This is a genomic window from Streptomyces sp. BE20 (assembly GCF_036322525.1).
Taxonomy (GTDB): Bacteria; Actinomycetota; Actinomycetes; order Streptomycetales; family Streptomycetaceae; genus Kitasatospora.
The window spans coordinates 1-56,189 of record NZ_JAQYWW010000457.1 but is presented as its reverse complement, the minus strand read 5'-3'; the positions used below and the strand labels follow the sequence as shown (position 1 = coordinate 56,189).

The following is a 56,189-nucleotide window of genomic DNA, read 5'->3' as shown; positions in this document are numbered from 1 at the left end:
GGAAGGAGGATCAGCGCGCTCATGGCACTGATCTCCCGCGCGGCACCAGCCAGCTCGTCCTCGCCCGCCAGCTGGGTGATGCGCCAGCCGAGGAGGGTCAGGGCCGCCCCGAGCGCTGCGGAGAGGACCGTGCCGCCCGGCAGCAGCCAGACGCGTTGCATGTCCGCCATGCCGGCACAAGGAGCCACGAACCCTCTGATCCTCCTGGCCGAGGCCGGGGTTCGAGACCCCGACGGTGGGCGGCCTGTCTCATCAGGTAGCCCTCGACGACCGGGGCTGCGGAAGCTACTGATCGTTTCAGGATGACGCCTCCCCCTCCCCCGAAGAACGGGGAAACCGGGACTCGGAGCAGGGGCAGGTGATCCGGCAGACTCGTCCGGCCCGGGGACAGCACGGCGCCCGACCGATTCACCTGTGCCGAGCGGGTTCGGCGTAGGCGGGAGCTGGACGCGGGTGGACCGGGCGGACCGGTCCGCCCGGAACGGCCCGGCGGCCCGTGGGCGCCGCTGCTATGAGCTTTCCGGCCGATCATTGATGGCGTGCGTCGAGGGCTGTCGGCGTCAGCGAACCGACAGATAGCCGCCTTCGAGCGCGACCGAGGCCTGCCGAAGGGTGATGTCGCGCTCGCCTTTCGACGCTGGGCCCTGCGTGCGGGGTGACCTCGTAGCGCTGAGGACTGGCACTACGGGTACTCGGACGTTCCGAGCGGCCATATCCGCACGCTGCTGGAAGTGACCGCATGGAACCTGCGTTCACGAGCGCGGCGAGAACTGCGAGCCGCGCTGGCTCCCGTCGACGCCCGAATCCTCGACAGAACGGCCAACGACCCGTTCGCTCCCCAGAAGCTTCCCTGGTGGCAACGACGCATCGAAATCTGAGGCGGTCCGCTTCCCGCCTGCGCGGGGAGAGCAAGGCCGACCAGATCAGCGGCGTGCCCACCGACGGCCGCCTCGGTGGTCAGGTCGCGGTGGGGACGTAGGACGCTGCTGCGACCTGGGCCATCGTCCGGAGTTTCGCGAAGTAGGAGGTGCAGTACTCCTCGTTGATCAGGGGAACGATCCTGTCGAGGTCGGCTATGCAGCGCCAGAGGCAGGCGATGCCACTGTCGTCGAGTCCACCCTTCAGCTCCCGCTGTATGAGGCCGGCGACGTCGGCGTCTAGGAGGACCAGATCCACGCCGTCGAAGTCCACGCCGCGGAAGCCGTCGGGGAACAGTGCGCGCAGGTGGTCCTCCCACAGCCGGGCGAGTCCGCCTCCGGGCGGTGCTCCGCCTACGTCGGCGGCTGTCGCCGCTGTCGCGGACGGTGGGCGCAGGAGCAGGGAGACGGCATTGAAGACGGCACGCAGCATTGCGACGGCCCGGATCGGGCGGAGGGCGGCACTTGACTCGGCGCCCTGTGCGAGCTTGTCGCGCAGCAGTCGGCTGCGGTCGAGTTCGACGGCGAGTTCGACCGTGATGAGTCCTGCGTCGGTGGCCCGCTCGATGAGGGCGTGGAGCGGTTCGTGCGTCGCCAGACGCTCGCTGAGGACCTGCTCCAGGGCGAACAGGGAATGCGTGACGGCGACGGTGGCGAACTCGTACCGGTAGTACGAGTGCCGGATGAGCTCGCGGGAGGTTTCCAGCGCGCTCATGACGTACATCGACGCGCCGCCGGGCAGAACCAGGTCGCCGACCAGGGCGTGCATCTCCGCATAGTCAAGAACGAGGTCGCGGGCGCGCGGGTCCCGTACCGGCAGGAGGGGCGGGTCGGGCGGCGTTGAAAGGGTAGTCACCGGTGCAGTCTTGCCGCCGGAACTCTGTTGGTGCCATCGGATTTGCCCGGGCAGTTGGTGATCCGCCGCCGCATCTCGCCTGCGGATCCGACCTCCCCCGCGCTCGCGGGGAGAACTCCTCGTGCGCGCGGGCGCGGGGACGAGAGCAGCAGCTCGACGCCGCACGACGAACTCGCCGACTGACCCCCGAAGGTGCAGGGATGACGCGGGTCAGAAATTTCCGACCCTGCTTACGGCTGCCCTTGCGGACGCGGGAAGCAGGCGGCGTGGCTCGGCGTCCTGACCGCCCGCAAGGATCACCCCCGCCTGCGCGGGGAGGACTTCCGCGCCCACACGCGCGCGCTGCGGAACGTCGGCTGACCCCCGCAGGTGTGGGGAGGACCGTCGCGAGGTAGCGGACCGGGTGCGGGTTCTCGGCTGACCCCCGCGGGTGCGGGGAGGACGCTCAGCGGCTGGCGCATCCGGCTCCGGCTGGACGCCCAGATCCTCAAGCACGACCCACTCTTCGCGACGTAACGTCACGAGCCCCTTCCTCAGCGTCGTGTTCGGGTGTCATGGTGCCACGCGGCCCAGCTGGTGTTCGGGGATGTCCGCAGGTGCGGGTCGGGGACTCGATGCTCGGCTGGTGATGGGCTGCGACCGGTAGATGTACCGCCACTGATATGGCGATCGGTGGCGTTGTCGCGGGCTACAGGCCGGACACTGCTACAGACCCCGATGGACCACTGTGGCTCTGACCTGCTGTGACGGCCTAGCAGACGCGCGACGTTATTGCGTCATATCCCGGACAATCACGCAAGAAGCCGAAGCTGACGTTCGCGCCAGGGCAAAAGCCGGACGGGCGCTGCCGGGCGAGGTGACAGGGTCTCGAGACAAGGCCCTGATCTGCGGTGATCCAGCGCTTTCGGTGAAAGTTCTTGCAGGAGGTTGGCGAAATCGTCAGCCCCCTTGACCGCCCTGGGTTGCTGGGTGGTCAAGACTTGCGCCCCAGGCCAGCGGGGGCTGCAGCTTCCGCCGGCGCTGCGCACGAAGCATCAGGGCTACGGCTCGGGAGGGGTTCGGATGAGTGTTCCGCATGGGCGTGGCAGGGCGGGCAACGAGGGTGGAGGCGTGCCTGTCACCGTGGCCTTGCTGGTGGTGGCGGTCCTCGCTTTCGTCGTTGTGCTGGCGGCCATCGGGCTATCGACGGAGGCCGTCATCGCGCTGGCGAGCACCGCGGTACTGACGGCGAGCGAGTTGGTGAGACAGCTGGTGGCGGCTGTGGCCGCAGGACGTCGGCGCGGGTGAGCGTGGGAAATGGGAAGGCCGAAGAAGGCGGTCGCCCCGGGCGCGGTCGCGGAGGATCTCGCGCGGTTCCTCCAAGAGTTGAGCGCGCGCAGTGGAAAGACCTATGCCGCGATGGCGAGGATGTGCGGGGTGTCGGCCGCGACGTTGTGCCGGGCGGATTCGGGGGAGCAGCGCCCGCGGCTGGCGGTGGTGCGGGCGTATGTCGAGGCGTGCGGGGCCGGTGCGTCGGACCTTCGGAAGGCGGAGCGGTTGTGGCGGGGGACAGCGGCGCAGGTGCCGGCCGGGCAGCGGGCGATGTCCGGGGGGCGGTGGGTGGAGCCCGATACGGTGTGCGAGGTGCACCAGCTCGGTGACCTGATGCGTGCGGCACGGGCGTTGAGTGGTAGGCCGTCGCTGCGAGCGGTCGAGGAGCGTGCCGGGGTGTTGGGCCTTGTCCTGTCGCGGAGCACGTTGGGCGATGCGATCCGGCTCGGGGCGGTTCCCACCGAGACCGTGTTCTGTGTCTTCATGCGGGTGATCGCGGACTTCGACGGGTCACCGGCCGCCAAGTACGGGCCCGAGGTCTGGGAGGAGGTATGGAGGCGTGTTCAGCCCGGTCGCCGACCCCGGGCTCGGGAGGGAACAGCTGGGGGTGCATCGCGCAGGACCCCATCGATGCGGGGCGTGCCGGCGGGGGCACCGGTCCCGGCCAGGGGGACGGGCGGAGGGCGAGGAGGGCCCAGGCCTCGAGCGCGGGCCTGGGTCCAGCCGGGGCCGGTGAGGAATTTCAAGGACCGGCTGTACGAGTTGTACCTGGGGGCGGGGGTGCCGTCGTTGGACGACATCGCCACCGCTGTCCTGCTGGACGATTCTCTGGAAGCGGCTCCCGGGCGGGACAGTGTGAACCGGGTGCTGTGGTCGACGCATCTCGGGCTGCAACAGGACGCGGTGGCGGTGGCGGTGGTCCTGGCGGCGATGGCGGGTGGCGACCGGGCGACGGCCGCCGAGCAAGTGAGGGAGCTGTGGGTTCAGGCCGCGGCGGCGCGCCCGTACGGGTGCGCGGTCGGTGAGGCGGACCCGGTGGTGCTGGGTATACGGGAGGCGTTCCTCCTGCCGGGGAGCGGGGGGACGCTACCTGCCATGGTTCCGTATGTCCGGCGCCAGCACGACCAGGCGCTCGAGGTTGTCGTCGGCAGAGCGGTCGCCGGCCGGAGTGGGATGGTCATCGCCCGGGGACCGCAGGCTGCGGGCAAGACGCGCAGTTGCTGGGAGGCCTTGCGGGGAATCCCCGACGGCTGGCGGCTGTGGCATCCCGCGGATCCGTTCGACAGTACCCAGGTCGTCCAGGGGCTGGCCCAGGCTGGTCCGAGGACGGTGGTCTGGTTGGACCGGGTAGAGCGGTATCTGGACCCTGTCCAGTGCCGGGGCACGGGGATGATCCAGGCCGAACTCGGGAATGCGCTGCACGATTCCCGCCGGGCTCCGGTCCTGGTGATCGGGACGGTCTCCACCACCGCCGGTGTCCTGACTCGCAGCGGGGGCCTGACACCGGGAGCCGACACCGCGGCACGGACCCTGATCGAGGACGCGGTCGTCGATGTGCCGTCGAGGTTCACCAAAGCGGAACTGGCGCGGTTGGCGGAACTGGCAGATCTCGACGAACGGTTGGCAATGGCCCGGGACAAGGCCCGCGGGGCGGTGCCGAAGTTCCTCGCGACAAGCAGGAACGCCTATCCGATCTTGGCACCCCAATCATTCCACACAGCTGTTGAACAGGGGGACACCGACACGTTGTTCATGGGCGGGGCGCTGCTCCAGGAATCGGGTCGACTGGAGGAAGCCGCAGCGTGGTACCAGCGGGCGGCCGAGGCCGGGGACAGCCAGGCCATCGAGCCGGCGGCGGCGCTGTTGACCGAGAGCGGCGCGCCGCAGGAAGCGATCTCCTGGCTGAGGACCCTTGCTGAGGCCGGCGATCCGGACGCTGCGGTAGCGGCTGCTCGGCGGCTGCTGAGGACAGGACGGGACAATGAGGCAATCCGGGTCTACCAGCAGGCCGCGCTGGCGAGTGGTAGCAGCCATGCTCTCCGGGCGGCGGCTGCGCTCATGCGGCGCAGCGGGCGGGCGCAGGAGGCGGTGAGTTGGCTTCGTGACTGTGCGACAGGGGGGACGCCTGTGGCTTTGCAGGAGGCGGCCGATCTCTTGTGGGAGATGGGGGACAGGACCAGGGCCTTGAGATTCTACGCGGATGCGGGGTCGGCCGGTGTGCCGGGGGCCTGGCGGGAGGCGGCGGAGCGGCTGCAGATATTGGGGCGGGGCGATGAGGCGGTGATCATGTATCGGGCTGCGGTCCGGCACGGGGACCGTCAGAGTGTGTTGCCGCTCGCCGACCTGCTGTTGGAGCAGGGCCGGCGGCGGGAGGCGCTGGAGATCTATCTCGTGGAGGCCGAGAAGCAGAGGAGCCCCAAGGAGCAGAACCCTGACCTGGGGGTTCTCTGGCGGGTGGCGAACCTGTATCGGTCTAGTGGACAGCCTGATGAGGCTCTGTCGTGGCTGCAGGAGGCTGCGGACCGTGGGGATGTGGCCGCGTTCATGCAGATCGGGCTGGTTCTGCGGGACAAGTGCGAAGAGGACGAGTGTTTTCTGGATGAGGCGGTCGCCGCGTTCACGAAGGCTGCTGCCGCAGGTGAGTGGCATGCCTATCGGGAGGTGGTGTGGCTGCTGCGGAAGTACCGGGGGCTCAAGGCGTCCGTGGCGTGGTTGCAGCGGCGTATCGAGGCGAAGGACCGGAGGGCTGTCCGGGAGATGGCTGATCTTCTGCGGGAGGCGGGGCTGCCTGAACAGGCGCTGGTCTGGTATCTGCGAGCCGCGGAGCAGGGCAGTGAGTACTCCGCGAAGTACGCGTTGCGGCTGCAGTCGCAGTTGTTGTCCGGTGAGGAGGCCGAGAGCTGGCCGGGGGGCGGGGACACGGTAGCGACCGAAGCGACCGAAGTCCGGTGATGGGGGATGCGGGGTTCGGGCGACACGCCGGGGGCGGAGAGGGTGATGGGCTCGGTCGCTTCGGTCGCTGGCACTCGGTCGCTGCACAGATATGCAGGTCAGAGGGCATGTGGTGGGTGAATCAGCGACCGAAGCGACTGAAGGTCCGGTATATGAGGACATTCGCGTGTGCGCGTGTGCGTCATAGACCTGAGCTTGAGTCGCTTCGGTCGCTGATTTCGCTCGAAAAGTGCTCTGACCTGCGGAAACATGTCTCGCTCAGGCGGGAGCGACTGAAGGTTCTCGGTCGCTGGCACAGTCCCCGGTCGCTGGCGCTCCCTGCCATCGGCGGGCGCGCGGTACAGGATTCCCGCTCGGCTACCCTATGTGGGCTATGTTCTGAGCTTGAGTCGCTTGAGTCGCTATTCTCGCCCGAGAGGCACTCTGACCTGCGAAAACAAACCAGCTACCCAAGTAGCGACTCAGCACACGACAGCTACCGACCACGGGGAGGGACCAGCGTGACGGCGCCGAACGCCGCAGCGAGCGACCGAACGGGCCACGAGCCCCGGTCGCTGGCTGTCGCCCGGTGGTGCGCCGCACAGGGCTGGCCGGTCCACCCTCTCGCACCGGGCCGCAAGACACCTCCGGCCAACTGCGAACCATGCCGCAACACCGACCACAATCCCGGCACCTGCCCCTGCCTCCCGGCAGGCCGATGGTGCCACGGCTTTCACGCCGCCACCCTCGACCAGGACCTCCTCACCGCCTGGTGGCGGGCGACCCCCGGCTTCGGTGCTGCGGTCTCCTGCGGGCCGGCCGGCCTGGTCGTCATCGACGTGGACACCCACAGCGAGACCGCGCCCGCCAGGGACCGGATCCTGCCCGGGATCCCGATCCACGACGACGTCCCGCTCGAGGGCCTGTCCTCGGGCTACCACTCACTCGCCCTTCTCGCGGCCCTGCGGTCGGCGCCGGACCCGTCCACCGACCCGGGAACACTGCGCGTGCGCACCCCTTCCGGAGGACTGCACATCTGGTACCGCGACACAGCGGACCTGGCATTCACGTGCTCCACCGGCTCCTCCGCGAACCGGGCGCTTGCCTGGCAGGTCGACGTCCGGGCCCACGGAGGCTTCATCGTCGCCCCGGGCACAGTCACCGCCGTCGGCGCCTACGAAGCCCTCCCCGGCGCCCGGACGCCCGCGCCACTCCCGCAGTGGCTCAGCACCGACCTCGTACGCACCGGCCACCTCAAGACGTCCTCCCCGAAGCTGGCCACCGACCACGTCGTGCCCCCTCGCACGCGGCAGGCGGTGATCGCCGCAGGCGGCGGCCACACCTCCACCACCCGAATGCTCGAGTCACTCCTCCAGGACGTCGCCGACTGCGCGACAGCCCCGGAGGGCACCGGCTTCACATCCAAGCTCAACCGTGCGGCCTACACCGCGGGGGGCTTGGCAGCCGGCGGCCACCTGACAGAGGCAGAAGCCGAGCAGGCACTTCTCGACGCCGCACTGGCCGCCCGTCCCGCCCAGGACCGCCACAACCGGGCCGTCATCCGGGCAGGTCTCGCTGCCGGCGCCCGCCGACCTCTCCACCTGGAGGTGAGGGGATGACCGACATGATCCCCCAGCCCCCGTCCCCAGGACCGGTCTTCGACCCCGACCTGGCGGCGCAGCACATCCTGGCCCGTCAAGGCGCCCCCGTTCTCCCACAAGCGGCGGCAGCCCCAGGCGGGAGACCAGCCGTGGTGCAGGACAGCCTGCTCGACCTCCCGCAATACCCGGCCCCGCTTCCGGCGGTCCTTCCCCAGTTTCCCTCCCCGGCCCTGCCGGCAGCCCTGGCCGTGGCACCCCAACACACCCCCATGGCGGAAGCCACCGCGCACGGACTGCTGCCCGACTCCCTGTCCGACCGCGGCAACGCCAAGGCCTTCGTCCAGCTCTACGGACGCGACTACCGTCACGTCCCGGGCCTCGGCTGGTACCGGTGGGCCGGCCACCGCTGGCAGGCCGACGAGGACGACACCGTCCTGTGGTCGGCCGGCGAGATGGCGGAGAACATCGCCACCCACGACCCCCGCGGCATCCACACCGGGTCAGACCTGCGCCGCCACCGCCGCCGCGCCCTGTCGACCTCCGGCATGAACGCGATGCTGGCGCAGGCCAAGTCGGCCCCGGGCATGGTCCTGAACGCCTCCCTCCTGGACGCCGACGCCTACGCCCTGTGCACCCCCGGCGGCGTCGTCGACCTGCGCACCGGAACGATCACCACCCCGGACCCCTCCCGCCACCACCACTCACGCTCCACCACCCTCGCTCCGGCGACCATGCCCACCCCACGCTGGAACCGCTTCCTGAGCGACACCTTCGGCGACGACGCGGACGGCCGCCAGACCCGCGACTTCCTCCACCTGCTCCTGGGCTACTCGATCAGCGGTGACGTCGGAGCGCAGGTCATGCCCTTCCTCTACGGGCAGGGCAAGAACGGCAAGTCCGTCCTGCTGGACGTGATGATCCAGCTCCTCGGCGACTACGCTGACGCCGCCCCGCCGGGCTTCCTCATGGCCAAGACGTTCGACGGACACCCCACCGACCTCGCCGAACTCCACGGCCGACGCATCATCGTCTGCTCCGAGCTCAAGCCGGGCGACCGCTTCGACGAGGCCCGCGTCAAGCTCCTCACCGGCGGCGACAAGATCAAGGCCCGCCGGATGCGGCAGGACTTCTTCTCCTTCGCCCCGACCCACAAGCTGTGGCTTCTCGGCAACCACCGCCCCGAGGTCGGCACCGGCGGCTTCGCGTTCTGGCGCCGCATGCGCCTGATCCCCTTCGAACGCGTCGTCCCCGAGGAACGCAAGATCGACAACCTGGCACACGTCCTCGTCGCCGAGGAAGGCCCCGGCATCCTCGCCTGGCTCATCGACGGGGCCCGCCGATACTTCGCCGGCAGCAAAGACCTCGCCGGCCCCCAGGCCGTCCAGGTCGCCACCACCGCCTACGCTGAAACCGAAGACCACGTCGGCCGCTTCCTCACCGAGGCCTGCCGAACAGTTGAAGGCATGCGCGCCGAACAGGCCCAGCTCTTCAGCGCCTACACCCGCTGGTGTGGTTCCGAGGGGTCCAACCCGGTATCCGCCCGTGCCTTCGCCGCACGAGTACGCGAGACACTGGGTATGACCTCCCCCAAGGAGATGATTCTGTCCAACAGCCGTAAGTTCTACCCGGGCATCGGCTTGATCACCGACGACACAGAGGAGCCCACACCGTGAGCGCGCTGATCGACCCCACCGAGCTCGCCCACGAAACCGGCCTCGTCTGGCTCGAGGACACCACCCACCTCGACTACGTCCGCCAGTCCCTCGACCGCCTCACCTCCCGACGCGGCCGCCCCGCCTACCATCGCGACGGCCGCATGGTCGGATTCGCGCTCCTCGGCCCCGAGGCCAAAGCCTCCCGAGCCTCCGGTACCTTCCGCCGCCGTGTCTTCTGGCTCCTTCCCCACGACCGCGACCAAGACCCCACCGGCCTCTACGCCACGGGCGCCCCCTCCGAAGCCGTCGACCCCCGCACCGTCGCCCCCGGCGTCAAGGGCTACAAGACCGAACGCTCCGAAGGCGGACCCGCCTCGCCCGCCATGCTCGAGCTGGGGATAACGCTCCCGAAAGCCTGACCGGACATCACCTGTTTGACACGGATCCGACGTACGGCGGCGACAAGGAACGCCTTTCCATCTGGGTCGCCTGGCCAGATAGGGCGCCGAAGGTCACCAGAGAGGAAAGGCGACGGGTCCGATAGGGCGGCGTCGTCTTGGCCAGGACGAGATCCTGCGGGCCCCGGACGGCTCCACCGTGATCTACGACGACAAAATCGAGGTGAGACGGGTCAGTCGGCTATCGGCCGGGTGTGGCGTCCTCGATGGCGGCGAGCGGGTGAGCTGGACAGCGCTGGCGGCTTCGCGGGTGGGGGGTCCGGGTCCTCGAGCTGCCCGGCGATCAGTGTGGCGGCCGCGGCGAGGACCGCCGCCGTCCCGGTGCCGGTCCTCAGGTGCGCGAGCTGAGCGACGGCCTGTTCGCCGGGTGTGGTCTGGGCGCGGGTGGGGGGATCAGGAGCCTATGCCGCGTGGCCGGGTGCTGGTCCCGGGTTCTCGGTCCGGCAGGGGGCCGTGGTGGTGGCGGGAGATGGCCTCCAGCAGTGCTTGGCAGGCTGTCATGTGCAGTCCCAGGACTTGCTTGACGTGGTTGTCCCTGGTCCTCCTTGACGGCGCGGGAGATCTTTGGCGGTCCGGTCACATCCTTGACGGGCTCGGCTCGTTGAACCGGCATGGGCGAGATGGCGGAGCCTGCCGCGGCGGGCGATGAGGACTGGACGGTCGAGCATCGGTTCCGTGCGGTGGCGGAGGTCCTGGACGGCGCCCCGGTGGCCGAGGTAGCCCGCCGGTACGGGACCTCGCGACAGTCGCTGCACACGTGGCTGCGGAGGTTCCGCGAGGGCGGGCGGGACGGCCTGAAGGACCGGTCGCGCCGGCCGCACACCTCGCCGTCGCGTGTGCCTGTCGAGGTCGAGGTCGTGGTCTGCCAGCTGAGGCAGACTTATCTGAGGTGGGGCGCCCGTCGCATCGCCCACGAGCTGGCCGAACGCGGAATCGCGAACGCTCCGGGACGGTCGACCGTGCACCGCATCCTGGTCCGCAACGGCCTGGTCACCCACCAGATCCAGGTCCATCGCCGCATCTACAAGCGGTGGCAGCGCGAGGCGCCCATGCAGCTGTGGCAGATGGACCTGATGGGCGGCGTCTTCCTCGCCGACGGACGCGAGTGCAAGCTCGTCACCGGCATCGACGACCACTCCCGCTACATCGTGATCGCCGCGGTGGTGATCCAGCCGTCCGGCCGGGCGGTCTGCCAGGCCTTCCTCGAGGCCATGCGCCGCTTCGGCGTCCCGTCGGAGGTGCTGACCGACAACGGCAAGCAGTTCACCGGCCGCTACTCCAAGCCCCTGCCCGTCGAGGTCATGTTCGAGCGCGTCTGCCGGGAGAACGGCATCAACCAGCGACTGACCAAGCCCCGATCACCGACCACGACCGGCAAGATCGAACGGTTCCACAAGACCCTGCGCCGCGAGATGCTCGACCACTCCGGCCCCTTCGCCGACACGGCCGCCGCCCAGGCCGCGATCGACGCCTGGGTCCATGCCTACAACCACACCCGGCCGCACCAGTCACTCGACATGGCCACCCCGGCACAGGTCTTCCGCCCACACGCCCTCCCGGCCGCGGTCTCGGCACCCGCTGGCGCGGTCTCGCCCACACCGGCGCCGAACGAGCCCGTCCGGCTGCCGGTCCTTCCGCCGCCTCGCTCGTCGGAGGAGAACGCTCCTGTCCAGGCCGTGGAGTTCGAGGGCGTGATCGGCCCCGGCCGGCACGTGATGCTGCCCCAGGGACAGAGCCTGAAGTTCAGCCCGACCCTGGCCGGCCGGACCGTCACGGTCTGGCTCAGTCACCGCACCGTCCACGTCCTGCTGGACGGACAGCTGATCCGCACGCGTTCGATGACCTTCACCGACGCCGATCTGCAGTGGGTGCTGCTGCGGGGCGGTCGACTCGCGGGGCCGGAGCCCCAGGGCGGCATCGGGCCGGACAAGCCGCTGGCGCCCGCGACCGTCGTCGAGGTCGACCGGAAGGCGACGAAGGACGGTGCGGTCTCGCTCGGCCAGACGTCCGTCGCTCTCGGCTCCGACCTGGCCGGCAAGCAGGTCACGCTGCGATTCGACGGCAGCATGATGTATGTGATCCACGCCGGAGTCCTGGTCCAGACGCTCCCAGCCCCGATCCCACTCCAGCGGCGCGCGAAACTCACCGGCGCCCGCGTCTCCACAACCCCGCTGCCGCCGCCTCCATCCCAACCGCGGAGGGCCATCCGGCGGGTCGGAGCAGACGGCACCTTCGCAGTCGCCGGGCAGAAGCTCCGCCCGGGCGTCGCGCACGCTGGCAAGACCGTCACCGTGGTCATCGAGGAGACCTGCTTCCGAGTCCTCGACGGCGACGTCGAGATCTCCACCCACCCCCGCAAAGGCGGTCCCGTCACCCGCTACGTCGCCGACTCCCGCTGACCGACAAGCATCACCTGGAACCGTCAGCCATCTTCCGAGACACCGTCAAGCAAGTCCCAGGACCGAAGCGTCAAGCATCTCCCAGGACCTCACAGACAGCGGGCCTGGCACCGGCGGACGTCCTCGGTGCGACCAGCGCAGGACCGGCCCCGTAGGGCAGCCGCCGGTCCTGCGCTGGTCGCGGTGAGATCGCGGCCGAGCGCGTCGATCGCGTGCTGCCAGTCGGTCAGATGGAGCAGCAAGCCGCGCTCCAGGGCGTCGACCGTGGCGTCGGCGATCAGATGGGTGGTTCTGCGACGCGGCCTTTTGAAGTCGCCACCGCGTCCGGAAGGGACGTATCGCCGTTTTGGTTACTTTCGTCTCATATTTGCTGAGTACCTATACGGATAGGAATCAGCCGATCACCGCAATAGGCTTCGCGCTGAACCGAGGAACTGTCGGGAGGGGAACTGCAGTGGGGCATCTGAAGGTCAATCCGGGCGAGATCGATATGTCCGCGGGGGTGGCGCGGACAATCGGTGAGGATCTCCGGAAGCCCTGTCAGGCGGCTGTTACGGCCAGCCAGACGGCCGCCGGCCAGTTGACGGGCTGGTCAGTGGCCGCACGGCTTGGCCGGGTGGCGGGGGAGTGGGCGCCCGTGCTGACGGGCGTCAGCGGCCGACTCAAGCAAACAGGTGACAACCTCGCCGCCACAGCGCAGGCATACAAGGGCAACGAGAACGCCGTCGCCAGTGTCTGGACGACGCAGGGGATCGGCGAGGCATGGGAGAAGCCGGGACAGTGAGCAGCAACCTGTTCGAGCTCCTGATGCGCTTCGACCCGACCAGCTTGCACGATGCCGCCAAAGCGTGGCGCGATCTGTCCAACGGAGCGCAGTCCGCCGAGAACAGGCACCGTAGTCAGGTGAACGGCCCGCTGCGGCAGGCGAAGTGGGAGGGGGAGGACGCGCAGAAGGCGTTCTTCGCCCTGGGCCGGAACGAGCAGATCCTGGAGATCCTGAGGGTCGAGTCCGCCGCTGTGGTGCTGACCTTGGATACGGTCGCTGAGCGAATGCACCAGGCGCAGACCAATCTGAAGAACGCTGTTCACCGCGCCGAGGAATGGGGTCTGGTCGTCGGTGCAGACGGGACGGTGAACCTGCCGCCGCTGGGTGAGGGCGAGCGGAACGACCCGGATGCCGCGTCCAGCCCTGAGCGCAAGAAACTGACGACCCTGCGGGGGGATGTCCAGGAGCGTATCAACAAGGCGTTGGCCGACGCGCGGCAGGCGAGCGACCAGGGTGACCGCGCCCTCGGGCGGCTCGATGCCAGCATCCTGACCCGCCCGCGTGTGTTCGGTTTCGCCGCCGAGACCGCCGCGGATGTGCGCGACGTGGCGAAGGACCTCGGTTTGGCCGATCCGTACGTCCCGGACAACAAGGATCCGAAGGCGTCCGCCGACTGGTGGAAGTACTTGACCCCTGAGCAGCAGAGCACCTACGTCGCGCTGTACCCGGAGCGGATCGGGCAGTTGGACGGTCTGCCCGCCACAGTGCGGGATGAGGCCAACCGGCTCGTCCTCGACCAGCAGTTGGACGAGTTGAAGGCGGGCAACGCACGCGGGAGTGGTCTGACCGCGGATGAGTACAGCACGCGCGAGCAGACGTTGATGAAGCTCAAGGAGCAGCTCGACCAGCACGACACCGCGGTCGAGGACAAACGGCTGTTCCTGCTCGGTCTCGACGCCAAGGCATACGGCGGCGACGGCAAAGTGATCGTCGCCATGGGCAATCCCGACACCGCCGACCACACGGCAGTCCTCGTGCCTGGTACGGGAACGACGATCGACAGCACGGGGGGCCAGCTCGCGCGCGTCAGTGACCTGCAGGAGGCCGCGAGGCAGGCGTCGAAGGGGACGAACCAGAAGGTGTCGGTGATCTCGTGGCTCGGCTACGACGCCCCCGAGGTCCCAATTCAGCAAGCGCCGAACCTCGCCGTTGTCGGCACTACCCGGTCCTCGGACGGGGCCGAGGCCCTACGCCAGTTCACCCAGGGCACCCGGGTCGCCCAGGGTGACCATCCCAGTCACCTCTCGGTGTTCGGCCACAGCTACGGAACGACGCTCGTCGGTGCGGCTGCAGCGGGTGGGGAAGGACTGGGCGCTGACGAGATCGTCGCTGTTGCGAGTCCTGGAATGACCGTTGACCGTGCCCACCAGCTCCAGATCGACCCGAGCCACTTCTGGACCGGCAGAGCCGAAGACGACGGTATCGCTTTGGCCGCAGGACTCAGCCTCGGCTTCGACCCGGTACGCGGCGAGTTCGGCGGGCAGCAGTTTGAGGTCGACACGTCCGGGCACAGCGGCTACTGGGACGACGGCAGTAAGAGCGTCGACAACCAGGGCCGCATCATCGTCGGGAAGCCGCCGACCACGCTTCCCAGACTAACCGTCACCCCACCGGGTCCCCTGTAATCGGCGGGCCGGGCTGGCCACAGCCCGGCTGCCCGGTCCTCACCCTGTTCCAGCCGCAAGGAATTCCACCATGCCGTTTCCCCTGCCACGACCCGTTGCCCGCACCGCCGGAGCGCGGCGCCTCGGCGTCGCCGCGCTGGCGCTCTGCCTGCCCCTGATCCTCGGAGGATGTATGTCCACGCCCGGCCCCAACGAGCCGCTGCCCGTCAAGGCCCGCCAGGACGCCCAGGACTGGGCCCAGCACATGACCGAGTACATGGCCCAGAGCGCAGGCGTCACCCTCGACACGGGCAGCGCCGAGCCGTTCTTCAACGACTGCGTCGGCAAGAACAACGAGGTCGCCAGGGACGGCCGGTACAAGATGTCGTACGCGGTCTACAGCTCCGCTCCGCTTGAGCAGCACCCTGAGGCGGTCCGCAAGGTCCGCGCGATGCTCGAGCAGCAGGGCTTCAAGATCGACGGCTACCGGGAGAGCACAGACGGCAAGGTGGATACGGTCCTCGACGCGTCTAAGCCGGAAAGCCGGTACCTGATCACTGTCGAGACCACGACCGGAGGGCTGCTGCTCTTCCGGGTCAACACCCCCTGTCTGATGCCTCCCGCAACACCGGGCACCTTCAGCTGACACAGGTGGACGGGTCGGGGCTACCGTCCCGGGGCGGCGCTGTCGATCGCGGCGAGCAGCCGGCCGTGGACGGCGGCGGCGGCCTCCCGGGTCGCCGGGTCCTCGCTCTTCAGCTGGGGCGCGATCAGCTCGGCGGCCGCGGCGAGGACCGGCACCGGCACGGTGGCCTCGCGCAGGTGGAGGAGCTGGGAGGCGGCGCGCTCGCCGGGGGTGGCCTGGGCGCGGGCGTCGGGTATCAGGGAGGTGAGGCCCCGGGCAAGGGGCTGGCTGCTGGTCACCCGCCCCATTCTTCCGCGCCCCGGGCGCGGCTGATCACCACGGCCGGTCGTCGGGTTCCTGGTCCGGCAGGGGACCGTGGTGGTGGCGGGCGATGGCCTCCAGCAGTGCCTGGCGGGCCCGGCGCCGGCGGACGTCCTCGGTACGGCCGGCGCCGGCGGCCCAGTCGGGCAGCGGCCGGTCCTGCGCGGCTGCGGTGAGCGCGCGGCCCAGTTCGCCGATCGCGGCGGGGTGACCCGCCGCCCGCCCGGTGCCTCGTTGTCCGGGCCGGACCGTTCCCCGTACCCACGGAGCTCCGATGCCCGGCCAGCCGTCGACAGCCGACATCCGGACCGCCCGCCTCCTCGCCGCCGAGGCTCTGCGCAGCCTCGACCGCGGACAGGACGACGTCGCCCGCGCGCTCGCCGACATCGCCCTGGTGCACGCCCGCCTCGCGGCCGGCCCTGCCGACGACGCGGAACCGCGCTGGGTACCGGCCCGGGAACCCACCGCGGAGGACAAGATCCTACTGTCGCTGGCCGAGGCACCCGAGCCCGGCTTCCTCCACATCGACCGGATCGTCGAGGTGACCGGGGCACCCCGCAAGACGGTCGAGAACGCGCTCACCTGCCTGGTCAAATCGGGCCGCGTCATCCGCAACCCGACCGCGCCCGGGCAGTACAGCGTCCCGTCGGCCGAGCCGACCGGAGTACCGGCCCCGGCCGCGACCCCCTGAACGGCCATCGGCCCGCCGACTCCTCCGCCAGGTCACCGGCCGCCGCACCACTGCCTCCCCCGGTCCCGCGCCCGGGACCCGGTCTGCTGCACATGGGTCGTCATCTGGGACTCCCCCGTGCTGCGGCGTCATGGTGTCGTGACGCCACGCCGTCGCAGAGTCCCTCCCGGCCGGTACCGCCGCCGGGGGCCCGGTCGGCGGGTGGCGGTCACCATCGGGGTGCGGCCGCCACCCGCCGACCGGGTCTCCGTGGCCCGGTGCGGGGCCCGAGTCAGTCGGCCGACCGGCCCCGGGACCGTTGGCGGTAGGCCTTCTGCCGGCAGGCGTTCGAGCAGAAGCGCTGCGGCCGCCCGCCGGCCCTGGTCGGGGGCGGGACCACGGACTGCTCGCACTGCTCGCAGGGACGGAGCATGCTCCGGTCCGTCGCGCGGACGGCGGCCTTAATCTCCGGCGGCAGGCCGTCGACCAGGGCATGGAGCTCTGACGAGACGGCTGAGCTCGGGCGCCGCGCCTCGGATGTCCTCCTGGTGTACTCCTCGTACAGCTCGCGCCGCGACATGCCGGCCCACCTGTGGACCTGAAGGTCCGACATCTCCACGGTGGCGACCAGCTCGACCATGACCGTGGCGGTCAGCACCGTCGTGTCGCTGAGTTCCAGCGCGTTGGTGGTGGCGGTGCGGGCGGTGGGGTCGCCGGGGGTGCGTCGGCGGGTCACTGGGCACCGCCGGCGGGCGAAGCGGCGGTCGTGGTGGTGCCGGGTTCGACGATCTGGCCGGGGATGACCGGGGCCGCCTGCGGTGCGGGCGTCGGCGCGGTGGCGCTGCTCTGCTGGCCGAGCTGGAGGCCGCGCAGCGGGGCCGTGAGCTCGCGCATCCCCTGGTAGCGGGGCGTGAAGCGCTCCACGGCGCCGATCAGGCCGGTGAACTGACCCACCATGGTGGGCATGTCCTGGGACCGGGTCCGGGCGACGCACACCCGCACGATGTAGGCGATCAGGGCGGCGAGCACGACGAGGGAGCCCAGGGCGAACACCACCACCAGGGCTGCGACGACGAGAGCAGCGTCCATGATTTTCCTCCAGAAACGACGATAGGCCCCCGCCGGACGGCGGAGGCCTGGGACTGTGCGGTTGTTTTCGGGCATGCAAAAAGCCCCGTCGATTGACGAGGCTCAGATGCATCAGGACGCAGATGTCCCGTTCGGGAACAGTCTCCCAAACGTCGAACGCCCGGTCAAACCAGTCTCTGAGCTGGGCATTTGGGCTGCACCGCACCGAGTAGATAAGCCCTGGGTTTCGTAACGCGAGTACTTCGCCGGCCTCCACGCCCCCGATCCGCCCCGCCCGGCCCGGGGTGGATCATGGTCGGGTGGCCACACCTCCACCCGCCCGCCGCCTCGAACCGCTCCAGCACGGTGCGCAGCGCGGCATCGACGGCGGCCTGCGACCACGGTGGCGGGGTGCGGGGTGCGCGGACGGTGTCGGCGAGTACCCGGGCGGCGCCGGGGCCGAGCGCCCGCCGGGCGCGGCGGGTGGGCGCAGGCGGTGTCATGCCGGTCGCGGCTGCGTGGTGTCGGTGGTGCCGTTGCCGTTCGCGCCGCCCAGGTCCTCGACCACGCGCAGGTTGAGTTCGGTGGCGATGCGGTGCAGGTGTTCCCACTGGCCGTCTTCCAGACCGAGTGCGGGGTCGTCGGCCACCCGCAGCAGGGCAGCGGGCGCGATGCCCGGCCCGGCGGCGGCGAGCGCGTTGTGCAGGGCCTGCCCGCACGCTTCCTCGCCGAGGCCGCCCTGGTAGTGCAGGGCGATCTCGAAGGACTCGGACGCGCTCTCGGCGACGCGCCGGTAGGCGAGGCGGTCGAGCGGATCGCCGTGCTCGTGGCCGAGAGTCCGGGGCATGCGGACGGGCAGGACGCGGGCGTCACCGGCCGCGGTGGCGAGACGGCCGGCCTCGGTGACGCAGGCCAGCTCGCCGGCGAGCACGGTGAGCTCGCGCTCCAGGTCGCCGAGCACGCAGGACGGGAACGCCGCAGCGAGCGCGCACACCGCCACCAGGGCGAGCCGCTCCCCCCGGTGGAGCTCGGGCAGTGAGCCGATGGTGTGCGAGGCGCCGAGCACCACGTCCGCCGCCAGCGTGTAGCGCAGCTCCTCGGCCAGCAGACCGTCGCTGCCGGGGATGATCTCGCGGCCGCTCACCTGGACGACCGCGTCGGCCACCCGCTCCAACGCCCGGGCGTGCTCCTCCTCGCCCTGACGACCGGCCAGCTCGCGCACCCACCCGGCCGCCGCCTCACCCGCGCCGGCGGCCCGCTGCAGCACCGCCAGCTCGGCAGCGCCCTGCGCCTGGTCCTCGCCGCCGGGAACGTCGGTCTCGTCCGGGGTATCGGAGTGCTGCTGCGGCGCGGTCAGCGGAGAGGTCGTCATGCCGGTGCAACCGCCGTGGGGCCCGGTCGGTCACGGGCAGCAGCGGGTGCAGCAACGGCACCCTTGCAGCACGCGGGGCAGCCAGCACGCCTCGGTGCAGCAGGGGCGGCCTTGCTACACCGGTGCAGCGCTGAGCAGAAGCGCCCGCCCGTGCTGCGCGCCGCCCGCTGCGCGTGCGTGGTGCGGGACAACCTGCTGCGTAGCGGGGACAGCCTCGGTGTGCGTGTACGGCGGGGCGCTTCGCAGCAGCCTGCCGTCCGGCTGTTTCTCCCCGGGGGTTAACGCGGTGTCCGAGCCGATGCTGTTCGGCGGTCCGGCCTGCGCGGTGTGCGGGGCGGAGCTGGCATGGGCGGGCAAGGGCCGGCGGCCGAAGTACTGCTCGAAGAAGTGCTCGTCGAAAGCGGACCGCGCGCGGGAGAAAGAGAAGCAGACCCAAGCCCTCACGATGGCCGCCGAAACACCCCGGGGCGAAACGGGACTTCCCGCTGGCCTGGCTGACGACCCGGTGGCGGCCGAGCTGCTCGCCCTCGGCGCCGAGCTGCACGGGTACGATCGGCTGCTGCTGCTCCAGCTCGACCGCGCGGCCCGCGACGACGAACCGGCCCTTGCGTGCCAGGCGGTGAACGACTCCCTCCACGCCGCCCATCTGGTGATGCAGCGCCACCGCGACCTGGCCGAGCGGCTGCTCGCCGAGCACCCGACCCAAACCCAGGAAACGGGACAACCTGCCCCGAAGACCGCCGAAACACCCCGGGGCGAAACAGCACCCGCCACAGAACCGGCCGAACCCGCGCCCACTACGCCCCGGGGAGAAACCCCGGCCCCGGCCGACGGCGCGGGGCTGCGCGACCTGGTCGACCGGCACCTGTCCCAGCAGAGCGCCCACGCTCCCAAGCCCGCTGCCCCGGACCGGACGGTGACGGTGCCGCGCGACCCGCTGCTGCGCGGCCTGCCCCGCAGCATGGACGCCCACATCCCGCTCGATCCGGCGGTGTTCGGCCACGGCTGGGCGCTCGCCGGCTGGACGGTGAAGCCAGACGTTCTGCTGGTGCTCGGCCAGGGCCACCCAATCGGCTGGGTTGAGCGCGGCCTGTCCGGCATGGGCGACGGGTGGGTGGCGGTGTGCGAGAACTACTTCATCGGAGACCCGGCCACGCTGGAGGCGAGACTGCACGACACCCCGGAGCTCGCCGCCCACACCGTGCACCTGGCCTACTCGCAGAACCTGTAACACCACCGCCCGGTGCGGACGCTCTCTCGGGCCGCCCCCAGGCACGGACAGGATTGTCAGCCGCAAGTGGCCCGGGTTGTCGTGGTCCACCATCCGCCCGCCGTGAGCGTGGCATCGTCCGCCTGGCCGGCCCGGCGATGTCGTGCGGGCCCGTGCGGGCCGGTCAGGCGCCGCAGACGGTGTCGTTGATCTTCAGTGAGTGCGTGACGTCGTTGAGCTGGTACGAGCGCAGGTCGTTGATGGTGCCTCCGTCGCGTCCCACGCACACGTGCCGGCCGAAGTAGTTGTCCTTCTGGTAGACGCGCGCGGTGCGGCCGCTGTTGTTGATCACCGAGCTTCCCGCGCCCCGGATGTAGTCCGGCAGGTGTCGCTCGCTCCCGTCGACGGCCCGCTTGACGTAGGGCTGCCCGACGAAGTCGATGTCGGGGTAGATGCACACGAAGCCGCGGGGGCACGCGATCTTGTCCCGGTGCTGGGCGGGGGCCACTCCGGTGTCTGGGGCGGCCTGGGCGGGAGTACCGGCGAGCACCGCCGCCAGAGCCATGGTGGTGGCGGCGATCGTGGTGCGTGCACGCATGGTGTGCATGTGGGTCCCTTCGATGGTTCCTCGGGCGGCGGGGCGGTGGTGCACCCGGATCGGGCCGGGTGGGCCCTGGGCGCCTGTGGAGGGTGTTCTCCAGGCGAACCGATTCTGCATGCGGCCGACCACCGGGATTCACCCGAAGGAGCCAAGCCGCGGCCCGCCGACCACACCGCCGTGCCGCGGGCCTGCCCGCCCGCCGTCATCAACGCCTCCATCGGAGGCATGCACCCACTGACCGCCGCTCAGCCGCGACGGATGCCGGGCGGGCCCGCGGGCCGCCGCCGTCCCCGCTCGCAGCCCGCGCATCGCCACACCACCGACTACCAACCGGGGCCGGTAGCTCCCCGTGGCATCACCTACGGCGCCACTTCATGTCCCACCTCAGTGATTCGCGCCCGCACCCGAGCATCCGCATCGAGGCCGGCCGGCAACGTCGTTCTCTCGCAGGGCCTGGCCAGAACCAGTTGCCCAACGGTCAGGGAAAGGGCCCCCTCTAACCGAGTGCCGTCCAGATGGGCCCCGATAAGCCGAGCCCCTTCCAGGCGGGCCCCGTCCATGTGGGCCATTTCCAGGTGGGACCCGACCAGATGGGCCCCGTCCAGATTCGCCCTCTCCAAGTGGGCCGCTATCAGCATCGCCTCCTCCAGGTGCGCTCCGACCAGGTTCGCCTCCTCCAGGTGGATCACGACCATGTTCGCCTTCTCCAGATGGGCTTCCGCCAGAATTGCCCCCTCCAGGTGGGCATGGACCAGGTTCGCTCCTTCCAGGTGGGCCTTGGTCAGGTTCGCTCCCTGCAGATGGGCTCCGTACAGATCGACGTTGCCCAACCGGGCCCCGGACAGCTCCGCGCCGCGTAGGTCGGTCCTGGCGAGGTTGATCCAGAACGGCTCATCGTCGTTCTGCGGCCGTCGGCCGAGCACGGTCAGAGCCGCCTGCACCGGTTCCGGGGGCCGGCGCGCAGCGACCGGGGTCGCACCCTCGTGCAACCGCTTGTGCAGCCGCCACCGCCGCAGTGGCCCAGCCAGTCGCTGGGAGCCGCGGCGCAGGCGGTCCTGGGCGGACGGCTGTGTGGTGGGAGCGTGCGCGCGGACGAACGCCGCGAGGACCTCCACGACAGTGGCGTGGTCCCGCTTCGAGTCGCGCATGATCCGCTCCAGGGCATAGATGCCACCGAGCTGTTCCATGGGCTTGTCGGAGGCAATCTGGCTGATGGCCCTGAGGTACCGGTCGGTGACCTGCCCCTCCCGGACCTGGTGCAGGGTCCGGCGGGTGAACAGGAGGCCAACCGCCGCCACGCCGGCGGCGGCCGTCGCGAGCAGAGCGGTCCGCACTCCCGTCACCGTGGCAGCGTCGGCCGGAGACAAGGACCCGTTCAGGTGGTGATCGTCGATCCACCACGGCACCCGCCAGATGGCCACGCCGACCGCTGCGACTGCGGCGATCGGCGCCAGGATGTACCAGAAGGCAACCCAGACCCGGCGGTCGTACCACTTGGTGTTCGCGTTGTCCGCCACACGGCCGTGCCTACCCGGCCCCCCGGAACGCCCCAGCGCGCCGCACCGGAAGAGGCACCTGTACGGAGCTCAGGCACACCCGAATGCGAGCACGGCGGTGGACGGAGACCGCTGCTGTCGTGGTCGGACAGTGGAGACGCGGCGGCCGGGCGAGAACGTGATCTTCCGCCGACGACACCTGGTATTCACCGCCCACCTGCCCGACCACCTCCAACACACCGTCGCCCCCACCGGGCAGGACGACCCCGAACACACCGGTAGTGTGGCTGCCGCTCACCCACGCCGCCGGCCACCACCCCTACCCGGCCATCGGCCCCGCCCTCGACCAGGCCGCCCTTCCCAGCCCCGCCACCGGCGGCCCGCTGCCGCTCCCGGCGATGACCGGTGCCTCCTACCGGTGGCGCTGAATGGGCCCGCCCCCGGCCCGTTCGGCACCGGACCGAACCGCGCTGCCGGGTCGGTTTCGGCCGGGGTGAAATCGGCAGAAGACCCTGTCGGAGCCGGTGCCGGCAGGTAGAACGGCGATGTGACGGATATCGATGACCGGGAGATGACAGCCGCGATGTGGCAGGCCGCTGATCTGACGCGGGCCTACCTCACCCGCGACCCCGCCGCGGTGGAGGACTGCCTCGCGGGCCTGGGCGCCGACGCGCGGGACCGCTTGCTGGCCTGGCTGGTCCTGGACCACGACATGCACTTCGACGAGCTGGGGGAGCCGTCGATGCTGGTGCGCGGGATCGAGGCGGTGGCGGCCCTAGCGCCACCGGAGTCGGAGTTCGCCGTCACCACCGCGGTGCGCCGGGTCGCGGCGGGGGACACCGGGCTCGCCGCCGCGGTGATGGACCTCCGCCACCGCGTGGACCAGGTCCACGCCAATGGCGGTCTGCACCGTGGTCATGCTGGTGGACGCGTTCGGCCGCGCCCGCGCTCTGACGATGCTGGACGAGGACGCCGCGGAGTTCGTACGCAAGGGCCACCCCCGGCCGTCCACCACCCCCTGACGCCGGACGGTGGTGAACTTCGGCTGTGCCGATGCCTTGCTCGGCTCAGTGGTTTGCGAAACCGGAGCATGGCACCTTGCGAGGCGGGGACGTCCGAGTGCGGCAGCCGTCCCGCCGTTGGACTGCGCGGCCGGGTGCATCGTCAGCTTTCGGCTTGGTCCGGTTCTTCCGCTTCGGTGGGGATGGTCCAGCGCAGCAGGGTGGTGGTGCCGGCTTGTTCCAGGGTGACCGCGTAGACCTTGTCCCAGGCTCGTTCGCCTCGGTGGCGCATGGAATGGTCCCCGGGGTCCCAGCCCAGGCCCAGGACCTGGCATCCGTCGATCTCGATCTGCCCGGCCAGCAGGGGGTGGATCTGACCGGCCCGGTCGAGCAGGTGGAAGTGGCTGTGCGCGTCCACGGAGACCATCAGACCGGTGCGGGGCCCCCAGCTCCGGATCCGGTCGGCGAACGCGTGGGCTTCGCGGAACGGGAGGTCGAGCCGCCCGTAGGGACCCTGGCCGCCTTGCTGGGGTGTCCGTTCGCCGCCGAAACGAGCGTGGGCGTCGTCCGCGTACTTTCCCCAGTAGGTGACGTCGGCGAGTCCGTCGACGGATTCACCGTTCAGTCCGACGAACGAGTCCAGGGCGCGCGCGTCCCCGAGGACCATGCCACACCGGTCGATTGGCAGGTCGCCGAGCCGGATCGGCTCCCCGCTGCGGTTGCTCGGCCAGGGTAGGCCGAGGTCGACTTCCAGGACGGAGATCACCGGCCCGTCATAGGAAACCCACGGTTCGGCGCGCACCTTCAGTGGCCGGTCGGTGGCGGCCGGTACCGCGACCGCCTCGCACCACCACTCGCTACTGGGCCCGTCCGCAGGCTCGTGGAGGTGGCCGCCCCCGAACCCTGCCGCGGCCAGCGCCCGCACGGACAGCGGATCGCCGGTTTCGGGCCACTGGTCGATCGAGCCGGCCATCCCCAGTACCAGCACACCGGACAGCGCGGTGACGACTCCCAGGTCGACAGAGGTCTCACTCATCCGCCGATTCAACCAGGTGCGGATCAGCTGACTCACGGGGCCCTCGCGGTCGTACAGAGGTTCACCAGGCTCTTCGTGCGACCACGGAGTCGCAAACCAACTTGCTCCATTCGCAAACTGCGGTGCTCCACCACACCCGATCGAGTGAGTTACATTCAAAAGTGCGATCCAAGAGTTACTTTAAAGCTATACTGGAGTCGGAAAGGGGAGGTGCTGACCGATGAGCGAGGACCTGTTCGCGGCGATCGACGCGCTGCTGGAACGGCCGAAACCGGCTGACGACCTGCCGGTGCCCGCCGAGCGGGAGCGGCTACGCAAGGCCGCCGAGTGCACCCAGGAAGACCTGGCGAAGGCGCTCAAGACGCGCCGGGAGACGATCGTGCGGTGGGAGGCCGGGTCGACCGACCCCCGGCCGCCCAAGCGTGAGGTGTACATCCGGTTCCTCGCGACGCTGGCGCTGCGGCACGGCACGGTCGAGCCCACCGAGTGGCTGCGTCGGGCCAAGGCCGCAGGTCTCGCCCCCGCCACCGTCCAGGCCCAGGCCCCGGTGAGTGAGCCGACGGCGGCCGGCCCGGCAGAAGTGCCTAGCGCTCCCGTGCCGGCGGCGTTCGGCGGCGATCAGGCGGACCAGGCTGTGGAGCTCGACCGCGACGAGGCCGGGGACCTGGTCGCAGGTCAGCCGCAGCCGTGTGTGCGGTGCGGGCGTCCGACGCCGTACCGCTCGGCCGGACGCCCGATGCACACGGGCGGCTGGTGCGCCCCCGCCATTGCGGCGGCGTCGGACGCCAGCCCCGTCCCGGTCGTGGAGCGGCGTGCCGGTGTGGAGCCGGCCGGTTCTTCGCAGGCCGCCTTGGAGGCCCTCGCCGACCACCCGAACATCGCCGCCCCGGCCGCGTCGGCCGTTCCCGGGGCCTCCCCCGCGGCCGCGCTCGCTGTCGCTCGGCGCAGGCCTTCGTCCCGTCCTGCCGCCGGTGCGCCGTCGCGGACCCGGAAGACGGCGGCGGCGAAGAAGCCAGCCGCCGAGGCTGGCTCGTCCGACTGGGAGCAGGCCGCGTCGGCCCGGTTCCCGGCCGGGCCGCTCGCGGTGTTGGACGTCGCTCCGTCCGGCCGGGCGCTGGTGGCCTACCTCGCCGACGGCACCCAGGCACCTACCGCGCCCTCCGGCCGCACCCTGGCGTCCGTCGTGGAGTGGGCGTTGGAGGTGAAGCTCGGCTCGCCGCGCCTGCACCGGCACGGCAAGGACGGCGACGCCCTGGTCGTCCTCACCGACGCAGCCCTCGCCGAGCTCGGCCTGCCCCCGATGGGCCGGGACGAGAAGACCGAGTTCGTCCAGCGCCTCGGTCAGCTGCCGAAGACCCACAAGGCCGTGAAGGCGATCGAGAAGGCCGGCTGGCAGCTCACCCAGCGGGGCCTGGGCCCGTGGGCGCGGATCTACCGCACCCCCGAGGACGGCAAGCGCCAGTGCGTCCAGCTGTGCATCCCGGCCTGGGGCGCGCTCGCCACCGGCGGCTGGCAGATCCCCGACGACCTGGCGGCCGCAGACCTGGCCCGGCTGCTCGGCACCTACGCGAAGCGGGTCCTGACCCCGCGCGGCTCCACCGCGGTCTCCGGCCTGGAGCTGGTGACCGCGCTGCGCCCGCCGACCCGCGCGGTGCGCACCGACACCGGCTGGACGTCCGGTCCGGTGGAGGGCTCCCGCCCGAAGGACGCCTTCGACCCGGCGCCTCCGGAGGTCCCGGACATCCACCCGCTCGCGCAGGACCGGGAGCCGGGCGGCGAGCTGGTGACCGAAGCCTGGGACTGGCACCGCGATCTGACCGACAGCGAGAGGACCGCCAGCTGGGCGGTGGGCCTGGACGTCAACGTCGCGTTCCTCGCCGCCGCCGGCCGCCTGGTCCTGCCGCTGTCCGGCCCGGTGCACGAGCTCAACCCGGTCTTCGACCCGAAGATCCCCGGCTCGTGGCTGGTGGACCTGTCCGGCGTCGACACGAACCCGCTGCTCCCCAGCCCGTTCACCGCGGACGGGACCAGGCCGACGGGGCCGGCCTGGTACTCCACGGTGAAGGTCGCGTACGCCATCGAGCTCGGCGCCCGCCCGCAGCCACTGGAGGGCTGGCTGCGCCACGAGAGCAGCCCCTACCTCGACCCGTGGCACAAGCGGCTCCGGGCGGCGTACGTCGACACCATGGCCGCCCTCGGCGTCCCGCTCACCCTCGCCGACCACGACCCGCTCGCGTTCCTGGACGCCATGGCCGCCGTCAAGCAGGGCGACCCAGCCGAGCTCGCGGTGCTCACCGCGATCAAGCAGACCGCCAAGGGCACCATCGGCAAGATGCGGGAGAGGCCCCGCGGGCACGGCTACAAGCCGGGCGAGCGCTGGGCGGCCCTGGAGCGGCCGACCTGGGACCCGCTGATGCGCGCCCTGGTCATCGACACCGCCACCGTCAACCTCCACCGCAAGCTCCGCAAGATGGCCGGCGACACCGGCCTCTACGCCTTCGCCGTGCTCTCCGACTGCGCCGTCTTCGCCTCACCCGGCCCCGGCGCCCTCGACATCCTCACCACACCGGACGGCACCCTCACCACCTCCCTGCGCCTCGGGGTGTCGCCAGGGCTGGTGAAGTTCGAGGGCAGCAGGCCCATGAAGGAGATCGCCGAGCTGCTCGCCGACGACGTCAACCCGGCCCGGCACATCAAGACCGGCGGGATCGTCTCCGCCGACGAGTAGCCCCACGCCCTCCCGGCCGGGCCCGCACCACGCGGGCCCGGCCCGCACGACCACCAGCAGCGGGCCGCCGACCGACGGCCCGGAACAACGGGAGGGACCCATGGAGCACGACCCGCGCGCCGAACAGCTCGCCGCCGCCTACTGGAACCACACCCGGACGGGTTCGGCCGCCTGGACCCGCTTGAAGCCGGAGGTCCGGGCCGAGCTGACCGGGCAGGCCGACGCCTGGCTGCGCGCCGCGCAGACCGCGGGCATCGTGGCGCCGGCCTGCGCGCCGAGCAAGGACCACGCCGCCCTGTGGCTGGACGACCAGGGCGGCGTGTGGAACGACGCCCCGACCGCCGATGGCGGCGACGACCTGGCGCTGCCGCTGGTGACCGCCCGCGAGGAAGCCGTCTCCCGCCGCGACCTCGAAGACCGCGGCCACCGCCTCACCCTCATCGGCTGGACCCGCTGAACCCGACCGCCCGGCGCCGGGCGGTCCCCACCACCACCACCACCGCCACCACCACGGAAGGAGACCCACGTTGGGCGAGATCGACGAGGGCCTGGAGCGCGCCGAGCGCACCCGCCCGATCCCGCAGTCCACCGCCGCCCGGATGCGGTTCCTGCTCAAGGGCGCCAAGGGCTCCACCAAGGCCCTGGCGGCCGAGCTCGGCGTCTCCCAGCGGACCGTGCAGCGCTGGCTCAAGGGCCAGGGCACCCCGAAGCCCGCCGCCGCGAAGAAGGTCGAGGAGCGGGTCCGCGCGAAGTGGCAGCCCAGGGTCAAGCAGCGCGTGCGCAGCGCCGCCGAGACCAACGGCTTCATGCTGCACATCAGCGGCACGTTCGGCTTCAGCTCGGCCGCCGGCTCCACCGACGACCCCCGCCCCCGCACCATCACCCAGAAGATGCCCGGCGACGTCGCCCGCCGCCTCTACGAGGCCCGGGACGCCGGAGCCGGCCAGGCCGAGCAGGAACGGATCCTCGCCGAAGGCCTGCGCGAGCACTACTTCAAGGACGGCGGCCACCGCGCCCGCAACCTCGACGTCGAGCTCAACGACATCTCCTGGATGGACCTGGAAGGGCTGTAGACACCCCGAACACCCCGCCACATCCCTCCATGCCACCGAAAACGAAGTCCCGGCCGCCCCGCCCGAACGGGCCCGGAGGAGTGCGGCACCCCAACATGGCGAGTGTTGTGCGACGTGGAGGGATTGCCAGGCCAACCCGACTCCCGCTCGGGTAAGGAGGAGTCCTCTGGGGCCGGGGTAAGCACCACCAGGACTACTTCCGCCCGGCCGTGTCGCGGCGGGCTCAGGCCGGGCGCTCGCCGAGCGATCGCCGGGACGGCGATCGGCTCTTCCTGGGCAGGGTTGCCTTGTGGAAACCGGGTTGGCAATCACTGTGGCCGCGCTCATGGGGAGCGCGGCCACAGTAGAGCGGCTGATCAAGTCGTGGTGATCAGCCGGCCAAGAATCCTAACAGAGGCTTCATGGCAACCCACATTCATTCGGTCGGTTTCCCAACCTGCGGCGGTGAGTACCTCTACGAGGGCGACAGTCATTGCCTCGAGCGCAGCACTGCCAAGTGGGATTGCCCTCTGAAGGGCAAGCTGCGGGGAGTCGATGAAGAGTTCCTTGAGCTCCGCGCTTGGCTCCCAGGTGGCGAAGACTCCGCCGGAGCTGTCGACACTTGTGTCGTAGTAGACGACGAATGTTGACGCCCCGGTCGTTGCTCCAGCCCAACTGTCGCCGCCTCGGATGACGGGCAGACCGACGAACCGGAGGTCCTTCTCGACCGCTACGGTTCGCTGGACGAGAGACTTCTCGCCGTCCTTGTCCACTCGCGCGGGAAATGTCATGGCTCTTCCTCTGCCCCTGACCAGGGGGGATACGGGCTCGTAACTGGAATGCTATGGTGCGCCGGCGGCGCGTCTCACCGATCAGCCCCCAAGTTGTCGAACAAGTCGGCCCGATCTCGGCGTTCTCGCCTATCGAGTGAATCGTGTGCGGAATTGCACCCGTCTGACGCACTCTGGACGTGCCGGAGGCCGCACCCTCGGACTCGGATGCGACCTCCGTTGCTATGAAGGCTTAGCCGGGAAGCCTCTGCTCGCGCTCATTCACTGGCGGGTTTTGGGGCTAGTTAGAGCCTGAGTTCGGCAAGCACCGGATTGGCCGCCAGCTGCGGGTGTTCCCGACCGAGGTCGGTCAATACGGCGTCGCGGAAGGCAACCCACGCGTCCCTGAGGTCGGTGAGTTCGCAGATTGCCGTCACCGTCGAGTAGGTGGACGAGATTCGGATCTTCCCCGCCTCGGGTGTGAACTTGATCAACTCGGCGTTCTCGTTGGAGCCGATCGTCGAGGCCTCACCACGTTCGAGATAGTGCAGCGCCCCGTGCATCGACCACAGATAGTCGAACACCGGCGTCCACGACCACGGGGGAGCCAGTTCGACCCCGTCCACTGTGAACGACAGGTCGGACATGAAGTAGTACCAGCGTAGGTCACTTCGGCTCACCTGGGCGAGGTTCACTTCCGCCTGGTGTTCACGGCCCCGGTCCACGTATGGACCGGTCCGGAGGTACTTGATATTGATCATCTGCTCTCTCCTATGGCCGATCGACCGGGAACGCGAATTATTTCCCGCTACGGCCGGGCCTTCAAAGGGCCAAAGAGATTATCGATATCGAAATCCGAAAGGCTCCCACCCCTTTCGAGGCCGACCCATTCTTCAAGATCCCGTACGTCAACCAGCGGGACTTCAAAAGCGCGAAAGAAGTACTGCATGAAAAGGAAATCGGTGAAGTTGGCTGAAATCTCTCCGAGGAGCCATTTTGTCACTTCCGAAGGGAGGGTGCCCTCCTCGGCCATTCCCTTGAGTCTGGCAAGGATTCGTTCATCCATCACGATCATTTATCCCTTCGGGCGCTTAAACAGAACCTGGACCTTTTTGTATTCACCGGGAGTGCCAGCTCGAATCTCGAACTCAAAGCCAGCATGCACCCCGGCCCGGCCAAGGCCCCGGAAGGCGGCGCTCCCACCAGCTGAGCACCCAGTGCAAGGGCGCGCAGTCGGTACGTGATCCGTACCCACTGCGCGCCCGATGACTGTCGACGGTCTCAGCGCATCAGGTGCTCGTAACCTGGGACGAGGAACTGCCCGTACTCGAATTGCCGTCCGAGTTCCACGTACCGCTCATACTGCTTCCGGGTGATTTGCGGGCCGTAAGTGAGCGCGCGTAGGAGGAAGCGGAACGCCAGGTCGGGGCAGGCGTGGACGGCGGCGTGGCTGAGTGCGGGCACCACACCAGGGATGGACTTCCATGACGAGTCCTGTGCCAGCTCCATGAGGCCTGGAGTGACGATCATGATCTCGTCCAGGACGGCCCCTGTCAGGTGCTGGTACGGGCTAACCGGTACCTCCTCTGGAGGAGTGAGGCCCTCCGCGCGGAGTCGCTCCCGGCACAGCCGGACGACTCCCAGGAGCCAGTCGTGGGGGTCGATCCCCGCGTTCCTGAGCTCCAAGCGGCGCTCGCTTCCCACCGCCCAGAGCGTTTCGAACACCCAGGCTGGCACAGCCGGAGCAGCGACCCGGAGAGTGTCGATGAGGAGTGCCTCGACCAGGTGCGGCGGCATGCCGTCGGTGTAGTACGTCAGTGCCTGTGCCTCGGTGGCCCATTCGTCCCGCCAACTGTGGTGGAACACCTGCCCCAGGTGGGGCAGCCCGAACTCGTCCCCGCCGTATCTCTCAGTCATCACGCATCACCCTCCGGCCAGCGGGAAGATGGAACCGATGATCCACTTCTTGCCATTGTGCTGGGGCGCCCTCAACAGCCGGACCTTGACCTTGGTTCCGGAATCAGTGGCGTTGAGACTGCCGCCCGGAGGATACACCTTGCCCAGCGAGGTCAGGCGTTGGCCATCCCTGATGACATCAACATCGACGATGATTTCCTTGAAGTCCGACGCGCCCGGCTGTCCCCAGGTGCGAAGTGCGTTCTGACTCTTGGCGAGGGCCGATCGCAGTGCTTCCTCAGCGATGCTGAGGTCGCTGAACACCCCGTTCGGGTCGGTGGCGGTAGTAAGCCCGGCCGCCTCCTCGGGTGTGACCCCTGCAGTCTCGCCGTTTGGACCGTAGGCGCCTTCGGCCACGTGCTTCTTGATGGTGTGGGCGCGGGCGTCCAGGTTTCGCCCCAGTTCGTCGCCCCACAGGTCGAAGCAGTTGTGGACGAGGATGCCGCTGCCTGTCTTCTGCGGACCATGCACGTAGAAGGTGTGCGTGCCGTCGACGGTGAGGTCGTACACCGCCTGGGTGGTGCCCGTCTGTTCGTGCAAACCGGTCACCGTGTTGTGCGACCCGTCGCGGCCTGCCAGGACGTCGCCGACCTGCAGGTCGGAGACCTCGCGCCAACCAGCCCCCTTGACATAGAAGCGGTGTCCGACCGTGCTGGTGATCCGACCCTCGTACTCGGTGTCGATGTCGATCAGACGGGTGGTGGAGTGCCTGAAGGTGCTGGTCACCGGCTGGGCTCTGGTGAAACCCGTGGCGGGATCGGTGGCCAGCACTTGGTCGCCTGTCCGGAGGGTTTCGATGGCCCGGTCGGTCCCGTCGGCCATGATCACGCTCGTGCCGGCCGGGAAGCTGTTGGTCGGGCACGCCGTGCGAACCCCCTCCGCGAGCTCGCCTTCAAACTTAAGCTGCTCGACCAGAGCTCGCTCGATGTTCCGGTCGGCGCTGAGGGCCGCGAGTGCCGCGTCGGTGCCGACGCCGTCCTTAAGGGTGTTGCGGAAGGCGGTGACTTTGTCGGCGGTGGCGAGGAGCTTGAGTTTGACCGCGTCGCTGTAGCCGTTGAGGGTCGCTTGGAGGGCGAGTTTTGCTTGTTCGAGTTCGACGCCGGCTTCGAGGGCGAAGCGGAAGGCGGTGATGCCTTTGGCGCCCTTGGCGAGGGTGCCGTAGGGGATGACGGTGGATGCGGCCCAGGCGCAGGGGCCGTTGAGGCCGGGGGTGTTCCAGCATTTGACGAAGTCGCCGGTGAGGGCGTCGAAGATGAGCTGGCTGGTGCTCTTGTATTCTTTTTTGGCTGTGGTGTCGTACTGCGAGGTGACGGGCTCGGTGCGGATGAGGACGGTGTCCAAGCTGCTGTACTTGCCCCGGCAGGCGGCGATGGAGAGGTTCGGTTCGGGGCAGGTCTTCAGGTAGTAGTCGACCGTGCCGGTGACCTTGACTGTGACCGGCAGGTCGCAGACCAGCTTTTTGCCTTCCTCACGCCATCCGCCGGGGAAGATGGCGATGATGATCGGGTTGAATTCGACGCATTTGCTGTGGTCCTCGCGGATGATCGCGGGGTTGACGTCGGACCGGGGGACGCCCTCGACGAAGGTGACGCGGCCGTTGCTGTCGACGGTGGCGGTTTCGTGCTGCATCTTGCCGTCGGTGGTGTCGGCCTGCTGCTTGGACATGATCAGCTGTGCGGCTTCGCGGGCGGATGCGAACGCGTCGTCCCTGCTCTTGCCGGCGGCGACGGCCGAGGCCTGGGCCTTGTCGGACTCGGTCTTGGCGTCGGACGCGTACTTCCCGGCCTGTTTGGTGTAGCCGGCCGCCGCGCTGGCCGAGATTCCCGCGGTGCGGGCGGATACCTGGGCCGTGGCTGCGGCGGTGCGGGCCTGTTTGGCGTGGGTGGCTGCCTGGTCGGCGGATGTCTTGGCCTGTGCGGCGGAGTTGGCGGCTTGGGTTGCCCAGCCGACGGCTTGTGCGGCGGAGGCCTGGGCCTGCCGGGCGTAGCCGGTGGCTTCGTCGGAGGCGTTGCGTGCGGTGGCGTAGGACTGGGCGGCCTGGGCGGCGTACTCGCGGGCGACGGCGGCGTTGCCGTCGATGGCGGCGAGGTAGGAGTTGACGGTGGCGATGTGGGCTGCGGTGAAGGCGTCGCGTTGGCGGGCCAGGGGCAGGCTGATCTGCAGGAACGGTACGAGGCCGGAGGCGGGTCCGGACATGGCGGCCTGGGCGGCGGCCTGGACCTCGGGGCTGCCGGTGGCGATGGCCTGGGAGATCAGGACCCGGTTGTCGTGTTCGCGCGCGATGTACTGGCCCTTGGTCAGGAACGCGCGGACGTCGGCGTGGGTGCCGCTCATGGCGGTGTTCGCGGCGTCCTGCACGCCGGGTCCGCCGACGGACATGATCTGTGAGAGCAGGACCCGGTCGTCGTGTTCCTGGCCGTTGTAGGCGCCGGTCGTCAGGAAGGCGCGGACCTGTGCGGGGGTGCCCACCGAGGCGGTCTCGGCGGCGAGCTTGTGCTCGAGGTTCGTGGAGCCTTCGGCGATGCCGATGACGCTGCTGCGGTCGTCCTGTTCCCGGGCCAGCGCGAGGTCGGTGCTGAGGAAGGCGAGGACGGCGCCGTCCGATCCCTCCAGTGCGCTCTGCGCCGCGGTCTGGACCCAGGGGCCGCCCGCGTCCAGAAGGCGGACCGCGGCCTGGCGGCCCTTGGCCACGGCGTCCTTCTGGTCGACCCCGGCGGCTGTGGCTTCGGTGATGAGCCGTTCGGTGTCGGTGGCGAGTTGGGTGGTCTTCCCGGCCTCCCAGGCTGCCTTTCGGTTCTTCAGGTCCTCGTCCCGGTAGGCCTGCTGGGCGATGGCCACCTCGGCGGCCTGCTGGGCGTCCAGGCGCTCCTGGTCGGAGGCGCGGGCGATGGCCGCGATGCTGTGGGCCTGCTTTGCGGTGTTCTCCGCGGACACGGCGGCTGTTTCGGCGGTGGCGGCCGCGGCCTGCGCGGTCGCGGCGGCCTTGGTCGAGTCGCCGGCGTGTGTGGCCGCGTCCTCCGCTGCGGCCGCTGCTGCCTCGGCGTGCGCGGCGGAGGAGTTCGCGGCCTGTTTCGATTCACGGGCGGCTGTGGCGGCGTCGTCGGCGATCTTGGTGGTGGCCTTCGCCGCGCGGCTGGCTTCCGCGGCGGCGCTGTTGGCTCGGGCGGCTGCCTTCCTGGCCCGGTCCGCGGCCTCCCCGGACACGCCGGAGAAGGTGGCCGCGTTGGCGGATGCCTGTGCGGCGGCGGCGGCGTTGGTGCCCGCGGATTCGGCGGACTGTGCTGCTGACTTGGCTTGGGTCACGGCCCGTTCGGCCCAGCCGCTGGCCTCGCCTGCGGTGCGGGCGTCGGCTGCGGCGGTGCGGGCGGCGGCGGCGGCCGCGCGGGACTGGTCGGCCTTGCCCGCGTCGCCGCCTGCCTCGGCCGCCGCTGACAGAGCCCGGGTGGCGGCCTTGCCCGCCTTCATGGCGGCCGCGGCCGCGTTGGCCGTGGCTGCCGCGGCCTGCCGTGCGGCCTCGTTCGCTGCCTTGGCCGCGGCCGTTGCCGTCTGGACGGAGCTGGCCGCCCGGACGGCGGCGTCCGCCGCCCGGTCGGCCGCGTTGGAGGCCTTCGCGGCGTCGGACTGGGAGGCCCGGGTCTCGTTCGCGGCGCGCTCTGCCGCCTCCTTGGCCAGCGCGGTTGCCTGGAGTGCCTTCGCGGACGCGTCCTTGGCGATGCGGGCCTGCTCGCCGGCCTGGGTGGCGGCGTTTCTTGTCAGGTCCGTGAGCTGTGCGATGGTCAGGGTTTCCTGGTCGTGGGCCGCGGCGGTCTGGTAGCCGTAGCGCAGGAAGTCCTGGACGTCCTCGGCGCCGCCGCCCATCGCGGCGTTGGCGGCCTGCTGCACCTGCGGGCCGCCCACGTGCATTAGCTGGGACAGCTTGACCCGGTCGTCGTGCTCCCTGACGTTGAACTGACCGACGTTCAGGAACTGGTTGACGTCCTCCAGCGTGCCGGACATCGCCTTGTTCGCGGCGTCCTGCACCGCCGGGCTGCCAGTCGACATGATCTGTGACAGCAGCACCCGCTGGTCGTGCTCGTACGGGTTCTGGATCCCCTTTTCGAGGAAGGTCTGCAGACCGGCCGCGTTGCCCGCGAGTGCGGTGGTGGCGGCTTCGCGGACCCCCGGGCCGGAGATCGCGATCAGTTCCTCGATGCGCGCCCGCAGGTCGTATTCCGCGGCGACGGCCCTGCCGGTCGTGACGAACGCCGTAACGTCGGCGTCGGAGCCCGCCAGCGCGGTCTCGGCGGCCCGGCGTACGTTTGGTCCGCCGTTCTGCCACGCCGCCACCGTTTTCACCCGGTCCGCGACCGGGCCCGTCGCCGGCGGGGCGTCGACCGCCGCGGCAGGAATCGTCAGCAGCCCCACCAACAGGCTGCCGGCCACGAGTCCGGAGGCGAATCTGTGCCGTCCGGCCCGTATCGAAGAGATGTCCATCGAAACGTGAAGTTCCTTCCTGTTTGGGCACCGGGGGGTCGCCAGCGGTCAGCACAGCGCGAGCGGCGCCCACACCCGGTACCAGGGGCGCGTGCTCAGCGCGCGTCACCCGTGCGTACGGCGAATGTCGACCCCCGCCCGGCGCGGGGTCGGATGCTCAGCCGGTGCTGGCCGCGGTGATGGCCTTGACGCCGGTGGCGTCGCCGGGAATCTCCTTCCAGGCGGTCCAGAGGCCGGTGTTGTAGTTGGCGTCGCGGGTGTAGACCTTCTTGTCCTCGTTGACGGCGTAGACGTGTACGACGTTGTCGGAGGTGGTGCTGGTGAGGACCGTGAGGTGGTTGTCACCCATCGGTGTCCACTGCTGGTCCCACAGGCCGGTGTCGAAGTGGCCGCTGGTGCTGTAGAAGGTGTCGGCGCCGGCGATCGACAGGTCGACGGTGGTGCCGTGCACGGCGGCGGAGATGGACGTCACGCCCGGCCGGCTGCCGGGAAGTTCGATCCAGTCGGTGCCCCAGCTGCCGGTGGTGTAGTTCCCGGTGCGGGTATAGACCTTGCCGTCCTCGTTGATGGCGAAGACGTGGGTGGCGTTGTTGAAGTACGCGCTGGTGACGGCCGTGAGCCGGTTGTCGCCGATCTTGCCCCAGGTGGGTCGCCAGGTGCCGGTGCCGTAGTCGGCGGTGGTGCCGTAGAGGGACCCGTCACTGCCGATGATCTCCACGTCGACCAGGCCCGTGTTGCCCCGTACGGCGGCGGTGATCTTCTGGGCGCCGTCCGCGGCGACCGCGCCTCCCGGTACCTCGCTCCAGGCGCCCCACCGGCCGCCGATCTTGCCGTCGCGGCTGTAGACGCGGTAGTCGGTCAGGACGGCGTACACGTGGACGGTGTCGCCGGTGGCGACGCTGTCGACCGCGAGCAGGCGGCTGTCGCCGGTCGAGGTCCAACCGCGCGTCCACAGTCCGCTGGTGTAGTCGGCGACCGAGTCGTACAGCTTGTCGTCGGAGCCGATGATCTGCACATGGGTACCCGCGTACACGTCCGACGTGCGGTACCTCAGATCCTGCACCCAGCCGGCGAGGTCATCGACGCGGGTGCTGGTGGCGCCTGTGCGGGTCTCGGTGCCGCCGAAGCAGCCGCCCTGCCAGGACCGGGAGGCGACACCGACGATCTGGACAGCGCCGTTGCCAGTGCGCAACAGCGGGGATCCGGCATCGCCCGCGCAGATCGCGGAAGAGCCGGGTGCGGGGGTGCTGTCGATACCGGTGGCGGTGATGGCACCGGTGGTGTGGGTGGCGGTGTGGGAGGTGTAGGGCCGCCACTGGGTGGCGGTGCGGCCGAAGCCGGGCACGCTCACGTTCTCGCCCGCGACGGGAGCGGTGGTTGCCAGAGCGGCCGGGGTGACGCTGTCGACCGGGACGGCGAGGCGGGCCATGACGAGGTCGCGGTCGGTGCGCGGCACGAGTTCGGCGATGTCGACGCTCCTGCCACCGATCGTCACGGTGCTCCTGCTCGCCGGCGCGCCGGCGGTGAGGGTGGCGGGGTTGTCGGTGAAGCAGCCGGCCGAGGTGAGAGCCCAGTGGCGGTCGACCAGGGTCGCGGTGCAGGCCCGCCCGCCCGCGCGGCCGGGCTGACCGATGACGACGCTGCCGACCGCGGGGTAGTCGCTGGTGATGGCCGGTGCGGCCGGTCCGTCGGTGGCGGACAGTTCCAGCAGGGTGATCCCCCCGACGGCGCTGCCCTCGCCTACGGGCGTGTGGTAGTTCTTGCGGAGGTCGAGGCTGCTGACCGAGCCGTCCGTGGTCAGCGTCGCTTTGACCGTGTGGTCGTCGCCCTTGAGGCTGTAGACCTTCGGAAGCTCCACCGCCAGGTAGCCGCCGGGCCCCGTGACCCGGAAACAGATCTTGGTAGGACCGAGGTCCAGAGTCCGGCTGTACACCTCGAGCATGTTGTCTGTCGACGTGCAGTCGGCCAGCTGGATGTTTCCGTCCCCCGACTTCAGGACGGCGTGCTGCTGCGCGAGGATCTGCGCGGCCCCCGGATAGGAGAAATTCTCCACAGCCAGCGGCGGCGTGGCCTCAGCGGCCGAGGCCGGCATCGAACCCGCCATCACAGGTATTGCCAGAAAAGCAGCAAGTGGCCATACCACTCTGCGAGCCATACGCACAAGCACTCCCAAGTAAACTTGCATGCCAGGGGGCCTCATGCCGCCCATCGCATGCGAATAGACAAGCGGACGGTATCGGCCCGCAATATGGAGCGTCAAAGCCCTTCCGACGTGCGATATCAAGGCCCCTGGCGGCAGGCGCGCGACCTTCGGCGACAGGCGCGGCCAACAGCCCCTCACAACAGAGAGACGTATCGGACATTCCTTCAGAAACAAGGAAGAATTGTGACCACGTGAGCGCTGCTCACCTGCCCGCAGCCCGCTCTCGACTCGGGAGCCTCCGCTCCTCTTCGGCCGATCCCACCAGGGCGTTTCTGACCAATAATCAGCTAGCCGGAATGTGATGGCCGGTTCAACCACCTCGCCGTTCCGACACCGCCAGATGCCCGGCGAGGTCGCCCGAAGTCTCTACGCCGCGCGACGCCGGAAAGAGCCAAGCCGAGCAGGAGAAGATCCTCGCCGAAGCCCTCGGCGAGCACTACTTCAAGGACGGCGGGCGCCGCGCCAGCGGCCTGGGCGTCGCGCTTAACAAGATCGCCTGGATGGACCTGGAGCCGTAGAACCCCCGCCACACCCCTCCGTGTCGCCAAAAAAAATCCCGCCCACCCCCAAGCGGCCGGGACTTCTCTATCTTCACGACCCCTACACGCGAATTCACCGACGAAATACGAAAGGCCACGAAATCACCAACGACATTCCAGCATCGACCCGCACGGCCTACCGCCCCTGCCGCTGCCCATCACCTACGACCTGATACGCGGCAAGCTGGCCATCCCGGCCGCCGCCGACACCACCCTGCTGCGCGCTATCGCTGCCAGCTGGAACTGCCCCTGCGGCGGCGCCGACTGCCGCCCCACCGCCGGGTTCTACGCCGCCTCCCTCACCGGCTACGCCGACCAGCTTGATGTCGGCTGCATCGCGGTCGGCGGCCAGGCCGGCGACCCCACCGGCTGGCCCTCCCCACCCGACCCGCCCACCGAGTGACCGCCTCCCCACACACCGGGAGACGAGCACCCTTCGCATGCCCTGGACCAAGGGAGAAGCCGATGCCGACGCTGCATTAGGCCCCCCGCCGCCCGCACCCTGCAGTGCCTGGAACGGGGCTGACGGGCCGATGCGGCGAGGCTGCGCCGGGTGCGCCGCGCCCTCGACCGCCTGGCCGCCGACCCGCGTCACCCGGGGCCTGCGCACCCACCCGTACCGGGCCCTGCCCGGACACGGCGGCTGCCGGGTGTCGACGTTGTACGTCGACCAGGGCGCCGGCGCCTGGCGACTGTTCTGGACCTGGGGCCCGGCCGACAACGACCGGGACCAGGACCACGCCGGCCGGGACGGCACGGTGCTCACCGTGCTGCTGATCCACCTGTAGCACCGGGGGAGCCCGTCGCCCCTACTGTTGGCAGGGCAGAGCGATCCGGTCGATCAGCTCCCGCCGGACCACCACGCTGCGACTGATGGTGTCGGCCCACGTCTGGCGTCGCACGTGGCGAACGCCGGCAGCGCGTCCAGGACGTGCAGGACGCCGCGCCAGATCGCCCGGGCCGCACCGATCGGCGCGCCGGTGTCCTCGTCCACCGTCACGATCCCCACCAGCCGCCCGCCCAGACCCTGCCCGCTGCGCCCGCGCTCTGCCCACTGCACCAGCAGCCATCCCCCGTCCACCACCCAGTACCCGCCCGCCAGAGCGCCCCGGATATCGGTGTCCGCGAGCAGCGCGAGCAACTGCAACGCCGCGAACGCCGGTGACAACCCGTTCAACGCGGCCAGGTACGCCGACATCAACCCACCCGCGATCCCCACCTCGACCCCCGCCGCCGTCGCCCGCTGCGCCCAGGAGGCCAGGCCGGGGATGCCGGTCCTCCTCGCGGGCGCGGCAGGAGGCGGGCCGGTCGGCGCGCCGGGGTGCCACCAGGGACCGGCCGGCGGCGGAGCGGGGAACAGCGTGTGATCGGTCAACGCGCCTGCGGCGGGCCGGGGTGCGCGGTACGGGGCGCGTCCCTCAGAGGCGGGCGCCCCGGGGCCGACGGCCCTGCCGGATGGCATGTTCGCGGCCGAAATGCTGCAGGTCACAGGCCTGTTCGCCAGGGGCGGGCGGGGTTAGCATTCCCGTCACAGCAGCCCCACTGCCCCCCTATAGCGGGCTGCTGAGCACCGGTCGCGTCGGGGACGCGACCGGTGCCTTCCCCAGGCCGGGACCCCGGGCTCCCCCCGTTCCCGCGGTCCCGGCCGACCACCCCCGTCGCTCACCCGGTGGGGGCCACGGGCGGGGCCGGTGACGGGTCAGGCCGCGGGGCCGGTGTCGCGGGCGGCCTGCTTCAGCTTCATCTGCGCCTTGTGGCGGTTCTCGGTACCGGCCCAGTACGGGTGGGCGTGCAGCTCGGCGCCGACCGCGGTGAACGCGGTGCGCGTCTGGTCGGTGGGGTCTGCGGCCAAGGCCGCCTCGGCGACGAACCAGCGGCGCTGGAGTTCGAGCAGGTCAGCGGGGAAATCAGTGTCGGACACCGCTACATCGTAGGTCGCACGTGCGTACGTTCAGGGAAACGTCCCCAGTGTCCGGCCCGAAGCCCGGGGCTGGTTCCGGAGCGGTTGTCGGCGGGGTCGCGTCGTCCCGGGTGAACGACCTGCCCGAGCAACTCCGCGAGCGGTACACCGCCCAGAGCGCCAACCTAGGCCAGCTCGCCCCCTCGGCCTGACCCCATCGGCCGCCGACGGCCCGCCGCCCACCCGGACGTCGCCGCCGACATCACCCGCCGGCTGTCCGAGGCCACCGCCGAGATCCTGGCCGACTACGGCGAGGACGAGGTCTACGACTGGGGCGCCGGCTGACCCGCCGCCCACAAGGAAGAGGGGCCCTCGCGCTCGAATCGCGAGGGGCCCGGCCGTCAGCGTACGGCGGTCTGCCGCCGCTCCGAACCCTCCCCTTCGCTCTTCCCCACCCCGGCCGGGTGCGCCTCCTGCCCTGCCGGGACGCCCGGGTACGGGCGGCAACCGGGCCACCGTCGCGGCCCGTCGGGTCCGCCTGGGCGGGCCGCGGAGTGCTCCGCCCCCGCACCCGTGGCCAGCGCCCGGATGCGCTGGACCATCCGGCTGCCGCCTGGACTGCGCCATCGACGCTGCGCGCCGACAGCGCACCGGCCGGGCCGCGAGGCGGCCCAGACCTGTCCAGTTGCCCTTCGCCTGGTGGCGGGCACCCGTGCCGGGCTGACCGTGCCGACCTGCCTGCTGCCGAGCACAGGCCCAGGTCACCACCCACCTGGACGAGATCGCCGCGGACCACCAGGGCGACCTGCGGCAGAACCGTGGCCCGCCAACGCGTACCGGTGGATCGCCGGAGTCCGCCACCACCGGCCCTGCCCGGCACGGGTGCCCGCCTGGTGACTGATGAGCGCGGAAAGGGCCGTTAAGGCCCGGTCGCGGCGGCAGCCGCGATTTCGTGATCGGCGCGGTCAGGCCAGCTGCCGCCCGGGCCCAGCAGGGCCGGACCGGGCCGACCCCGGGTGGCGGCAGCGGCACGGTCCGGCAGCCCGCCGGAGGCCCCCGCCAGCCCAGGAAGGGCCGTCGGCGAACCTGCCCAGTACCTCCCGCACCGTCCGTTTCGACGGCGGGTTCCTGTCACTGATGAGAAGCAAACCCGAGAAAACGGGTCCTGACCTGCACTGATATGGCAAGCAATGTTTCAGAGATCTGAAACGCCCGGGTCTGCTGGTGTTAGGCGCTTCTGAAACAAAGCCTTCCCATCCCCAGGCAGGTTCGGGCGCCTCGGAGCCGCGGATCACCCGGTAGCACCGACTTGACCGTGTCGTTCTGGAAATCTGAAACAACGTGGTTAAGCCTGTGCTACCGTCTTGATCGTTCAGTCCAAGATCAGAGACGGGTGCCGCGATGACCGACCGCCTGCTCCCCGCCAAGGGCCAGCGTGTGATCACCGAGCTCGACCGCAAGGGCAACGTGATCGTCCGCGTGCAGACGGTCAAGTCCCGCGAGTTCGAGGCCGGTTACGACTCCTTCGGCGACCCGGTCCTCGGGTACGTCACCGACGCCCGCATCATGCTGGAGGTCCTCGGGAGCCTGCGCGCTCCGGGCGGATGGTTCCAGACCTGGACCAAGGTGCTCTCCCTCCAGCGGATGGGCGCGGGCACCCCCAAGCGCCCGAACACCCCCGGATACGTCCGCACCACCCAACGCGACCTCCAGACCCGCTGCGGACTCTCCCCCGCCACGGTGTCGGAGGCCATGCAGTACTTCTCCTCCCTTCCCTGGATCCGTCCGGCCGGGCGGGGCCTGCTCCAGCTGAACCCCTTCCTCACGGTCGCCATCGGTTCGGGGGATCATGAGAGGGTGCAGCAGGAATGGCTGGACGCCGTCGGCGACACCTTCCTCCTGCCCGGCCCGGACCACCCGGCCCAGTGGCGCGAGATCCGCGCCGCTGCCAAGGGCGAGGCGAAGAAGGCGAAGCGGGAAGCTGCAGGAGAGAACGTGCTGCCGCTCAGGCGTACGCCCGGCCGAGCGGCCCAGCCCAAGCGCTCCGCCGCCGTCTGAGCTGCAGCCCGCACGGGCGGCCGGCCACGGCAGCCCCGAGACCAGGAAGGACCAGCACCATGGCGTACATCGCTCCGCTCCCGTCGGCGCCGGCCGTCATCGAACGGGAGGTGTTCGAGGTGCTCTCGCTGGTCGACCTGACCACCAGCGCCCACCGCCTGCTGAACCTGTTCCTCGCCCGGTTCGACCCCGAGTTCGGCACGGTCAACCTGAGCCAGCGCGACATGGGCAAGCTGCTCGCCCTGTCCCACCCCTCGGTGAACAACGCCGTTGCCGCCCTGAACCGCACGAAGCTCGCCTGGCAGATCGACGACGCGCTCTACCAACTCCACCCCGTCTTCACCGGCGGCAAGATGGCCGACCGCCTGGCCGTCGTGCCCGAGATCGTCGTTGGCGACCCGGACTCGCTGCGCGAGGTTCGGCGGCAGCGCTACAGCCGGCAGACGGAAAGCCTGCCCGCCTGAGCGGTAGCACACCCTTAACCGCAACGTTCTGCGTTCCTGAAACGTTAGGTACCCGCACCAACCGGCGCCAAGATACCCCTCCGGCCCGCTGATAGGCCCGCCTCGGCGGGCCTCAGTGCTGTCTGCGCAGGTCAGGAGGTCAGGGCGCCGAGCCCCGCCGGGGCTGCTGTTCCGCTGAGCCCGGAACCCGCGAAGTGGTAGCACTGGCTTGACCGCGTTGTTCTGAGGATCTGAAACGCCGCGCGACAGCCGCCCAGCATCGGCCGGCAGACGAGTCCCGCCGTCCGTCGGACCGTCTTCAGGGGGCCTCGGTGACCGGGGCGGGGTAGAGCAGGGCGGCAGTGTCGAAGGCCGCGCGGACCATGCTGATGGCCAGCGCCGGGGTGAGGGCGGTGCCGGTGAGGTTGCCGTGCGCGAGCTTGTTGCGCAGCAGGCGACCCGCGTCGAGGCGGTCGGCGAGCTCGGCGGTGATGAGGCCGTCATCGGCAGCCTGCTCGATCAGCTTCTGGAACGGCTTCTTGACGGCCAGCCGCTCGGCGAGCGCGCGCTCCAGGCCGAACAGGGAGTGGGTGAGGGCGACGGTGGTTAACTCGTACCGGTAGTAGGAGTGCCGGATCAGCTCGCGCGATGTCTCCAGCACGCTCGCCACGTAGGCGGGCGCTTGCTCCGGCACGACCAGGCCGGCGACCAGGTCGTGCATGTCGGAGTAGTGCGTCACGAAGTGGTGGGCGCGGGGATCGGGCACCGGCCAGGGGAGCAGGCCGGGAAGAGGTCGGCGACCGGGCCGGTCAGGTAAGCGCCGGCCGCGCTGTGCATGGCCCGGCGGAACGTCGAGGGGACGATCGCCGGGGCGATCGGCAGGTTCAGCGCCGCGACCGCGGTGGGCTTGCGCTCGGAGGGCCACAGCGGGGCCTTCGGGTGTTCGACATCGTCGCCGAACTCGGCGCGGATCTCCTCGATGTACCACCACAGGAGGGCCCGGCCCTCCTGGAACATGTATGCCTCGCGCGGCCGGGGCCCCGACCCGTGGGCGCCCTTGCCGAGGACGACGAAGCGGCCCCACTGGCCGTGCTCCCAGTGCAGATCGCCCATGCACACGCCGCACAGCTCGTTGGCCCGGACGCCGGAGAGGTACGCGACCTTCGTCATCACGTAGTCGCGGCAGGCGACGAGGTACTTGCGGGCGTTGGGCAGGTCCTCGCGCCAGCGCCCGAAGAAGTCCCGCATCGCCGTCTGCGAGGGCGGGATCCGCAGGCCGAAGTCGCCGCGGTGGCGGGGCCGGTTGAACGGGTCGATCGGGGACTCGACGTTGTGGCCGAAGTGGCGCATGATCTCGCCGGCGTAGCGCTGTTCGAGGAACGCGAAGTAGGCGTCGATCCTGTTGATCTTGCCGCGCAGGGTCGACTGGGCCCGCTTCCCGGGCCCGGCGAAGTACCGGTCGACCTCCCTCGAAGTGAGCTGCCACGGCACCGTGCCGTAGAACTCGCAGACCTCGATCACTGGCTTGATCAGCCCGTCCAGCGTCGTCGGCGCCAGGCCGGCCGCGTCCCTCGCCCACTGGTACTCCGACAGCGTGTCGAGGAAGAAGCTCTCTTCGTCGTGTGCCGAGATGCGCGCCTGGCGGCGTCGCTGGAGGGTGACGACGTCCGCGAGTCCGGTCTCGACCGATACCGCCGCCGGGTCCACCGGCACGGCCTGCTCCGGCCCGGGACGCACGAGCGTCAGCACGCGAGTTTCGGAATCTGCCACGAAGCGGCAGATTACGGGGATCACTCGCAGAATCTACGTGTTACTGCCGAGATCTCACACCATCGAGTGAAGCGTCAGCGCGGACGCTCGACCTGCTGAAGTGCGGATTCGAGGACTTCGGAGGGCATCGGGGAACCCGCGCGTACTCCACTAGTGAGCACCGTGCCGTCCGGCAGGACCACCAGCCGACACGCCCGGCTCCGGCCCAGGTACGCGAAGTCCTGCGCCGCGTAAACGTGCCCCACGTGCCCGGGCGTGACCACCTCCCTGCCCTGCGGGGTGACCCTGACCCGCGGGTTGAGAATTTCAGGAAGACATGGCACTTTTCAGTGAGAACTGTCATCGTCGGTGTGCGCTGGATTACGGTCTCCTTGATGGCGCCGCTTGGTACTCCAGGAGCACTAGATCGCATCGATGTCGTTGATGACGCTGAAGATCTCCCTCGCGAACTCCGGCGTGCCCGAGTAAGGCACCTTGGTTTCGAAGGACTTGAGGACAGACGTGACAAACTCTGTGAGCGCGTCGACTGCGCTCGCGGCGTGGTCCGCCCGATAGGCCCCGAGGGTGGCGACTTTGCGGATGGTTGAGGGGTGGGAGATCCCTAGCCCGAAGGCGAGGATGTGCGGGTGGTACGTCCAGTCCACGGCGGTGAGGGCGTCGTGCTCGGGCTCCCAGCTCATCATGTCCCTCGGCTCGCCGTCTGTGAGGAAGAAGACGACGGGCCTGTAGACCTGATGTCCCTCGGCCTTTAGAGCGGTGAGATCCTGCTGAATGGTTCTGCGAAGCAGTGCCAAGGCCGGGCCGTAAGCGCATCCGCCTTGGGGCTGGAGGGGCGTGATCGTCGCGGGGTCCGTGAAGTCGCTCAATGGAGTGACCACCTGCGCCTTGTCCCCGAAGGCAATGACGCAGACGCGTGTCATGGAGCTCAGCCGGCGACTGTCCCGCAGCGTGCAGGAGAGCCGCAGCAACGCCTCGTTGAGCGCTGGCACCTGGGGGGCGAGGGACAAGGAGACATCGCACACCACGTAAAGGGGCAGGATCGGAAGGGAGATGCCAAGCGGTTGGTAGTGAGTGGGCCGTTGCGCGCTCTCGTTGTCAGCGTCCGCCCGCATCCATACCTCGTGGAGTGGCTCCGTAGGCGCTCCACACGCCTCGGCTAGCGCCACCACCTGAGTCCAGCTCGGGAAGCGGTCGCCGTTGAGGATGTGCGTAACAGTTGAGGCAGAACAGTGCATCTGACGAGCGAGCTGGACGCGAGTGGGCTTGCCTGCGGCACGGTGAAGTTCACGTAGCCGCAGCGCAAACCTGTGTACCGGGTCATGCTCCGGATACAGCCTCGGTGGCTTCCGTGGCATCTTGCCCCCCATTGCGACCTGATGCCGGAGATACCCCCGGCGTTGTCCGTCATTGTCAGTCATGGCCCGCCAACGTCGCTGGGAAATGCGCGGAGAGAGCACGTAGACCCGCTGAAGCGCAGTCGTTGTCGCCAAGGTCGTGGGTGCTGGGGGCAGGCGGAACACTGCTTGTGGGGAGGCATTTTGCCCTCACGGACACCACGGCCACGGGAGGCCAAAATGACGACGTCGAAGTACATGCTGCTGATGATTGGACTGCTGGGTGCGGCCGTCGCTGGCCTGACGGCGGGCATCGTGATGTACGCCCTGGGCGCGGCCATCCTGACCGCCGTGGGGACGGGGGCTGGCGCTTGCGTGTCGGTGGCGGGGCTGTTCTTCGCCGGGGTAGCCGCGTTTCGGTGAAGCGTTCGAGCGTCGATGCGGAGCGCGGGATTGTCTGCGACCTTGGCCATTCACTGTGACCTACCACCGCCGAGCTTCCCGCGTTCGGCAAACCGGAAGCGGGGCACGCTCTCTCCTGGGTAGTGCGGCCGGCATGTGCTGACCGGTGCGTGGTTGCAGATCACGGTGAGGTGCGTGCGGCGCGGGTCGGCGCGAGGTCGCTGACCCGACGAGTCAGCGAACTGGAGCCGGGGGTGTGGTCGAGGGCGTCTCCGATGTAGTCGGCGCCCTCGACCGGACGGGCGGTCAGCCGGCGGCCAGAGCTGCGGCGCCGCGCAGGAACGCCGAGGCTCCGGCGGCGGTTCGGCCCGGGGTGCTGCCCCAGTTCCAGACCGTTGCCCGGTAGTAGTCCTCGGTGGAGGCGTTCCACCACGGCGGGACCACGATCGGGCAGCCGTGGACGCGGTCGGCCAGCCGCCCCAGAGCGGCGGCGCCGGCAGAGGCCCGGTGGTGGTACCCGAGCTGGCGAACGGCCAGGGTCACGGCGTGGGTGATCGTGGCCGGCCCCGTCCGCGCGTCGCGCGCCCAGTCCCACGGGCCCGGGTGCAGCCCGACGTGCTGCAGGTGGGCGGCGGCGAACTCCAGCACCGACGAGGCGGTCGGACGGACGTCCCGCCGCGGGCGCGGGCCGGGTTCGGCCAGCTCGGGCGGTGCGGGCTGCCCGCGGCGCCGGCCTCCCGTCGTCGGCTCGGCCCCGGCGGCCTGACCGCCTCCACGGCGCCGGACGACCTGAGCTGACCTCGCCGCGATCCGCCCACCGGCGCCCTGGCGGGCTGGTGAGAACGCCGCCCGCGCCGGTGAGTTCGACCGGTGAGTTCGCCCGCCGAAACTCCCCAGCGCAGGTCACAGCAATGGCCCGCCGCTCTGGAGAGGAAGCGGCGGGCCACCGGGTCGGACGGCTACTGCTGGAACTCGGCGCTCTTCACGCCGTAGAACGTGGCGTTCGCCGGCCGGTTCTTCTCCAGCTCGTCGGCCAGCTGCGTCCACCCCTCGCCGCGGCGCACCACGCCGAGGAACTTCCCCAGCGCCTCCTTGTCGTCCCACAGCTCCTGCGCCGCGCTGATGATCAGCGACTTGAGCCGCTCGTTCTCGCTCACTGCGTTCCCTCCCGATCGTTGGACACGGACAGCCCTACCCGCCGGTGACCGCCGCCGAACTCTCCGTGAGCGGACTGCGTGGGCGCGCGCAGTTGCCTTACGCACCCGCCCTTGGAGCCGGTGAGAACGGCTGCGGAGACCGGTGAGTTCGGTGCGGGGTGGCCGGTGAGTTCCGCAGTCCAAACTCCCCACCGCAGGTCAGGAGCAGTGCGCGACGGCACGCAGCCGGAGGTCGCGGAGCTCCTGGTCCTCCTGCCCTGGGCCGCTGCGTCTCATGGGCGACGTCCTTGGATCCGCCGCGACCTGGACGCCGACGCGCAGTGCGTACGCACCCACCTCGGCCGGCTCCGGCGGGTGCGTACGCTCCCGCACTTTCCGGGGCGGGTGACTGCGCAAGCGCACCGGCGCCTCTGCGCAGCACCGGCGCTTCTGCGCAAGCGCCGGTGCGCTGCGCAGAGGTGTGCGCAGGGTGTCGTTGCGCACCTGCGCAAGGCCGGGACGTGGGCGGCCGGGGCGGCCCTGTCCGGGGTGCCGGTTACGATCCGGATCATGGAACAGAGTTTCGACGCGCGAGGAATCCCGGCCGCCGATGGAAACGACGTGCGAGGAAACTCCGCCGTCGACGGAATCGACGCGCGACGAATCGACACGGAACTTGGAGCGCCGGCCTGCCCGGAGTGCGGCAAGCCGCTGCGCGCCGCCGGCCCCGGCCGCCGCCCGGTCTACTGCGGCCGGGCCTGCTCCTCGAAGGCGTACCGCCGGCGCCGCTCCGAGGGCCAGCAGGACGCCGTCGCGGACGCCCTCATTTCCTCGCGCGTCGATATCCCGGCCGCGCCGGACGCCGGCGCCCGGGAGCTGCTGGAGCTGGCCGCCGCCGTGCAGCGCGCCGCCACCCGCTACCTCCAGCGCCTCGACGAGGCCCGCCGGGGCGGCGAGGACCCGGCCGCAGGCCGCGCCCTGGAGCTGCTGGAGACCAGCGTCACCGGCGCGACGCAGCGCCTGCTGCGCAAGGCCCACGTGCTGCGCTACGAGATGCTCTCCGCCCGGGGCCGGGCCGAGCGCGCAGCAGCTGCTGCTGCCGCATCCGCCGGCCGCGGGCCCGGCGCTGCACCCGACGGGACCCCGGCCGTCGCGCCGTCTGAATCGTCGCGCGTCGAAACCACCCCGGGCGGCGATGCTGTCCTCGACCCGCAGCCGGGCGGCCCGACCCACCGCGAGACGCCAGACGCCGCCCGCCCGGTCGTCCCGCAACCCGCCCCCGAGCGGGCCCGGGTCGTGCCCGTTCCCCGGGCAGACGTTTCCTCGCGCGTCGAAACCGCCGGCCCCGCACTCGGCCTTGCGTAGACGCCGCGTCCCCTCGCCCCGCCCGTGCGCAGCGCGCCGGCCGCACTGCGCAGGGCAGCACCCGTCGGTGCTCTGGTGCGCAGTGCAGCGCCCGCTGCCGTCGATCCGCTGCACTCTGCAGTTCCCGCCGGGGCCGACTTCCTGCACCTTGCAGCGCCCCTTGATGTCCAGCCGGTGCAGCAGCCGGCCCCCACCGCTCCCTCTCCCGACCCGGAGGGTGCGCAGGAGGGGCTGGTGGTTCCCGAGCAGCTGCGCCTGGCGCTCGCCGCCGAGCGCTCTTCGGTGTCGCCGCTCGCCCGGGGCCTGGGTGCTCCGTCCGAGTCCTGGCGGCTGCCGGACGGCGACCTGGTGGTGGAGGGCTGGGCCGGGGATCCGTCCCTGTTCGCCGTCCGGCGCCCCGACCGCCGGCTGGTGGGCTGGGTCGCCGACACCGGGGACGGTTGGGGCAGCTACATCGACGGGCACCTGGTCATCGACGCGATCGACGGTGACCCCTGGTACTCCCGCGATGCGCAGTACGCGGTCTTCCTGCTCCGGGCCGCACTCGACCAGCAGATCGCCTGAGCCCCTGCCCGACGGTCGCGGCCGGCCATCAAGGTGGTGCCGGATCCCGGCCGCCGGCTCTGCCCTGATCGTGATTTCGTGACGCCGGACCGTGAGGCCGACCCGCATACGCCCTGGTGACAGGCCGTACCAAGGTTGGCGTCACGAAATGGCGACCAGTGGCGTCACGATGTCCGCCACCCACCCCTAGCCTTGGTCCCGTGATCCCCGACCAGCCAGGCCCGCCCGACGTCCCGCGCTGCCTGGCGTGCGACAGAGAACTCACCCCCGCCACCGGCCGGCGCGGCCGCCAGCCGCGGTACTGCAACACCAACTGCCGCAGCGCCGCCTACCGCCGCCGACAGGCCGCCCAGGCCCCGGCTGCCACCACCCCGGCCCCGGCCGCCACCGCGGTCGCCGCCACCCCGCCCGTCGCCACCGGTCCGACCCTGCTCCCGCTTCCGTCGTGGACCGCCCCGACCGGCACGCCGACCGAGCAGCTGCTGCGCCTGGCCGCCGACGTCGACGACGCCGTCCACGACTACCTCCACATCGTCGAGGCCGGCACCCCGGTCGAGGCCGACCAGGCCCTCGCGCTGCTCCACCAGCTGCTGCCCGACGTCCTCGCCCGGATCCTCCAGCAGGCCGAGCTCCACCACCGCCGCGGCGCCGTCGCCGCCGGCCCCGAAGCCGAGAGCGACGCCACCACCTCCGCGCCGGACGCGTCGGCTGACGCCGCTCCCCGGCCTGGCAGTCGTGACGGAGATCGTGATGCCGATCGTGACGCGCCGCCTGCGGTGAACCTTTCCGGACCAGGTCAAAGCATTGGTGACCGCGAACCCGAGCAGACGGCCGAGGAGCGCTGGCGCGACCTGATGGGCCGGCGACGCGAGGCCGAGGTGCCCACCCGACCCGTCGAGCGGTACGGACCGTGGGAGTGGGAGCGCCCGCTCTCGGACGGTTGGGCCCGCACCATGTGGCGCGACCACGCCGCCGCCCGGCCCCAAGCCCGCCCTGTCCACGTCCTGCTCCACCACGGCCGCCCGGTCGGCTGGGTCGAGGCCGGCATCCACGACGTCCCCCAGTGGGCCGCGGTCCTCCACGGCGGCCCCGACGGCCCGGACCGCTTTGTTCGCGAGCCGCGCCACGACCAGGTCGCCCTTCACCCCACCGCCCTGGCCGCCATCGCCGCCCTCCGGGCCGCCCACCGCGACCGCGACCCCAAGGCCCTGCCCGCCGGCGCCTGGCACACGCAGCAGCCCCCAGGCCCGCGCTGATGTGCCTTTGCACGCTAGTTGGCCAAACGGTGCACCGTGGTTGGCCAGGCCAGCGGTGCCGATTCTGAGCAGCTGTCAGCTGCTCAGCGGAGTTGGTCGACGGATGGCAGGGAGGTCGGCGCGTCGTCGGTGACCCAGGCGTACTCCAGGGCCGACAGGGTCGTGCCTCCCTCTGCCCAGAGCAATAGTTCGCCGGTGTACTCGCCGGAGCGGTCGTAGACGAAGGCGCCGGTCGGCAGGAGCGTGGACGGCGCGGAGGGGTGCTGTTCCAGTCCGCGCACCCGGAGGTCGACGCTCACCGACCCGGGGCCCCAGGTGGCGACCACCTCGGTGTGGTCCAGCTGGCCACGCAGCGCCGGAGCGCCGGCGAAGTCGGCTTCCAGGAGGTGTTCCAGCACGGCTCGCTCAGAGGCGTTGAGGGGTCGAGGCTCGATGGATACGGCAGACATGGATCCATTGTCGCGGTTCACCGCGGTTCGAGCTGCCCCGGCGCAGGCCAGCAGCACCTGGCCAACAACGCTGCAAAGCCTGGCCAACCAGCCTGCAAAGTTGGCCATCTACCGTGCAAAGGCACACAAAGGCACACGCACGGCTGGTTGCCCCGGACGTTGCGTCGGAGGTTGCCCCGGACGTTGCTCCGGAGGTTGCCTCACGGGTTGCTTCGGAGGTTGCATCGAGATAGCCCCCCGGACACCTTGATGCCGCAGGTCAGAGCCGGGGACAACCGCTCTCCGGAACGCCGACTACTTCTCTGCACGGGGTCTTCGGCACGAGAGCGAAGCAGTACTCAGGGTGTCCTGTACGCCCTGGCGTTGGAGGTGTGGAGGCTGCGCGCGGGCGGGCTGACCGCCTGCCCCCGCAGACCCGGCCGGCCCGGCTCGGCCGCGCTGTCGGTGGTCAGCAGAAAGGGGCGGGGCCGACAAGTCTCGACTCGTCGGCCCCGCCCCTTTGACCCCGCATTTCGGTTCGGGCCGTCCTCCCGTCGGCCCGCCGCCGCGCGCTGCGCCTCGGTCAGGTGCCTGCCGGCTTGTAGATGGCCGAGGTGGGGTGAGCCTTGGCGATGGCGCCCTCGGCGGCGAGCTTGCGCAGAAGGGCACGGGCGCCCTTCTGGTCGACGTCGTGTCCAGCCCCCCGCAGGGCCTCCGTGGCCCGCTGGGCGTTCCACGTGCCGCCCTCCTCCCGCACGGCCGCGCGCAGGTGAGCGGTCTGGCTCTGGTCGCCGCCCTGGTCGTCCTGGAGACGGCGCACCCACTCCCGAGAGCGCCGAGCCCCGTGAGCGATCATGACCTGCGGCATGTTGGCCTGGGCGCCACTGAGGGCGACGGCCTCCAGCCGGCTGCGGGCGTTGATGATGGCGGTCTGGGCGGCGGCCGCTGCCTCGTCGGCCTCCCGCTTCTCCTGCTCGAACCGGGCGAGGTCGTCGGCGATCTCCGAGAGCAGCTTCTGCAGGGAGTCCCACTGGGTGTCCGAGCCGGTGCTCGCGGTCGCCGCCGGCGGACCCTGCGGGTGCGGGCCCTCCCAGACGAAGGACCGCAGGAGGCCGATCGGCTCGGAGCCGTCCGCGTCGAGACGGGAGCGGTAGGCGGTGTCCAGCAGGTCCGACGCGAGACGGGCGGCCGTGTCCTCGGACTCCTTCGTGCCGTGGGGGTCCGCAGCGTGGTCCTTCCAGGTCTTTCCGGCGTCCAGGCTGGCCTGGATCGAGTAGGCGAACCTCATGGCACCTCTTTCTGAAGCAGTAGTAGTTAACTCATGCGGTCTACCGCCTACAATCTTAAACTCCGTGGCTTAACGCAAGCGAGTTTGTCGCAAGCCCTTACCGTCGTCATCCCCAGCACCCCCACCATCGGCCCCGCCCACCCCGCTGCGCCCTGCGTCGGCCCCGGCCTTGGCGCCGGACTCGACGATGGCAGGCACAGGCCGGCTGCTCGCCTGACGTCCCACCAGGCCGCGCAGCCGAGCGGAAACGGTCCGCCGGCCCTCACGCGGGTACGCTCACCCGGGAGCCCGACAGCAGTGATTTCGCCCCGCTGGTGCCCCTCGAAGGACCCTGGACTCCCCCTCCAGTTCCCCGACCATCTCCCCCTCCAACTCCCCGACCACCGGTCAACACCGCATCAGGGACGTTTGCACAGGTCAGACGCCAAATCCAGGGCCCGCCGAAACCCCGGCAACCCCTCTGTGCCCCTGTCTGTTGGTAGTTGAGGTTGGCGGTACTGGGGCATGCGGGGTTTTGCGCGCTCCAGGGCCGCTGAGTGGCCCTCCCGTCTCTTCGGCCTGTCGGCCTGCCCGCTCGGTGATCGGGCTGGGGGAATGGGGCGGCGGGGGCGAGGGCGGGCGCCGGGCCGGGCTGTCGGTGCCATGAGGTATCGAAGAAGCCGGAAGATCACCAACCCACGGGGGAGCACCGGCATGAGCCAGGACGAGAACGACCAGCAGCCAGCCGAGCAGCCGGCACCGAAGCATCGCGTCCACTTCGTCCGCGCCAAGGCATACCCCAACGGATCGACCAGCCCGCTGCGCCACAGCATCCTCCAGGTGCTGGGCGTGCTGAAGGTGGCCACCGTCAAGCAGACGTGGCTGCTGGCCCAGCCCGACCACGAGCACCCGAACACCGTCGCCGGCGGACTGCGCGACCTGATGAAGAACAAGCTGACCGAGCAACGCGGCACCACCTCCGGGCTGCCGTCCAAGCCGGACCCGGCCGCCACCGGCCCGGCGGCAGCACCAGAACCGAAGCCGGCCCGGCCGAAGGGCACGCCGAAGCGCAAGCCGATGCGCCCCGCCGGAGCCGGGGCGGTGATCTGGGGCCTGACCGACCTCGGCCTGGACGCCGCGAAGTCCACCCTGCCCACCTCACGGAAGATCGGCGACCGGGCCCGCTCGGTCGGCCGCGCCACCGGAGCACCGCACGCCATGGCCGTCAACGACACCATCGTCGCGTTCACCAGCCCCGCCACCCCCGGCGAGCCGGTCGGTACCATCGCCGACTGGGTCACCGAGGCACCGCACCCGCTGCCGGGCGAGCGCACCCAGTTCGCCGACGCCGTCCTCACCGCACCCGCCGACGGCATCCCGCTGCTCCTGGTCGAGGTCGACCTCCACAACGAGACACCCGAGTTCATCGCCGCCAAGTTCGACCGCTACGCCGAGTACTTCACCCTCACCTACAAGGACCCCACCCACGAAGGCCACCCCAGCAACGCAGACAGGCTCCCCACCTGGCGCCGCCGCTACCCGACGGCCGGCCCCGACTCCCTGCCGCCCATCGCCCTGGTCCTCACCGGCGCCGGACCCCGCGGCCTGAACAACCTCATCGACAAGGTCAAGGACCTCACCCGCAAGCACTGGCGGCCCACCAGCCTGGACCGCTGGAGCCACAGTGACCCCTTCGACTTCACCGGCAGCATCCCGATCCTCGCCTGCCACCTGGACAAGCTCACCGCCCAGGGCCCGCACGCCGAGATCTGGTGGCGCTTCGGCGGCCAGACATGGCAGACCCTCGACGACGCCCTGGCCCACACCGAGTACCGCGCCCGCGTCCAGGCCCGCCTCGACACCGAAGCCCAGGACGCCCACGAAGCCAAGGAACAGCGGCTGGAGGCCACCCGCTGCCCCGACTGCAACCGCCGCCAGGACGAATTCGACGACCAGCGATCCGCCAGCGACGGCACCAAGCCCTGCTGGCACTGCCGACAGAAGGCCGCCGCCGACGCAGCCGAGAAGAAGCAGCAGGCCGTCCGCGACGCCCACGCCAAGCGCTGGCCCTGCTGGACCTGCAAGGGCCCCCTCGGCGGCGCGTTCGACTCCGTCCTGGAGCTGACCGAGGAAGCCCCCGCCGAAGCCCTGGAGTGCCCCTCCTGCGAGATCGACCGCCGCAACAACGGACTCGGCCGGCTCCTCCTGCCCAAGCCCACCTTCAGTGAACGGCGTCAAGCCAGGAAGCAGACCCCGGACGATCCCTGGTGGGAAATGCGCCTGCTCCACGCCGAGCAATGGCCCGTCCGCAGCTCGAATTAGCCGGACAGCGCTCGCCGACGGGTACCGCGACCCTCACGTCACGGTACCCGTCACGCATTCCCGTCGGAAATTCTCCGGAGATGAAGTCGAAAGCAGAACGGCATCAGGGTGCCCCATGTCCAATGAGAAGCATTCCGAGAGAGCCCGGCGGAAGGCCGACGCGCCCTGGACCCTGGGGTGTTTCGCATCTGGTTTCGTCTCTGGTTTCGCCTCTGGTTTCCTACCGGGTTTCGTCTCTGGTTTCGACTAGAGGACCGTCCGTCCGGCCACCCGGAAGGAATTCGCACCTCAGAGCCGGTTAGTTCCGCCATCCCGACGCCGACTTACCTCTGTGCGCCCCCTGCCCTGCTGAACGAAGTGGTGGGAGGGATGGGGAGCGGGTGCGCACGTCGGCCCGCCGGACGCTGCGCTGTGCCTCTTTCCTCTACCTCGCGGCCGGGCGGGCGGGCCTACGGCCTCATCGGGTGTTGTGGGGTGCTCCGGCGCCTGAGCGGCCACCATGCCAGCCGGCCCCCGCAGCCTGGGACGCCATCCGGTATACCTGTGGGTATCCTGGCTGGTATGCCGATGACGACGATCAAGGTGCAGGCCGAGGTGCGGGACGAGCTCGCGCGCCTGGCGGCCGACGACCTCGGCGGAGTGACCCTGGGAACAGCCCTGGAGCACCTGCTGACCGAGCACCGCAAGGCGCAGATCCTCACCGCCTACACCCCGCCTGCAGGCCGACCCTGAAGCCTGGGCCGGCTACCAGAGCGAACTGGACGAGTGGGACGCAGTCGCCGGCGACGGCCTGGCCGGTGAGGCGTGAGCCGCAAGTCCGCCCCCTGGCAGGTCTGGATGGCCGACCTCTCCCCGGTCATCGGCTCCGAACAGGCAGGACGACGCCCCGTCGTGGTCGTCTCCTCCCCCCTGTTCGCCGCCTTCCCCACCGCCATGGCCATCGTCGTGCCCCTCACCACCCAGCACCGCGGCCTGCCCCACCACGTCCCCGTCACCTCCGCCCAGTCCGGCCTCGACCGCCCCAGCTGGGCCCGCACCGACGACGTGCGCACCATCTCCGAACAGCACCTCACCGGCAGCCGGCCCCTCGGCACCGTCACCGACAAGGAAGCCGCCGACATCCGCATCTACCTGCGGCTCATGCTCGACATCTGACCACCTCGCCAGCTGCCGTACGGTGTCCTGGGCACCCGAGATGGAGGTACCGATGAGCGCTCAGCCGATCCATGGTCCCGAGCTGATCCCCCAGCCCGCCCGAACACCCCTGGCCCTGTACGAAGCGGTCGCCGCCCTCATGCCGAGCCGGCTGACCGAGATGACCGCAGACCAGGCCCGAGCCATGACCGAAGCAGTCGAGCGCCAGAGCCTCAAGCCGCTACTGCGCTTCACCACGAAGTGGGCGGTCGACGTCGAGATCGCACGTCACCCGGAGACGCTCGCCGAGCTGCACCGCGCCGAATACCTCGCCAACCACGCCCAGAGCCCGGAAGAGCGCAGGCAACAGGCCGCCCTCGCCGGAGCCATCGTCAACGCCGCCGCCGAAGCGGTCCGCGGATGACCTGGGCCTGGGAGTACAACCCGGACGAGGACAACGTCGTCGCCGGCGCACCCCTCGCCTTCGTCGCCCAGGTCGAGAGGAAGGCCGACGAGATCGTCCGCGCCACCGCCGCCCTCTACCTGGACGGCACCACCTACCAAGGAGCCGGCGAGAAGATGAAAACCGCCGACGTCGAGGACGGCATCTTCTGGTACATGACCGTCCCGCGCGACGAACGCATCTACATTCTCCGAGTCCAGGCCCTGTAAAGCTACGGCGGGAATTACCGGCAACCGAATTCTGATACACCGAAACTCCCGTCCGATAAAGTCAACTGACCGATATCTAAATCCGGTGAATGCTCGAAAGGCAGGGGGTCCGGACCCCGTTTGCGGCGGGATCACCTAGCAGGCCAGAACTGATACACTCGATCTTGGGAGCCACCTCATCAGGGCAGTGGACGCGGGCCGACCGTGCAGCCGTTTCGGTGCTCTGGACCTGCGGTCTAGACCAATCTGGCGAAGTGAAGCCGACCCGCGCACCCCCCGACGTCCACCCCTCCGGCCAGTCGGCCCGTAGTGAGATCAACCAAAAACCCAGCTCAGAAATGTGATCAGGCATCAGCCATCCGGGAGGGAGTGGAGCGAAGCGGAGCGACCGACAGGCCCGAGCGAAGCCGGGCCGACCTGACCGAAGGTCAGGTCACGGACACGCGGAGCGGGTCCGCC

Annotated in this window: 55 protein-coding genes and 1 pseudogene (1 of these 56 running past the window's edge); 29 read left to right on the top strand and 27 right to left on the bottom strand. The window is 70.4% G+C overall.

Going from position 1 to position 56,189, the window contains the following annotated elements; translation table 11 throughout:
* A protein-coding gene (locus PUR61_RS05295; protein ID WP_329876111.1) for a helix-turn-helix transcriptional regulator crosses the window boundary here: on the bottom strand, positions 1-170 show its beginning. Its footprint begins 502 nt before the window's first position; only the first 170 of its 672 coding nucleotides appear in the window; the start codon lies at positions 168-170; its stop codon lies beyond the left edge, outside the window.
* A gap of 787 nt (positions 171-957) precedes the next feature.
* On the bottom strand, positions 958-1,773 hold the full coding sequence (locus PUR61_RS05290) for a hypothetical protein (RefSeq protein WP_329876109.1): 816 nt from the start codon (positions 1,771-1,773) through the stop codon (positions 958-960).
* 1,110 nt (positions 1,774-2,883) lie between these two features.
* Between PUR61_RS05290 and PUR61_RS05285 the strand changes: the two genes are divergently transcribed.
* The 7 genes and pseudogenes from PUR61_RS05285 (at position 2,884) to PUR61_RS05260 (ending at position 12,128) form a co-directional block, all read left to right on the top strand.
* Positions 2,884-3,060 carry a hypothetical protein gene (locus PUR61_RS05285; protein WP_329876107.1) on the top strand — a complete coding sequence of 59 codons (177 nt, stop codon included), beginning with the start codon at positions 2,884-2,886 and terminating at the stop codon, positions 3,058-3,060.
* A gap of 9 nt (positions 3,061-3,069) precedes the next feature.
* Positions 3,070-3,285, top strand: a pseudogene (locus tag PUR61_RS45175) (helix-turn-helix domain-containing protein); the annotation flags it as partial.
* 531 nt (positions 3,286-3,816) lie between these two features.
* Complete coding sequence (locus PUR61_RS05280) at positions 3,817-6,036, top strand: tetratricopeptide repeat protein (protein WP_329876105.1); 2,220 nt, start codon at positions 3,817-3,819, stop codon at positions 6,034-6,036.
* A 500-nt stretch (positions 6,037-6,536) separates the two neighbouring features.
* Positions 6,537-7,634: a bifunctional DNA primase/polymerase gene (locus tag PUR61_RS05275; RefSeq protein WP_329876103.1), complete on the top strand. Its 1,098-nt coding sequence runs from the start codon at positions 6,537-6,539 to the stop codon at positions 7,632-7,634.
* A 251-nt stretch (positions 7,635-7,885) separates the two neighbouring features.
* Positions 7,886-9,289, top strand: coding sequence for a DNA primase family protein (locus PUR61_RS05270; protein ID WP_329876101.1), 1,404 nt, complete (start codon positions 7,886-7,888; stop codon positions 9,287-9,289).
* Complete coding sequence (locus tag PUR61_RS05265) at positions 9,286-9,690, top strand: DUF6009 family protein (protein ID WP_329876099.1); 405 nt, start codon at positions 9,286-9,288, stop codon at positions 9,688-9,690. The genes PUR61_RS05270 and PUR61_RS05265 overlap by 4 nt, the downstream gene beginning before the upstream one ends.
* 659 nt (positions 9,691-10,349) lie before the next feature.
* Positions 10,350-12,128: an IS481 family transposase gene (locus PUR61_RS05260; RefSeq protein ID WP_329876097.1), complete on the top strand. Its 1,779-nt coding sequence runs from the start codon at positions 10,350-10,352 to the stop codon at positions 12,126-12,128.
* Between the two features lie 89 nt (positions 12,129-12,217).
* Here PUR61_RS05260 and PUR61_RS05255 read toward each other — a convergent pair whose 3' ends face one another.
* Positions 12,218-12,370 (bottom strand): hypothetical protein, encoded by a 153-nt coding sequence (locus PUR61_RS05255; RefSeq protein ID WP_329876095.1) that lies wholly within the window; start codon positions 12,368-12,370, stop codon positions 12,218-12,220.
* 212 nt (positions 12,371-12,582) lie between these two features.
* Between PUR61_RS05255 and PUR61_RS05250 the strand changes: the two genes are divergently transcribed.
* The 3 genes from PUR61_RS05250 to PUR61_RS05240 all read left to right on the top strand — a co-directional run bounded on the left by PUR61_RS05250 (position 12,583) and on the right by PUR61_RS05240 (position 15,204).
* The gene (locus PUR61_RS05250) at positions 12,583-12,912 is read left to right on the top strand and encodes a hypothetical protein (RefSeq protein ID WP_329876093.1); all 330 of its coding nucleotides are present in this window, start codon (positions 12,583-12,585) and stop codon (positions 12,910-12,912) included.
* Positions 12,909-14,579, top strand: a complete 1,671-nt coding sequence (locus PUR61_RS05245) for an alpha/beta hydrolase (RefSeq protein ID WP_329876091.1) — start codon at positions 12,909-12,911, stop codon at positions 14,577-14,579. The genes PUR61_RS05250 and PUR61_RS05245 overlap by 4 nt, the downstream gene beginning before the upstream one ends.
* 70 nt (positions 14,580-14,649) lie before the next feature.
* The gene (locus tag PUR61_RS05240; RefSeq protein ID WP_329876089.1) at positions 14,650-15,204 is read left to right on the top strand and encodes a hypothetical protein; all 555 of its coding nucleotides are present in this window, start codon (positions 14,650-14,652) and stop codon (positions 15,202-15,204) included.
* Between the two features lie 20 nt (positions 15,205-15,224).
* On the opposite strand, the gene PUR61_RS05235 is transcribed toward PUR61_RS05240, so the two are convergent.
* Positions 15,225-15,482, bottom strand: a complete 258-nt coding sequence (locus PUR61_RS05235) for a hypothetical protein (protein ID WP_329876088.1) — start codon at positions 15,480-15,482, stop codon at positions 15,225-15,227.
* 34 nt (positions 15,483-15,516) lie between these two features.
* Positions 15,517-15,807, bottom strand: coding sequence for a hypothetical protein (locus PUR61_RS05230; protein WP_329876086.1), 291 nt, complete (start codon positions 15,805-15,807; stop codon positions 15,517-15,519).
* Here PUR61_RS05230 and PUR61_RS05225 point away from each other — a divergent pair.
* Positions 15,779-16,195 (top strand): hypothetical protein, encoded by a 417-nt coding sequence (locus tag PUR61_RS05225; protein WP_329876084.1) that lies wholly within the window; start codon positions 15,779-15,781, stop codon positions 16,193-16,195. The genes PUR61_RS05230 and PUR61_RS05225 overlap by 29 nt on opposite strands.
* A 271-nt stretch (positions 16,196-16,466) precedes the next feature.
* Here PUR61_RS05225 and PUR61_RS05220 read toward each other — a convergent pair whose 3' ends face one another.
* The 3 genes from PUR61_RS05220 to PUR61_RS05210 all read right to left on the bottom strand — a co-directional run bounded on the left by PUR61_RS05220 (position 16,467) and on the right by PUR61_RS05210 (position 18,614).
* Positions 16,467-16,910, bottom strand: coding sequence for a hypothetical protein (locus tag PUR61_RS05220; protein WP_329876083.1), 444 nt, complete (start codon positions 16,908-16,910; stop codon positions 16,467-16,469).
* Positions 16,907-17,263, bottom strand: a complete 357-nt coding sequence (locus PUR61_RS05215; protein ID WP_329876081.1) for a hypothetical protein — start codon at positions 17,261-17,263, stop codon at positions 16,907-16,909. The genes PUR61_RS05220 and PUR61_RS05215 overlap by 4 nt, the downstream gene beginning before the upstream one ends.
* Before the next feature lie 478 nt (positions 17,264-17,741).
* The gene (locus tag PUR61_RS05210) at positions 17,742-18,614 is read right to left on the bottom strand and encodes a hypothetical protein (RefSeq protein ID WP_329876079.1); all 873 of its coding nucleotides are present in this window, start codon (positions 18,612-18,614) and stop codon (positions 17,742-17,744) included.
* Between the two features lie 286 nt (positions 18,615-18,900).
* Between PUR61_RS05210 and PUR61_RS05205 the strand changes: the two genes are divergently transcribed.
* Positions 18,901-19,845 (top strand): hypothetical protein, encoded by a 945-nt coding sequence (locus PUR61_RS05205; protein WP_329876077.1) that lies wholly within the window; start codon positions 18,901-18,903, stop codon positions 19,843-19,845.
* Between the two features lie 163 nt (positions 19,846-20,008).
* Here PUR61_RS05205 and PUR61_RS05200 read toward each other — a convergent pair whose 3' ends face one another.
* Together PUR61_RS05200 and PUR61_RS05195 are read right to left on the bottom strand one after the other, a co-directional pair.
* Complete coding sequence (locus PUR61_RS05200) at positions 20,009-20,431, bottom strand: peptidase inhibitor family I36 protein (RefSeq protein WP_329876074.1); 423 nt, start codon at positions 20,429-20,431, stop codon at positions 20,009-20,011.
* Between the two features lie 353 nt (positions 20,432-20,784).
* Positions 20,785-21,942: a pentapeptide repeat-containing protein gene (locus PUR61_RS05195; RefSeq protein WP_329876072.1), complete on the bottom strand. Its 1,158-nt coding sequence runs from the start codon at positions 21,940-21,942 to the stop codon at positions 20,785-20,787.
* A gap of 260 nt (positions 21,943-22,202) precedes the next feature.
* Between PUR61_RS05195 and PUR61_RS05190 the strand changes: the two genes are divergently transcribed.
* Complete coding sequence (locus PUR61_RS05190) at positions 22,203-22,349, top strand: hypothetical protein (RefSeq protein ID WP_329876070.1); 147 nt, start codon at positions 22,203-22,205, stop codon at positions 22,347-22,349.
* Between the two features lie 347 nt (positions 22,350-22,696).
* Here the strand turns inward: PUR61_RS05190 and PUR61_RS05185 are convergent, their stop codons facing one another.
* Complete coding sequence (locus tag PUR61_RS05185) at positions 22,697-22,831, bottom strand: hypothetical protein (protein WP_329876068.1); 135 nt, start codon at positions 22,829-22,831, stop codon at positions 22,697-22,699.
* Here PUR61_RS05185 and PUR61_RS05180 point away from each other — a divergent pair.
* Complete coding sequence (locus tag PUR61_RS05180; RefSeq protein ID WP_329876066.1) at positions 22,818-22,943, top strand: hypothetical protein; 126 nt, start codon at positions 22,818-22,820, stop codon at positions 22,941-22,943. The genes PUR61_RS05185 and PUR61_RS05180 overlap by 14 nt on opposite strands.
* Positions 22,944-23,085: 142 nt before the next feature.
* Here the strand turns inward: PUR61_RS05180 and PUR61_RS05175 are convergent, their stop codons facing one another.
* Positions 23,086-23,958, bottom strand: a complete 873-nt coding sequence (locus PUR61_RS05175; protein ID WP_329876064.1) for a hypothetical protein — start codon at positions 23,956-23,958, stop codon at positions 23,086-23,088.
* A gap of 220 nt (positions 23,959-24,178) precedes the next feature.
* Here PUR61_RS05175 and tap point away from each other — a divergent pair, with 220 nt between their 5' ends.
* The 3 genes from tap to tpg all read left to right on the top strand — a co-directional run bounded on the left by tap (position 24,179) and on the right by tpg (position 27,759).
* Positions 24,179-26,686: a telomere-associated protein Tap gene (tap, locus tag PUR61_RS05170; RefSeq protein ID WP_329876062.1), complete on the top strand. Its 2,508-nt coding sequence runs from the start codon at positions 24,179-24,181 to the stop codon at positions 26,684-26,686.
* A 100-nt stretch (positions 26,687-26,786) separates the two neighbouring features.
* A complete protein-coding gene (locus PUR61_RS05165) occupies positions 26,787-27,143 on the top strand; it encodes a hypothetical protein (protein ID WP_329876060.1) in 357 nt (118 codons plus the stop codon).
* A 70-nt stretch (positions 27,144-27,213) separates the two neighbouring features.
* Positions 27,214-27,759: a telomere-protecting terminal protein Tpg gene (tpg, locus tag PUR61_RS05160; RefSeq protein WP_329876058.1), complete on the top strand. Its 546-nt coding sequence runs from the start codon at positions 27,214-27,216 to the stop codon at positions 27,757-27,759.
* 356 nt (positions 27,760-28,115) lie between these two features.
* Here the strand turns inward: tpg and PUR61_RS05155 are convergent, their stop codons facing one another.
* The 6 genes from PUR61_RS05155 to PUR61_RS05130 form a co-directional block, all read right to left on the bottom strand.
* Positions 28,116-28,529 carry a hypothetical protein gene (locus PUR61_RS05155; protein WP_329876056.1) on the bottom strand — a complete coding sequence of 138 codons (414 nt, stop codon included), beginning with the start codon at positions 28,527-28,529 and terminating at the stop codon, positions 28,116-28,118.
* Positions 28,530-28,813: 284 nt separating this feature from the next.
* Positions 28,814-29,269, bottom strand: coding sequence for a hypothetical protein (locus PUR61_RS05150; protein ID WP_329876054.1), 456 nt, complete (start codon positions 29,267-29,269; stop codon positions 28,814-28,816).
* 47 nt (positions 29,270-29,316) lie between these two features.
* Entirely contained in the window at positions 29,317-29,583 is a 267-nt protein-coding gene (locus PUR61_RS05145; protein WP_329876052.1) for a hypothetical protein, read from the bottom strand.
* A 206-nt stretch (positions 29,584-29,789) separates the two neighbouring features.
* Positions 29,790-30,425, bottom strand: a complete 636-nt coding sequence (locus tag PUR61_RS05140; protein ID WP_329876050.1) for a hypothetical protein — start codon at positions 30,423-30,425, stop codon at positions 29,790-29,792.
* A 6-nt stretch (positions 30,426-30,431) separates the two neighbouring features.
* Complete coding sequence (locus tag PUR61_RS05135) at positions 30,432-34,886, bottom strand: polymorphic toxin-type HINT domain-containing protein (protein ID WP_329876047.1); 4,455 nt, start codon at positions 34,884-34,886, stop codon at positions 30,432-30,434.
* A 208-nt stretch (positions 34,887-35,094) separates the two neighbouring features.
* The gene (locus tag PUR61_RS05130) at positions 35,095-37,041 is read right to left on the bottom strand and encodes a trypsin-like serine protease (protein ID WP_329876045.1); all 1,947 of its coding nucleotides are present in this window, start codon (positions 37,039-37,041) and stop codon (positions 35,095-35,097) included.
* Between the two features lie 1,171 nt (positions 37,042-38,212).
* Here PUR61_RS05130 and PUR61_RS05125 point away from each other — a divergent pair.
* A complete protein-coding gene (locus tag PUR61_RS05125; RefSeq protein WP_329876043.1) occupies positions 38,213-38,467 on the top strand; it encodes a hypothetical protein in 255 nt (84 codons plus the stop codon).
* A gap of 53 nt (positions 38,468-38,520) precedes the next feature.
* Here the strand turns inward: PUR61_RS05125 and PUR61_RS05120 are convergent, their stop codons facing one another.
* Entirely contained in the window at positions 38,521-39,054 is a 534-nt protein-coding gene (locus PUR61_RS05120) for an RDD family protein (protein WP_329876041.1), read from the bottom strand.
* A 324-nt stretch (positions 39,055-39,378) separates the two neighbouring features.
* Complete coding sequence (locus PUR61_RS05115) at positions 39,379-39,600, bottom strand: hypothetical protein (protein ID WP_329876039.1); 222 nt, start codon at positions 39,598-39,600, stop codon at positions 39,379-39,381.
* 1,380 nt (positions 39,601-40,980) lie between these two features.
* Here PUR61_RS05115 and PUR61_RS05110 point away from each other — a divergent pair.
* Entirely contained in the window at positions 40,981-41,637 is a 657-nt protein-coding gene (locus PUR61_RS05110) for a hypothetical protein (RefSeq protein WP_329876037.1), read from the top strand.
* 59 nt (positions 41,638-41,696) lie between these two features.
* Positions 41,697-42,101 (top strand): hypothetical protein, encoded by a 405-nt coding sequence (locus tag PUR61_RS05105; protein WP_329876035.1) that lies wholly within the window; start codon positions 41,697-41,699, stop codon positions 42,099-42,101.
* Between the two features lie 298 nt (positions 42,102-42,399).
* Here PUR61_RS05105 and PUR61_RS05100 read toward each other — a convergent pair whose 3' ends face one another.
* From PUR61_RS05100 to PUR61_RS05090, 3 genes are all read right to left on the bottom strand, one after another.
* The gene (locus PUR61_RS05100) at positions 42,400-42,846 is read right to left on the bottom strand and encodes a hypothetical protein (protein WP_329876033.1); all 447 of its coding nucleotides are present in this window, start codon (positions 42,844-42,846) and stop codon (positions 42,400-42,402) included.
* Complete coding sequence (locus PUR61_RS05095; RefSeq protein ID WP_329876031.1) at positions 42,816-43,829, bottom strand: site-specific integrase; 1,014 nt, start codon at positions 43,827-43,829, stop codon at positions 42,816-42,818. Before PUR61_RS05095 ends, PUR61_RS05100 begins: the two co-directional genes overlap by 31 nt.
* 422 nt (positions 43,830-44,251) lie before the next feature.
* Positions 44,252-45,268, bottom strand: coding sequence for a helix-turn-helix domain-containing protein (locus PUR61_RS05090; RefSeq protein ID WP_329876029.1), 1,017 nt, complete (start codon positions 45,266-45,268; stop codon positions 44,252-44,254).
* 156 nt (positions 45,269-45,424) lie between these two features.
* Here PUR61_RS05090 and PUR61_RS05085 point away from each other — a divergent pair, with 156 nt between their 5' ends.
* On the top strand, positions 45,425-45,607 hold the full coding sequence (locus PUR61_RS05085; RefSeq protein ID WP_329876027.1) for a hypothetical protein: 183 nt from the start codon (positions 45,425-45,427) through the stop codon (positions 45,605-45,607).
* Between the two features lie 285 nt (positions 45,608-45,892).
* On the opposite strand, the gene PUR61_RS05080 is transcribed toward PUR61_RS05085, so the two are convergent.
* Positions 45,893-46,288 (bottom strand): DUF6197 family protein, encoded by a 396-nt coding sequence (locus PUR61_RS05080; protein ID WP_329876152.1) that lies wholly within the window; start codon positions 46,286-46,288, stop codon positions 45,893-45,895.
* Between the two features lie 257 nt (positions 46,289-46,545).
* Positions 46,546-46,743, bottom strand: a complete 198-nt coding sequence (locus PUR61_RS05075; protein WP_329876026.1) for a hypothetical protein — start codon at positions 46,741-46,743, stop codon at positions 46,546-46,548.
* Between the two features lie 549 nt (positions 46,744-47,292).
* Here PUR61_RS05075 and PUR61_RS05070 point away from each other — a divergent pair.
* From PUR61_RS05070 to PUR61_RS05060, 3 genes are all read left to right on the top strand, one after another.
* Positions 47,293-48,087: a hypothetical protein gene (locus tag PUR61_RS05070; protein ID WP_329876024.1), complete on the top strand. Its 795-nt coding sequence runs from the start codon at positions 47,293-47,295 to the stop codon at positions 48,085-48,087.
* 234 nt (positions 48,088-48,321) lie between these two features.
* Entirely contained in the window at positions 48,322-48,651 is a 330-nt protein-coding gene (locus tag PUR61_RS05065) for a hypothetical protein (protein ID WP_329876022.1), read from the top strand.
* A gap of 200 nt (positions 48,652-48,851) precedes the next feature.
* Complete coding sequence (locus PUR61_RS05060) at positions 48,852-49,907, top strand: hypothetical protein (RefSeq protein ID WP_329876020.1); 1,056 nt, start codon at positions 48,852-48,854, stop codon at positions 49,905-49,907.
* Between the two features lie 83 nt (positions 49,908-49,990).
* On the opposite strand, the gene PUR61_RS05055 is transcribed toward PUR61_RS05060, so the two are convergent.
* Together PUR61_RS05055 and PUR61_RS05050 are read right to left on the bottom strand one after the other, a co-directional pair.
* Positions 49,991-50,356 (bottom strand): hypothetical protein, encoded by a 366-nt coding sequence (locus PUR61_RS05055; RefSeq protein WP_329876018.1) that lies wholly within the window; start codon positions 50,354-50,356, stop codon positions 49,991-49,993.
* A 562-nt stretch (positions 50,357-50,918) separates the two neighbouring features.
* The gene (locus PUR61_RS05050; protein WP_329876016.1) at positions 50,919-51,623 is read right to left on the bottom strand and encodes a hypothetical protein; all 705 of its coding nucleotides are present in this window, start codon (positions 51,621-51,623) and stop codon (positions 50,919-50,921) included.
* Positions 51,624-52,316: 693 nt separating this feature from the next.
* Between PUR61_RS05050 and PUR61_RS05045 the strand changes: the two genes are divergently transcribed.
* The 5 genes from PUR61_RS05045 to PUR61_RS05025 all read left to right on the top strand — a co-directional run bounded on the left by PUR61_RS05045 (position 52,317) and on the right by PUR61_RS05025 (position 55,730).
* Entirely contained in the window at positions 52,317-53,924 is a 1,608-nt protein-coding gene (locus tag PUR61_RS05045) for a replication-relaxation family protein (RefSeq protein WP_329876014.1), read from the top strand.
* A gap of 561 nt (positions 53,925-54,485) precedes the next feature.
* Positions 54,486-54,656, top strand: a complete 171-nt coding sequence (locus PUR61_RS05040) for a hypothetical protein (RefSeq protein WP_329876012.1) — start codon at positions 54,486-54,488, stop codon at positions 54,654-54,656.
* 72 nt (positions 54,657-54,728) lie between these two features.
* The gene (locus PUR61_RS05035) at positions 54,729-55,079 is read left to right on the top strand and encodes a type II toxin-antitoxin system PemK/MazF family toxin (protein WP_329876010.1); all 351 of its coding nucleotides are present in this window, start codon (positions 54,729-54,731) and stop codon (positions 55,077-55,079) included.
* Between the two features lie 52 nt (positions 55,080-55,131).
* Positions 55,132-55,482, top strand: a complete 351-nt coding sequence (locus tag PUR61_RS05030) for a hypothetical protein (protein WP_329876008.1) — start codon at positions 55,132-55,134, stop codon at positions 55,480-55,482.
* On the top strand, positions 55,479-55,730 hold the full coding sequence (locus tag PUR61_RS05025) for a hypothetical protein (RefSeq protein ID WP_329876006.1): 252 nt from the start codon (positions 55,479-55,481) through the stop codon (positions 55,728-55,730). The genes PUR61_RS05030 and PUR61_RS05025 overlap by 4 nt, the downstream gene beginning before the upstream one ends.
* The last annotated feature ends 459 nt before the right edge of the window (positions 55,731-56,189 follow it).

Excerpts from the sequence above, each read along its gene's own strand:
- PUR61_RS05110 (WP_329876037.1), top strand. The coding sequence starts at position 40,981 with ATGACCGACCGCCTGCTCCCCGCCAAGGGCCAGCGTGTGATCACCGAG.
- PUR61_RS05045 (WP_329876014.1), top strand. The coding sequence starts at position 52,317 with ATGAGCCAGGACGAGAACGACCAGCAGCCAGCCGAGCAGCCGGCACCG.
- PUR61_RS05175 (WP_329876064.1), bottom strand. The coding sequence starts at position 23,958 with ATGAGTGAGACCTCTGTCGACCTGGGAGTCGTCACCGCGCTGTCCGGT.
- PUR61_RS05070 (WP_329876024.1), top strand. The coding sequence starts at position 47,293 with ATGGAACAGAGTTTCGACGCGCGAGGAATCCCGGCCGCCGATGGAAAC.
- PUR61_RS05240 (WP_329876089.1), top strand. The coding sequence starts at position 14,650 with ATGCCGTTTCCCCTGCCACGACCCGTTGCCCGCACCGCCGGAGCGCGG.
- PUR61_RS05090 (WP_329876029.1), bottom strand. The coding sequence starts at position 45,268 with ATGACTGACAATGACGGACAACGCCGGGGGTATCTCCGGCATCAGGTC.
- PUR61_RS05200 (WP_329876074.1), bottom strand. The coding sequence starts at position 20,431 with ATGCACACCATGCGTGCACGCACCACGATCGCCGCCACCACCATGGCT.
- PUR61_RS05150 (WP_329876054.1), bottom strand. The coding sequence starts at position 29,269 with ATGATCAATATCAAGTACCTCCGGACCGGTCCATACGTGGACCGGGGC.
- PUR61_RS05165 (WP_329876060.1), top strand. The coding sequence starts at position 26,787 with ATGGAGCACGACCCGCGCGCCGAACAGCTCGCCGCCGCCTACTGGAAC.
- PUR61_RS05145 (WP_329876052.1), bottom strand. The coding sequence starts at position 29,583 with ATGATCGTGATGGATGAACGAATCCTTGCCAGACTCAAGGGAATGGCC.
- PUR61_RS05270 (WP_329876101.1), top strand. The coding sequence starts at position 7,886 with ATGGCGGAAGCCACCGCGCACGGACTGCTGCCCGACTCCCTGTCCGAC.
- PUR61_RS05125 (WP_329876043.1), top strand. The coding sequence starts at position 38,213 with ATGCGGCGAGGCTGCGCCGGGTGCGCCGCGCCCTCGACCGCCTGGCCG.
- PUR61_RS05140 (WP_329876050.1), bottom strand. The coding sequence starts at position 30,425 with ATGACTGAGAGATACGGCGGGGACGAGTTCGGGCTGCCCCACCTGGGG.
- PUR61_RS05210 (WP_329876079.1), bottom strand. The coding sequence starts at position 18,614 with ATGACGACCTCTCCGCTGACCGCGCCGCAGCAGCACTCCGATACCCCG.
- tap (WP_329876062.1), top strand. The coding sequence starts at position 24,179 with ATGAGCGAGGACCTGTTCGCGGCGATCGACGCGCTGCTGGAACGGCCG.
- PUR61_RS05030 (WP_329876008.1), top strand. The coding sequence starts at position 55,132 with ATGAGCGCTCAGCCGATCCATGGTCCCGAGCTGATCCCCCAGCCCGCC.
- PUR61_RS05025 (WP_329876006.1), top strand. The coding sequence starts at position 55,479 with ATGACCTGGGCCTGGGAGTACAACCCGGACGAGGACAACGTCGTCGCC.
- PUR61_RS05050 (WP_329876016.1), bottom strand. The coding sequence starts at position 51,623 with ATGAGGTTCGCCTACTCGATCCAGGCCAGCCTGGACGCCGGAAAGACC.
- PUR61_RS05230 (WP_329876086.1), bottom strand. The coding sequence starts at position 15,807 with ATGTCGGCTGTCGACGGCTGGCCGGGCATCGGAGCTCCGTGGGTACGG.
- PUR61_RS05215 (WP_329876081.1), bottom strand. The coding sequence starts at position 17,263 with ATGGACGCTGCTCTCGTCGTCGCAGCCCTGGTGGTGGTGTTCGCCCTG.
- PUR61_RS05225 (WP_329876084.1), top strand. The coding sequence starts at position 15,779 with ATGCCCGGCCAGCCGTCGACAGCCGACATCCGGACCGCCCGCCTCCTC.
- PUR61_RS05105 (WP_329876035.1), top strand. The coding sequence starts at position 41,697 with ATGGCGTACATCGCTCCGCTCCCGTCGGCGCCGGCCGTCATCGAACGG.
- PUR61_RS05130 (WP_329876045.1), bottom strand. The coding sequence starts at position 37,041 with ATGGCGGGTTCGATGCCGGCCTCGGCCGCTGAGGCCACGCCGCCGCTG.
- PUR61_RS05260 (WP_329876097.1), top strand. The coding sequence starts at position 10,350 with ATGGCGGAGCCTGCCGCGGCGGGCGATGAGGACTGGACGGTCGAGCAT.
- PUR61_RS05085 (WP_329876027.1), top strand. The coding sequence starts at position 45,425 with ATGACGACGTCGAAGTACATGCTGCTGATGATTGGACTGCTGGGTGCG.
- PUR61_RS05155 (WP_329876056.1), bottom strand. The coding sequence starts at position 28,529 with ATGACATTTCCCGCGCGAGTGGACAAGGACGGCGAGAAGTCTCTCGTC.
- PUR61_RS05055 (WP_329876018.1), bottom strand. The coding sequence starts at position 50,356 with ATGTCTGCCGTATCCATCGAGCCTCGACCCCTCAACGCCTCTGAGCGA.
- PUR61_RS05040 (WP_329876012.1), top strand. The coding sequence starts at position 54,486 with ATGCCGATGACGACGATCAAGGTGCAGGCCGAGGTGCGGGACGAGCTC.
- PUR61_RS05180 (WP_329876066.1), top strand. The coding sequence starts at position 22,818 with ATGGCGGTCTGCACCGTGGTCATGCTGGTGGACGCGTTCGGCCGCGCC.